The organism is Herbaspirillum sp. 1130 (assembly GCF_017833835.1).
GTDB classification, from domain to species: Bacteria; Pseudomonadota; Gammaproteobacteria; order Burkholderiales; family Burkholderiaceae_D; genus Herbaspirillum; species Herbaspirillum huttiense.
Genome location: NZ_JAFICQ010000001.1, coordinates 1440358 through 1496954 on the forward strand (window position 1 = coordinate 1440358; position 56597 = coordinate 1496954).

Below are 56597 nucleotides of genomic sequence, written 5' to 3' on the forward strand. Positions count from 1 at the left end.
ATCGCCGTTGACGTGCAGCACCGGGGCTTCGATCATCTTGACCACGTCCGAGCAGTACAGGGTCGAACGGGAGTCGCGCGGATCGGAAGTGGTGAAACCGATCTGGTTGTTGATGACGATGTGAACGGTACCGCCGGTGCCGTAGCCACGGGTCTGTGCCAGGTTCAGGGTTTCCATCACCACGCCTTGGCCGGCGAAGGCGGCATCGCCGTGCACCAGGATCGGCAGCACTTGCGAACCATCCTTGTCGCCGCGGCGATCCATACGCGCCTTGACCGAACCCTCGACCACCGGGTTGACGATTTCCAGGTGGGACGGGTTGAAGGCCAGCGACAGGTGGACCGGGCCGCCAGGGGTCGACACGTCCGAGGAGAAGCCCTGGTGGTACTTGACGTCACCGGCCGGCAGGTCGTCAGCGTGACGGCCTTCGAATTCGGAGAACAGTTCCTGCGGGGTCTTGCCCAGGATGTTGACCAGCACGTTCAGGCGGCCACGGTGGGCCATGCCGATCACGATTTCCTGCACACCCTTTTCACCGGCGCGCTGGATGGTTTCATCCAGGGAAGCGATGAAGGACTCGCCGCCTTCCAGCGAGAAGCGCTTCTGGCCGACGTACTTGGTGTGGAGGTAGCGCTCCAGGCCTTCAGCGGCAGTCAGGCGCTCCAAGATGTGCTTCTTCTTGTCGGAGGAGAAGCTGGGCACGGCACGAGTCGGCTCCAGGCGCTCTTCCAGCCAGCGCACTTCCGACATGTCGGAGATGTAGGTGAACTCGGCACCGATGGAGCGCGTGTAGGTGTCGCGCAGCATCTGCAGCAGGTCGCGCAGCGAGGCGGTTTCCGGGCCGAAGTAGGTATTGTTGATGTTGAACACGATGTCCATGTCGGCATCGGTGAAGCCGTAGAAGGAGGGATCGAGTTCGGGGATGTTGGGGCGTTCCTGGCGTTGCAGCGGGTCCAGGTTGGCGAAACGGGAACCGAGGTCACGGTAGCCGGCGATCAGCTGGGTTACAGCGACGCGCTTGCGGCCCATGTCGGAGTCGGCAGAAGCGATGACGGTGCGGATCGGGCCTTGCTTGGCACGTTCGGCGAAGGAAGCGATCACCGGAGCGTGGGCCACATCGGGACGGGTGGAGCCGTCGGTGGCAGGAACGTGTTGCACGGCGTCGAAGTAAGCACGCCAGTTGTCAGGGACGGAGCCGGGATTGTTCAGGTAGGCTTCGTACAGTTCTTCGATGTACGGAGCATTCCCACCGAACAGGTAGGAGTTGATGTTGTATTGCTCGTAGAGCTTTGTCATTTGCTCACCTTTCTTCGCGCTTCGCGAGATTAGCGGGTTTCTACACCTTCCGCGACACGGCCTGACCGGTTAGCGGATTGCATCAAGTTGTGGGGGAAGGACCTTGTCTACCTGAACTTCTGTACGTCATCCAGTCAGCGCATCGGAATTATATCTCCTAATATCAAATAAAAAAGCGAATCCTAAGGGATTCGCTTTTTTATTTGAAACATGAAGCAACGGGCGTTTCCGCCTGCCAACGCCCGCCCGCAAAGCCTTGCTGCGTGGGCCTCGCTGCCCCCCTCCACACACTCCCGGGAGACGGGAAACGCGGCGTTGCGATGCCTTAGTTGTCCGTCCGACAAGGCAGACGGACAACATCCGCCAATCAGCGCTTGTCGATCGGGGTCACGTCGCGACGCGGCGAGCCCACGAACAGCTGACGCGGACGGCCGATCTTCTGTTCCGGATCCGAGATCATTTCGTTCCACTGGGCGATCCAGCCGATGGTACGGGCCATGGCGAAGATGCAGGTGAACATCGAAGTCGGGATACCCAGGGCGCGCTGCACGATGCCGGAGTAGAAGTCGACGTTCGGGTACAGCTTGCGGGAGACGAAGTAGTCGTCTTCCAGGGCGATCTTTTCCAGCTCCATGGCCAGCTTGAACAGCGGGTCGTCGTGCAGGCCCAGTTCGTTCAGGACTTCGTAGCAGGTTTCGCGCATCAGCTTGGCACGCGGGTCGTAGTTCTTGTAGACGCGGTGACCGAAGCCCATCAGCTTCACGCCGGAGTTCTTGTCCTTCACTTGCTTGATGAACTCGGGGATGTTTTCGACGGAGCCGATCTGTTCCAGCATGTTCAGGGCTGCTTCGTTGGCACCACCGTGGGCAGGACCCCACAGGCAGGCGATGCCGGCAGCGATACATGCGAACGGGTTGGCACCGGAGGAGCCGGCCAGGCGCACGGTCGAGGTCGAAGCGTTCTGTTCGTGGTCGGCGTGCAGGATCAGGATGCGGTCCAGTGCGCGCACCAGGACTTCGTTGACCTGATACTCTTCGCACGGGTTGGCGAACATCATGCGCATGAAGTTGGCCGTGTAGGACAGGTCATTGCGCGGGTACACGAAGGGCTGGCCGATGCTGTACTTGTAGGCCATCGCCACCAGGGTCGGCAGCTTGGCGATCATGCGGATGGCCGAGACTTCGCGGTGGTTGGCGTTGGAGATGTCCAGCGAATCGTGGTAGAAGGCCGACAGTGCGCCCACCGAGCCGGTCAGCACCGCCATCGGGTGCGCATCGCGGCGGAAGCCACGGAAGAAGAAGTTCATCTGCTCGTGCACCATGGTGTGCTGGGTCACGGTCTTGACGAATTCTTCCTTCTGGGTGGCGTTGGGCAGTTCACCGTGCAGCAGCAGGTAGCAGGATTCCAGGAAGTCGCAGTTCACCGCCAGCTGTTCGATCGGGTAGCCGCGGTACAGCAGTTCGCCCTTGTCGCCATCGATGTAGGTGATGGACGAGTTGCAGGAAGCGGTGGACATGAAGCCCGGGTCATAGGTGAACTTGCCGGTAGCGCCGTAGAGCTTGCGGATATCGATCACATCAGGGCCGATGCTGCCCTTGTAGATAGGAAAATCTACGGACGGAGAGCCGTCGGAGAACGACAGGGTAGCTTTGATATCGGTATTGGACATAGCTTTTCCTTTTGCTGGGATGGTGAAACCGTTAATCAAACGCCGCGACCGCAAGCCGGGCGTCATCGTGGTTCAGATGCGCCGGGTGGCGAGTGGGAACAGGCCGCGATCGGGCAAAATCGGTCTGGCTTGTGGCCAGGCGCAATATTCGTGCAACAGTCAGGCAGTACGCAGTTTCTTCAGCAACGCATGCACTTGGGGCAGGTCAACTGCCGCTTCCGGCTCCTTGCGGGCCAGCAGCAAGTCCATCAGGTCGTTGTCGGTCAGGTCCATCAGGCGCGAGAAGGCATCCACCTCGTCGTCGCTCATCTGGGCCTCGTTGGCGTCCAGATAGCGGGTGAGGATCAGATCGTTCTCCAGCAGCCCGCGGCGCGCACGCCAGCGCAGTCGCGCCCGCTTGGCCGGATCATCCTGGTGACGCTGTTCAGTCATGAACTCGCTCATTTCTAGTCTTTCCATTCACTTCAACCGGACCAAAACCGAAGGAACCGGTCGGGGAAGCCGCTTCCAACCCTGCTCCCCCTTGCTGCCGCCCGCCATGGACGGCGGGTCTGGCAGGCATCACACCGATCCGGCTTACACCGAACGGCGCACCATCAGTTCCTTGATCTTGCCGATGGCCTTGTTGGGGTTCAGACCCTTCGGGCAGACATCGACGCAGTTCATGATGGAACGGCAACGGAACAGGCGATACGGGTCTTCCAGGTTGTCCAGGCGCGCACCGGTGGCTTCGTCGCGGCTGTCGGCGATGAAGCGGTAGGCTTGCAGCAGGCCGGCCGGGCCGACGAACTTGTCCGGGTTCCACCAGAACGACGGGCAGGAAGTCGAGCAGCAGGCGCACAGGATGCACTCGTAGACGCCATCGAGCTCTTCACGCTGTTCGGGCGACTGCAGGCGCTCCTTCTCGGGCGGGATGCTGTCGTTGATCAGGTAGGGCTTGATCGAGTCGTATTGCTTGAAGAAGTTCGTCATGTCCACGATCAGGTCGCGGATCACCGGCAGGCCGGGCAACGGCTTCAGAACGATGGGTTCGGTCAGTTCGTTCAGGTTGGTGATGCAGGCCAGGCCGTTCTTGCCGTTGATGTTCATGGCGTCGGAACCGCACACGCCTTCGCGGCAGGAGCGGCGCAGCGCCAGGGAATCGTCAACGTCGGACTTGATGCGCTGCAGGGCATCGAGCAGCATCTTGTCGGTGGGCTTCAGCTCCACCGTCAGGTCTTGCATGTACGGCTTGTCGTCCTTGTCCGGATCGTAACGGTAGATCTTGAATTTCAGGGTGCGAGTCATGTTGCGACCTCTTAGAAAGTACGTGCTTTAGGTTTGAAAGTCTCGACGGTCAGCGGCTGCATGTTGACCGGCTTGTAGTCGAGACGATTCCCCTCGGAGAACCACAGCGTATGCTTGAGCCAGTTCACGTCGTCGCGCTGCTCGTGGTCGCTTTGCGCGTGGGCGCCGCGCGATTCCTTGCGGGCTTCGGCAGAGGTGATGGTGGCCTTGGCGGTTTCGATCAGGTTGTCCAGTTCCAGCGCTTCCACGCGGGCGGTGTTGAAGACCTTGGACTTGTCCTTGAAGGCGACGTGCTTGCGACGCTCATCCAGTTCCATGATCTTTTGAACGCCTTCCTTCAACAGGGCATCGGTACGGAACACGCCGCAGTACTTCTGCATCGTGGCACGAATGTCGTTGGCCACATCCTGCACGCGCTCGGAACCGGTGCTGCTTTCCAGGTGCGCAATGCGTTCCAGCGAGCGGTCCAGGGCGCCGGCCGGGATCGGCTTGTGGCTCTGGTCCTGCAGGCGGCTGCCGACGATGTGGTTGCCGGCTGCGCGGCCGAAGACCACCAGGTCCAGCAGCGAGTTGGTACCCAGGCGGTTGGCGCCGTGCACCGAGACGCAGGCGCATTCGCCGATGGCGTACATGCCCTGCACCACTTCCTTCATCGAACCGCCCTTGGGCGCGACCACCTGGCCGTGGATGTTGGTGGGGATGCCACCCATCTGGTAGTGGATGGTCGGCACGACAGGGATAGGCTCCTTGGTCGCATCGACGTTGGCGAACTTGTGGGCGATTTCCAGAATCGAGGGCAGGCGCTTCTTGATGGTGTCGGCACCGATGTGGCGCAGATCCAGCAGCACGTGATCCTTGTGGGGACCAACGCCGCGGCCTTCCTTGATTTCCTGGTCCATCGAACGCGAGACGAAGTCACGCGGTGCCAGGTCCTTCAGGGTTGGCGCGTAGCGCTCCATGAAGCGTTCGCCGTTGCTGTTGATCAGGATGCCGCCTTCACCGCGCACGCCTTCGGTAATCAGCACGCCCGCACCGGCCACGCCGGTCGGGTGGAACTGCCAGAACTCCATGTCCTGCAGCGGCAGGCCGGCACGTGCGGCCATACCCATGCCGTCACCGGTGTTGATGAAGGCATTGGTCGATGCCGCCCAGATACGGCCTGCACCGCCGGTGGCGAACAGGGTGGTCTTGGCGTGCAGCATCATGATTTCGCCGGTTTCCATTTCCAGCGCCACCACGCCGAGGACATCGCCCTCTTCGTTGCGGATCACGTCCAGCGCCATCCACTCCACGAAGAAGTGGGTCTTGGCGCGCACGTTGCGCTGGTACAGGGTGTGGAGCAGCGCGTGACCGGTACGATCAGCGGCCGCACAGGCACGCTGCACCGGCTTTTCGCCCAGGTTGGCGGTGTGGCCGCCGAAGGGACGCTGGTAGATGGTGCCGTCCGGGTTGCGGTCGAAGGGCATGCCGAAGTGTTCCAGCTCGTAGACGGCCTTCGGTGCTTCGCGGCACATGAACTCGATGGCGTCCTGGTCGCCCAGATAGTCCGAACCCTTGACGGTGTCGAACATGTGCCAGTACCAGTTGTCTTCGGACATGTTGCCCAGCGAAGCGCCGATGCCGCCTTGGGCAGCCACGGTGTGCGAGCGGGTCGGGAAGACCTTGGACAGGACAGCGACGTTCAGGCCGGCTTCGGCCAGTTGCAGCGAGGCGCGCATGCCGGAGCCACCGGCGCCGACGATGACCGCGTCAAAGCGGCGGGTAGTGATGGCGGATTTGATAGCAGCCACGATTAGTTTCTCCAGAGAATCTGCGCAGCGTAGCCAGCGCAACCGATCAGCCACACGATAGTGGCAACTTGCAGGACCAGACGGGTGCCAACGGGCTTGACGTAGTCCATCAGCGCGTCACGCACGCCAATCCAGGCGTGGAAGAACAGCGCCATGAACACGGCAAAGGTGGCCACCTTGAACCATTGATGCGAGAACAGCGCCGCCCAGCCCTGGTAGCTGAAGTTGGTCGAGGTGAAGAAGCACACCAGCAGGATGACGGTGTAGACGGCCATCACGACGGCGGTCGCGCGTTGCGCCAGCCAGTCACGCAGGCCATAGTGGGCGCCAACGACCAGGCGCTTGGGTCCGATGTTGTTATCAGCCATTTTCAGAACACTCCGAACAGTTTCAATGCGACCAGGATCATCAGCGCGATGCTGACCACCAGGACAGTTGCCGAGGACTTGCGTGCGCTGTCCTTGTCCAGGCCAACGTGGTTGTCCATGATCAGGTGGCGAATGCCGGCGCAGAAGTGATGCAGGTAGGCCCAGGAAAGTGCCAGGATGACGAGCTTGACGAACCAGCCCGAGACGAAGCCCTTGAGATAGGCGAAAGTACCTTCCGAGAGCAGGCTGCTGTCCAGCAGGAACAGGATGAAAGGCAGCATCAGGAACAGGAACAGACCGCTGATGCGGTGCATGATCGAGACGATGGCTGCCAGAGGCATGCGATAGCCGGCAATTTGGGTTAGGTGTATGTTACGAAATTGCGGCCGTTGTGGTTTAGCGGCTTCAGACATACAAGGTTCTCCTCAGTTTAAAACAATCATGCAATTTTCGCCGATTTTCGAAATCACCATCAACTTTTATTGCGCTTCGCAGCATGCCGAAAAGGCTTGACACCAGCCCTTCTGCGCTGGGCAGGCAGGACCCGCCAGCACCCGATCATGACCGGTTTCGGTTTACTCAGCTCAACTCGCTTTGGTAATGATGATTCGTCGTCAGGTACAGACCGCGCCGCATTTCCACCGGCTTGTCGCCATAGGTAAATGAAGCCCGCTCCACACTCAGCAACGGCGTTTGGGGCGTTACGCCCAGAAACTCTGCGGCATCCGGATCCGCCCCGACGGCACGGATGCGTTCTTCGGCACGGATCATGCGCGTGCCGAACTCGGACTCGAACAGGCCATACAAGGGCCCGCGGTATTCCATGAGGCGCTCGGCCGTCAACCCCTTGAAGATGGCACCAGGCAGCCAGATGTCTTCGAGGATGATGGGAGTGCCGTTGAAGGACTTGACACGGCGAATGAAAATGACGGAGTCACCCGACTTCATGTCGAGCTGACGGGCCACTTCGGCCGAGGCGCGAACGCGCTTGACTTCGATGATCTTGTTTTCGGGACGCTGTGGCTCGTCGCTGTCGGCCATCAGCCGCAGGAAGCGGAACTGCGCCTGGGTCTCGTGATGGGTGGCGACGAAGGTCCCCTTGCCCTGGCGGCGCACCACCAGGTTTTCGGCCGCCAGTTCGTCGATGGCCTTGCGCACCGTGCCCTGGCTGACCTTGAAACGGCTGCCCAACTCGACTTCACTGGGAATGAGCTCACCGGGCTTCCACTCACCGGCTTCGAGGCGCTGCATGATGAGCGCCTTGATCTGCTGGTACAACGGACTGAAGGTGGGCGCCGGACTGGCAACACCCGCCCCCGCGGCGTGCGCGTCGACGTTGTTTGAATTGGGCAGGATCGAGCTCATAACCTCGAATTTCACCACAAAACTCCTTCCGGCGTCCAGCAAAAACTAGGCAATAATATGTCTTATATAAGACATAAGATATTGATTGACAGCAGTCTTTCGCAAGCCTACACTCGCGAGCAACCTGAAGAGCCGCAAGGCAGGCAGGAAGCGATGTACCGGCCAGTAGACGATAACGAGAATCGCTCTCATCAAGATCATTCCGATGCGGTGGTTTTCTGCAGGCAGAACACAAGTTTGACAGGTTTTTGATTTGTCGGCAGAGCCCGGTCCGAAACCAACTGACTCGCTGCGTTTTCGACGGTATCATGGCGGCCTAACAAGAATTCGAGGAAGTCGCGCATTTTCATGCGCAAACCAGAAGCCACCGCTACACGGCCCTGCCGCGCCTTGCGCGACGTGACCGCAAGCTGCGCTTCGCTGCAGTCTGAATGCTTTTTTTCATCACCTCTTTTGGAGATTCAACATGGCTAAAGCCCCCATGCGTGTTGCCGTCACCGGCGCCGCCGGTCAGATCGGTTACTCCCTGCTGTTCCGCATCGCCAACGGCGACCTGCTGGGCAAAGACCAGCCGGTCATCCTGCAACTGCTGGAAATCCCTGATGAGAAGGCTCAGAAGGCGCTCAAGGGCGTCATCATGGAAATCGACGACTGCGCCTTCCCCCTGCTGGCTGGCGTGACCGCCCACAGCGATCCGCTGACCGCCTTCAAGGATGCCGACATCGCCCTGCTGGTGGGCGCCCGTCCCCGTGGCCCCGGCATGGAGCGCAAGGACCTGCTGGAAGCCAATGCCCAGATCTTCACCGTGCAAGGCAAGGCACTGGACGCCGTGGCTTCGCGCAACGTCAAGGTGCTGGTGGTCGGCAACCCGGCCAACACCAACGCCTACATCGCCATGAAGTCGGCCCCGAACCTGCCGGCCAAGAACTTCACCGCCATGCTGCGCCTGGACCACAACCGCGCTCTGTCGCAAGTGGCTGCCAAGATCGGCAAGCCGGTCTCGGCCATCGAAAAGCTGTGCGTGTGGGGCAACCACTCGCCGACCATGTACGCCGACTACCGCTTCGCGACCGCCGATGGCGCTTCCGTCAAGGACACCATCAACGACCAGGAATGGAACAAGAACGTGTTCCTGCCCACCGTCGGCAAGCGCGGTGCCGCCATCATCGAAGCCCGTGGCCTGTCCTCGGCCGCTTCGGCCGCCAACGCCGCCATCGACCACGTGCGTGACTGGGTGCTGGGCACCAACGGCAAGTGGACCACCATGGGTATCCCCTCCGACGGTTCCTACGGCATCCCCGAAGGCACCATGTTCGGCTTCCCGGTGACCACCGAAAACGGCGAGTACAAGATCGTCCAGGGCCTGGAGATCGATGAGTTCTCGCAAGAGCGCATCAACATCACGCTCAAGGAACTGCTGGAAGAACGCGAAGGCGTCAAGCATCTGGTCGGCTAATTGACCACGGCGCGGCGGCCCTTGCCGGCTGCCGCGCCGATCGTTTTGCAGCATCGCCGTATTGCAGTACGTAACATCACCCGTTCCGACAACCTTACCCCGCTCTCAATCGCAGCAATGCATCCTTCCCAGGTCTTGTTCCCAGGTGCCCAGCAACCGGTTTCGCTTCCGGTGTGCGATCACTACGCCGGCTCTGAAAAGCTGATGCGCAAGTCGATGGCCCTGCAGCAGGAGCTCGGTCCCTTGTTCGACATCACCTTCGACTGTGAAGATGGCGCTGCCGCCGGCAATGAAGCCGCGCATGCCGAACTGGTCGCCTCGCTCATCGCCGGCCCCGGCAATGTCCACCGCCGCGTCGGCGCGCGCCTGCATGACGTGGGCCATGCGCATTTCGAGCAGGACGTGGCCATCATCTGCGGCGCCGCTGCGCGCGAGCTGGCTTACGTGATGTTGCCCAAGCCCGAAGGGATCGACGACGTGCGCCGCGCCCTGGAGAGCATCAACCGTACCGCCAATGCGGCCGGCCGTGCGCAGTTGCCGGTGCAGGTCTTGATCGAGACCCATGGCGCGCTGGCTGACGCCGGCAAGATCGCCGCCCTGCCCCAGGTGCAGTCGCTGTCGTTCGGGGTGATGGATTTCGTCTCGGCCCATTACGGGGCCATTCCTGGCAGCGCGATGCGCTCGCCCGGACAGTTCGACCATCCGCTGGTGCGCCGCGCCAAGCTGGAGATTGCTGCCGCCTGCCATGCGCATGGCAAGGTGCCGTCGCACAACGTGACCACCGACATCAAGAATCCCGCCGCCGTGGCTGACGATGCGCGCCGCGCGGCACAGGAGTTTGGCTATACCCGGATGTGGAGCATCCATCCTGACCAGATTCGCCCGATCGTGCAGGCCATGTCCCCGGCCACGGAAGAAGCCGACCTGGCGGCACAGATCTTGCTCAAGGCGCAGGCGGTGCAGTGGGGCCCGATCCAGCATCAGGGCAACCTGCACGACCGCGCCAGTTATCGCTATTACTGGAGTATCCTGCAACGCGCGCACGCCACCGGCACCGCGCTGCCGCCGGAGACTGCACCCTGGTTCGCCCGCGGCGACTCCCCCTCAACCACGCAGTAAACTTGTTTCGACCGACGTCCATGAAAAAGCACCTGACTCTCATCGCCCTGCTGGGCGCCCTCTTCGCCACCGCCGGCATCACTGCGGCGCACGCTGAAACCGATACCAAACCGGCGGCCAAGAAAAAGGTCGTCAAGAAGGCGCCGGCCAAGAAGGCCGCGGCTGCGGCTGCAGCAGCCCCCGCCGCCAAGATGCCGTTCTCTTCCGACGCCGAAGATGACGACAGCGAACCCGAACTGGGCGGCACCCTGTCGGCCGACTTCCAGTGCGAAATGGGGCACAAGCTGACCATCTGGAAGAACGAAGCCGACGACAAGCACATCGCCATCCGCTGGGACAAGCGCATCCACCGCCTGACCCGCGTGGAAACCACCACCGGCGCCAACCGCTTCGAAAACCGCAAGATGGGCCTGGTCTGGATCGGTATCCCGGCCAAGGGCCTGCTGCTGGACTCCAAGAAGGGCCAGCAACTGGCCAATGAATGCAAGAACGCCGAGCAGATCAAGGCCGCCGAAGCAGCACCGGCAGCCACCGTCGCCGCGGCACCCCAGAAGAACTGAGCCGGCAGGCAACCGCCAGCTCATCGCGTATCAAGCAACACAGAATCACAGAATCAGGCAGCACCCCGCAGTTCACCATTGCAGCGCAAACCGGATTCGACTAGCTAGCATCACTAAATTGCCAAATTAAGGAGAAGAGGCCATGTCTCGCAACACATTGAACACCCTGAAGGAATTCCCGATTTCCGGTTCCAAGAAGGGCAAGTTCTACTCCCTGCCCGCCCTGCAAAAGTCGCTGGGCGTGAATATCTCGCGTCTGCCGGTGTCGATCCGCATCGTGCTGGAATCGGTGCTGCGCAACTGCGATGGCCAGAAGGTCACCGAAGAACACGTCAAGCAACTGGCCAACTGGGGTGCCAAGGCCGCCCGCGTGGATGAGATCCCCTTCGTGGTGGCCCGCGTGGTGCTGCAGGACTTCACCGGCGTGCCGCTGCTGGCCGACCTGGCCGCCATGCGCAACGTCGCCAGCAAGCTGGGCAAGAACCCCAAGAACATCGAACCGCTGGTCCCGGTGGATCTGGTGGTGGACCACTCGGTGCAGATCGACCACTTCCGCGAGAAGAAGGCACTGGACCTGAACATGAAGCTGGAATTCTCGCGCAACAACGAGCGCTACCAGTTCATGAAGTGGGGCATGCAAGCCTTCGACACCTTCGGCGTGGTGCCCCCGGGCTTCGGCATCGTGCACCAGGTCAACCTGGAATACCTGGCACGCGGCGTGCACAACAAGACCGGTGTCTACTACCCTGACACCCTGGTCGGCACCGACTCCCACACCACCATGATCAACGGCATCGGCGTGGTCGGCTGGGGCGTGGGCGGTATCGAAGCCGAAGCCGGCATGCTGGGCCAGCCGGTCTACTTCCTGACCCCGGACGTGGTCGGCGTGAACCTGACCGGCGCGCTGCGCGAAGGCGTCACCGCCACCGACCTGGTGCTGACCATCACCGAGCTGCTGCGCCAGACCAAGGTCGTGGGCAAGTTCGTCGAATTCTTCGGTGAAGGTACCGAATCGCTGTCGCTGACCGACCGCGCCACCATCGCCAACATGGCCCCGGAATACGGCGCCACCATGGGCTTCTTCCCGGTTGACGACGCCACCATCGACTACTTCAAGGGCACCGGCCGCACCAAGGCCGAGATCGACGCCTTCGAAGCCTACTTCAAGGCGCAAGGCCTGTACGGCGTGCCCAAGGCCGGCCAGATCGACTACACCCAGGAAGTCTCGCTGGACCTGGGCACCGTTGCCCCGTCGCTGGCAGGTCCGAAGCGTCCGCAAGACCGCATCGAGATCGGCAACGTCAAGTCCACCTTCTCCGACCTCTTCACCAAGCCGACCGCTGAAAACGGCTTCAACAAGAAGGCCGAAGACCTGACCGCGTCCTACAAGAACGCCGACGGCGTGGATGTGCACAACGGTGACGTGCTGATCGCCGCCATCACCTCCTGCACCAACACCTCCAACCCGAGCGTGCTGCTGGCAGCCGGCCTGCTGGCCAAGAAGGCCGTGGAAGCCGGTCTGAAGGTGGCCCCGCACATCAAGACCTCGCTGGCGCCTGGCTCGCGCGTGGTGACCAAGTACCTGGAAGCGGCTGGTCTGCTGCCGTACCTGGAAAAGCTGGGCTTTGGCGTGACCGCCTACGGTTGCACCACTTGCATCGGCAACGCCGGCGACCTGACCCCGGCCATGAACGAAGCCATCGTCAAGAACGACGTGGTGGCGGCCGCCGTGCTGTCGGGCAACCGCAACTTCGAAGCCCGTATCCACCCGAACATCCGCGCCAACTTCCTGGCCTCGCCTCCGCTGGTCGTGGCTTACGCCATCGCCGGCAATGTCACCCGTGACCTGATGACCGAACCGGTCGGCAAGGGCAAGGGCGGCAAGAACGTCTACCTGGGCGACATCTGGCCGACCTCGCAAGAGATCGAAAAGCTGCTGAAGTTCGCCATGAACGCCAAGACCTTCAAGGAAAACTACGCCGATGTGAAGGGCGCTCCCGGCAAGCTGTGGGAAGCCATCAAGGGCGTCGCCAAGGGCGAAGTCTACAACTGGCCGAGCTCGACCTACATCGCCGAGCCGCCGTTCTTCGAGAACTTCAGCGAAGAGCCCAAGGCTGCTGCCACCGGCATCAGCGGTGCCCGCGCCCTGGGCGTGTTCGGCGACTCGATCACCACCGACCACATCTCCCCGGCCGGTTCCATCAAGGAATCCAGCCCGGCCGGCAAGTGGCTGCAAGCCAATGGCGTGCTGAAGGCGGACTTCAACTCCTACGGCTCGCGCCGCGGCAACCACGAGATCATGATGCGCGGCACCTTCGCCAACGTGCGTATCAAGAACCTCATGATTCCGGCCAAGGAAGACGGCTCGCGCGTTGAAGGCGGCATCACCATTCACCAGCCTTCCGGTGAAGAAATGTCGATCTACGACGCCGCCATGAAGTACGTGGCTGAAGGTACCCCGACCATGGTCTTCGGTGGCGAAGAGTACGGTACCGGCTCCTCCCGTGACTGGGCTGCCAAGGGCACCCAGCTGCTGGGAGTGAAGGCCGTGATCGCACGTTCCTTCGAGCGTATCCACCGTTCCAACCTGGTCGGCATGGGCGTGCTGCCGCTGCAGTTCCTGGGCAACGACAGCGTGCAGTCGCTGGGCATCACCGGTGAAGAAAGCTTCGACCTGAAGGGCCTGGAAGGCGAGATCAAGCCGCAACAGGAAGCCACCCTGGTGATCCATCGCAAGAACGGCGAGACTCAGGAAGTCAAGCTGCTGCTGCGCATCGACACCCCGATCGAAGTGGACTACTACAAGCATGGCGGCATCCTGCCGTTCGTGCTGCGTCAGCTGCTGGCAGCCTAAGCAGCGTCCGTAGTCCCCTGCAGTACAGAAACGCCGGATTCGTCCGGCGTTTTTTATTGCCCCTTGGCGCTGTGCAATGGCCGCGGCGGCTGACAGGACTGACAAATCATCTACAATAGGCGGTTTCGTTTCCACAGATACAGATAGCCTACATGCGTCGTCCCGCCAAACGTTCCTCCTCCAAGCTTTCTGCCGACAGCCAGCATCTGGTGACTTTTGCGCAAGCCATCGCGCAGGCCTCCAGCCGGCTCGAAGAGCGCGCCTGGCTGAAACCCCTGGACGCCCTGCTCAACAAGCTGCTGCGGGCCGGCCAGCAGGGGCTCATCGATGCCGCCCTGGATCATCTCTTCAAGGCCGACCTGGATGCCTACGACATCCTGATCGAAGCCGTCGAGGCCGGCAGCGAAGCCACCTCGCTGGAACACGAAGGCCAGGACTATGACGTGCAACTGCTGGTGCTGCCGGTGCTGGCCTGGACCCGCTTTGCAATAGCCTCCGGCCCCATCGGCAGCGAGCTGCTGACCGCCATCGGCGCGCACCTGCATGCCCACGTACTGGCCAAGCAGGCCCGCCTGGCACTGGCACCGAGCCTGTTCTCGATCGAGCAGCTGCCGCGCGTACACGCCGACGTCTTCGCCCTGACCCGCCAGATGGGCCAGACCGCCCTCAAGACCGGCCCGGTGCAGCTGCGCGGTGAACAGCCGCCCACTGCCGCCTTCCTGGCCGATACCCGCTACGTCATCGCCGCTGTGGTGGTGCCGGCCGGCGAAGCCCTGTTCCACTGGCAGGAAAGCGAACAGCAGAGCCACTTCTCGGCCCGGAAAGAGGCCGCCTTCGAAGCCTGGACCCAGCAGGCCACCCCGCTCTTCACGCGCCTGCTGCCGGGCTGCAGCGTCGAACTGTTGCTGCCGCAGGCCTATTTCTTCGGCTGCCGCGAAGCCGACAAGCGCATTCGCCCGGCCTCCATCCGCGCCGCCGATTACTTCCTGACGCAGACCCTGGACATTTCCTCCTCCGAACTGCACGCCAGCATCGGCGGCTTCTCCGAGGACATCAACGGCCAGATCGATGAATACCGCATCGGCTTTTCCATCGGCGGCGATCCGACCGTGGTCTATGGCACGGTCTGGCCGCTGTATGAACAGGAAAGTGGCGAAGACCTGCCCATGATGATCCCGGCCGGTGCCGGCCTGCTGGAAGGCATTCCCGCCAGCCCGCTGCAGCAGATCCTGACGGTGCTGCGCGAATGCGGCATCGTGCACATCAAGCATCATGCAGAACGCTTCACCATGGAGTTTTGCGACGACTGTGGCGCACCGCTCTTCCCTGACCGCGAAGGTGAACTGGTGCACGCGGAAATGCCGGAAGATACGCCTCCTCCGGTTGAGCATTTCCACTGAGAGATGAAGAAACGTCCTGCCGGGAGGCAGGACGCGCGGTCCCGGGCATGGCTGGCGCGCACAAAGCTTCACAGGCGCTGAAACGCGCCCATAAAAAAGGCATCCACCACACGGCGGATGCCTTTTTTTCTTCTGTATCGGGCTATGATGCCCGCTTTTCCTGCGGTACCGAATGACGACGGGCGCCAGATCCGGACTGCGTCTCCTCCGGATCCCGTACTGCCAAGCTGCAGAGCCTTAAAGACTCAGGCAGCCAGCTTTTCGATCAGGCCCATTTCGGCGCTGGACATCAGCTTGTCGATGTCCACCAGGATCAGCATGCGCTGTTCCAGGGTACCCAGGCCGATCAGGTAGTCGGAGTCGAAGGTGGTGCCCATCTCCGGTGCCGGCTTGATCTGTTCCTGGGTCAGGGTGATGACGTCGGACACGCTGTCGACCACCATGCCCACGACGCGGCCGCCGATGTTCAGGATGATGACGACGGTGAACTGGTCATAGGTCGGCTCGCCCAGCTGGAACTTGATGCGCATGTCCACGATGGGGACGATGATGCCGCGCAGGTTCACGACGCCCTTGATGAAGTCGGGTGAATTGGCGATGCGGGTCACGGCTTCGTAGCCGCGGATTTCCTGAACCTTCAGAATATCGATGCCGTATTCTTCCTTGCCCAGGGTGAAGGCGAGAAATTCGTTTCCGTTGCTGTCGGTCTTTTCGCCGAAGCCGGAAAGATTCTTGGTTGCAGTGTCAGACATGTTGAGGCCCTTTAAAAATCAGGAAAATACAGATTCGTCATTCAATTGGCGGCTGGATCGCAGCAAGGCTGCCACATCGACAATCAGGGCAACGCCGCCGTCGCCCAGAATGGTAGCTCCGGAAATGCCGGCGACCTTTCGGTAGTTGGATTCCAGGTTCTTCACAACGATTTGCTGTTGTCCGATCAGGTCATCCACGAAAAGTGCCGCCTTTTTACCATCTGACTCCAAAATGACCACCAATCCTTGCGAAGGATCGGTAAATGAAGGCTCGATGTTGAAAATCTGATAAAGCGGGATCAGTGGCAGATATTCACCGCGCACACGCAGCACCTGGCCCTGACCGGAAATCTCTTTGATATCTTGCGGCAAAGGCTGCAAAGATTCAACCACATATCCTAGCGGCAATATGTAAACTTCTTCACCGATGCGAATCGACATGCCGTCCAGGATCGCCAGCGTCAGCGGCAGCGAGATCGAAATGGTGGTGCCGAAGCCCTTGCTGGAGCGGATATCCACCGCACCGCCCATGGCCAGAATGTTGCGCTTGACCACGTCCATGCCCACGCCACGCCCGGAGACATCGGTCACCTGCTCGGCGGTAGAGAAGCCGGGTTCGAAGATCAGTTGCCACACTTCGGCATCGGTCAGGCTGTCGGTGACCGGCATGCCCTGCTGCTTGGCCTTGGCCAGGATCTTGTCGCGGTTCAGGCCGCCACCGTCGTCGGTGACTTCGATGATGATGTTGCCGCCCTGATGCTCGGCCGACAAGGCCAGCACACCTGCCTCACCCTTGCCCGCTGCACGGCGCGCGTCGGGCAGTTCGATGCCGTGGTCGATGCTGTTGCGCACCAGGTGGGTGAGCGGATCGACGATACGCTCGATCAGGCCCTTGTCCAGCTCGGTAGCTGCGCCGTGGGTGACGAACTCGACCTGCTTGCCCAGCTTGTGCGCCAGATCGCGCACCATGCGCGGGAAGCGCGAGAAGACGTAATCCATCGGCATCATGCGGATCGACATCACCGATTCCTGCAGATCGCGGGTATTGCGGCTCAACTGGCTGACGCTGTTGAGCAGATGTTCGTGATGCATGGGATCGAGCTTGCCAACGCGCTGCTCGATCATGGCCTGGGTAATCACCAGTTCGCCGACCAGGTTGATGAGCTGATCGACCTTTTCGATGCTGACCCGGATCGACGACGATTCCTGCCCGCCGCCGCCCTTGGCCGCTTTCTTTTCACCGCCGTGGTCACCCTGCAGATGGCCGTCGTCGTGATGGCCGTTGCCGTTGCCGTTACCGTTGCCGTGACCGCCAGTGCCGGCGGTGCCATTAGCATGGGCGTCGCCCTCGCTTTTCTTGGCGCTGATGTCCAGCGGCACGAAGGGAGCGAAGAAGCCGTAACCCTGCTCGCGTTCCTTGTCTTCGATAGCGGTGTGGTTGTCGAAGAAACCATAACCCTGGGCGCGTTCGCGCTCTTCCTGGGTCACGAAATTGTCGAAGAAACCATAACCGCGCTCTTCGTCACTGCCCTGGGCAGGATCGACGGCCTGCGACACCTTCAGATCGGCCACGTTGACGATGAAGGCGCAGATGGCGACCACGTCATCGATCGGTTCGGCCGTATCAAGGATGAAGATCCACTTCCCCTCGGGCGACCTGGACTTCTCCAGCTTGCCCAACATGGCCAGCTCGTCGGCCAGGGCCTCGGCATCCTTGTCGCTGATTTCCGGCATGTCCAGCCGGTAGCGGCGAACGCCGCCGGGTCCGACCACGGCGCCGGCGGGCGCCGCCGCGTCCGTCTTCGGCGCAGCCGAGGCACGCCGGCCCTGGGACAATTCCTCCAGCAGCATGCGGACATTGCCGACCGCGTCCTGATCCACCTCGGCACCATGCTTGTGCCCGTCCAGCATGGACTTGAGCACATCCTTGGCGGCCAGGAAGGCATCCACGTGTTCCGAGGTCAGCTTCATCTGGCCCTGGCGGATGCGATCCAGCAGCGACTCCAGAACGTGTGTGACTTCTGCAATATCGGTCAGGCCGAAGGTGGACGAACCACCCTTGATCGAATGGGCGGCACGAAACACCGCGTTGAGGTCCTCCGGATCGGGAGACGCCACATTGACGGCCAACAACAGCTTTTCCATTTCCGCGAGGCCTTCCTCGGCCTCGTCGAAAAAGACCTGGAAAAACTGGCTCATATCAATGCTCATGCCTGGGCTCCATGCTGGATGCAGTACGTATCTTCTTCTTGTCCCGGCAAACGATCAGCCGATCACCTTGCGCACCACCTCGGTCAGGCGCTGCGGATCGAAGGGCTTGACCAGCCAGCCATTGGCACCGGCCGCCTTGCCCTTGGCCTTCATCTCGTCGCTGAACTCGGTGGTCAGCATCAGGATGGGCACACGTGCGTAACTGGTCAGCTCGCGCAGGGAGCGGATCAGCGTCAGGCCGTCCATGCGCGGCATGTTCTGGTCGGTCAGGACCAGGTCGAAGGTATGCGTCTTGGCCTTTTCCAGCGCGTCCACACCGTCGACCGCCTCGGTCACGTTGTAACCCGCAGCTTTCAGACTGAATACCACCATCTGACGCAGTGACCCGGAATCATCTACTGCGAGAATCGTTTTGGACATCGTTACTCCCTGTTTCTTCAATAAGGCTCATGCGCGTATGCATTATGCCGCACCCTTGGCCACCGACCTACCGCCCAGCCAAGGCCGGAATGACCTAGTTCAATCTTGTACCACTCAGCCAGCCACCGATCAGAACAGCTCGATGTCGCCACTTTCCATGCGGGTCTGGCGCACTGCTTTCCAGAGCCCGGTATCGAGCATGTTGAGGCGCTCTTCAATCGCCTGCACCGTGCTGGCCAGCAATTCCTTGACCTCTTCGTCGGTCTGGCCCTGCTCGGGGACGATCTCGAAGCTGTTCGCACTCAGGACCCCCAGCGCTTCACGCAGGCCGATCACGCGGCGCACGATGCGTTCCAGCAGCTGGCTGGTCATGTCCTGGAACTGCAAGCCGGTCACGGCCGCGTTGACGTAGTGGCTGACTTCGCCCTGGGTGGCCTTGAGCTGATCAATGCTCGCACTGTCGAACTGGCCGCTGCCGTTCATCAGGCCTTCCAGGATGGATTGCTGTATCTGTACCGCGCGATGCAGCTCCATGAAACTGTTGCCCAGCTTGCCGATGGCTTCGCCCAGCAGGATGTTGGTCTGGACCAGGTCCGACTCCACTTCCGTCAATTGGCGGCTGCCGCCGCTGGCAGTATCGAGCAACAAGCGCTTGAGCTCCTGCAGCATGGTCTTGGTCGGCATATCCGGCTCTCTTCCCCTGTTCAATTGGAACACTTCTGCTTCATTGGCACACCGCGCGCACCCGCGCAGGCGTGGCACCTGTTATCAGTTCTTGGCCGGCGCACTCAGCCCTTGCTGCACGTCTTCATCGCTGGCATCGGTGGGCACGTTCAACGAGCCGCTATCCTTTTCCACCAGTTCTTCCGCCTTCTTGTTCATGACGATGATGCTGATGCGGCGGTTGATCGGGTTGAACGGATCTTCCTTGTCCAGGAGCACTGCCGAGGACAGGCCCACCACCCGCAGCACCTTCGATTCGTCCATGCCGCCGGTAATGAGTTCGCGGCGCGAGGCATTGGCGCGGTCAGCCGACAGTTCCCAGTTGCTGTAGCCCTTCTCGCCGCGCGAATAAGGCGTGGCATCGGTGTGGCCGGACAGGCTGATCTTGTTGGGCACGTCGTTCAATGTGCGGCCGATCTCGTGCAGGATTTCCTTGGTGTAGGGCTGCAGCTGTGCACTGGCCAGGGCAAACATGGGACGGTTCTTTTCGTCCACGATCTGGATGCGCAGGCCTTCCGAGGTAATGTCGATCAACAGCTGGTTCTTGAACTGCTTCAAGGTCGGATTGGAATCGATGGCCTTTTCCAGGCGCGACTTCAGTTCTTCCAGCCGGGTGCGCTCGGCGCGCTCCAGCTCCTGCTGTGCCTGTTTCAGGTTCTGCTTGCGCGAGACCACATCGTTCTCGCCCTTGCGCAGCTGGCCGTCCTGGCGGGTCAGATCCTTGCCGCCGCCGGGCAGCACCGTGTTGGCATCACCACTGCCGGAACCACCGGCCATGGCCACCTTCAGCGGCGTCTTGAAGTATTCGGCAATACCGTTCAGGTCGCCTTTGGCGGTCGATCCCAGCAGCCACATCAGCAGGAAGAAGGCCATCATCGCAGTCACGAAGTCGGCGTACGCAATCTTCCAGGCGCCACCATGGTGACCCCCGCCGCCTTTCTTGATCCGCTTGACGATAATGGGACGTAGACCTTCGTCGGCCATGCCTGTGCTCCTGCTTCAATACTGATGTCTGTGTGAATCGACCTGCCTGCCGGCCTCCCCTGGCCGGCCTGCTGACCGCTTACTTGCCCTTGGCCTGCTTGACGTGTTCTTCCAGCTCGAGGAAGGTCGGACGTTCGGTCGAGAACAGGACCTTGCGGCCGAATTCGATCGACAGTGCCGGCGCGTAGCCATTCAGGCTCGCCAGCAACGTCACCTTCACGCACTGGTAGATCTTGGTCGATTCGTGCAGCTTCTGTTCCAGCAAACTGGAGAGCGGGCCCACGAAACCGTAGGCCAGCAGAATACCGAGGAAGGTACCAACCAGCGCGTGTGCGATCAGCATGCCCAGCTCGGAGGGAGGGATACCCACCGACTCCATGGTGTGCACCACGCCCATCACCGCCGCCACGATACCGAAGGCCGGCATGCCGTCGCCCAGCTTGGCGATGCAGTGCACCGGAATCTCGCCCTCGTGATGGTGGGTCTCGATTTCGTTGTCCATCAGGTTTTCAATCTGGAACGCATCCATGTTGCCCGACACCATCAGGCGCAGGTAATCGGTCATGAACTCGATCAGGTGATGATCGGCCAGCACGCCAGGGTACTTGCTGAAGATGGGGCTGCTTTCCGGCTCTTCGATGTCGCCTTCGATCGACATCAAACCCTCTTTACGGGATTTGGTGAGGATCTCGAACAGCAGCGCCATCAGCTCCATGTACAGCGCCTTGGTGTAGGTGCTGCCCTTGAAGACTGTCGGCAAAGCCTTCATGGTGGCCTTGATGGCCTTGGTGTTGTTACCGACCAGGAAAGCGCCGGCGGCGGCGCCGCCGATCATGAGCAGTTCGAGTGGCTGGAACAGTGCCCCCAGGTGGCCGCCCGACAGGGCAAAGCCGCCGAAGACGGACCCCATGACCACGATATATCCAATGATGACTAGCAAGTGCCTACTCCCGTCCCTGTGGCGTTGAGTGTATTTTCACGTTCGTCAGATTACAGGTATTCCAGTCAAGCAAATGGGGGAATACATATCCGAAAAACGCCCTTCCTTTTCGATTTACGGCTGAATTGGCGCAAACTTGATACGTCGCGTCTCGCAGCCCCTGTAAAGGGTCTCTTTACCTGTGTCGCCTCACATGCGCCATCCGTGCAGCACCCTGCCCCCGTGCTCCGGTTCGACCACCACATCCGGGGTGGTACCGGGGATATGAAATTCGTAGCTCAGAAGCAGTGTCCCCGGCTTCATCTCGGCGCGCGCCTTGTGCCACAGCGCCTCCATCGCCGCCGGTGACAGATAGGCAAACACCACGTCATAGTCACCAAAATCCAGCAGCAGGTAGTCGCCGCGCACGAAGCGGCAGCGATTGCCCGCCAGTGCCGCCCGCAGCCGGCTCACCAGCCACGGCAATGGCGCGATCTCGATGCCGGTGAATTCACTCTCGGGCCGGCGGCGCGACAGGTCCAGCACGGCACCGCCCAGGCCACTGCCGATATCCATGAAACGGATCGGCCGCCCCTCGGGCAAGAGACCCGCCACCGCATCCCAGGCAGTCTGCCCGGAAGGGTAGAACGGCACCTGGCTGCGAAAGGTCGACCAGAACAGCACCAGCATGAAGAGGAACACCGCCAGGAACACCCACGACGGCAGGTGCAACTGACCCACGCCCAACGCCGCCAGCGGGAACACCAGCAGGATCAGCCACCACCACGCGGCCATGCGGCGCAGTCGTGCCAGCAGCGCAGCGATCACGCCATGCAGCAGGGAAGTCTGGAGGGGGGAAAGAGGAGCGAGACCGGCGCGCTGGAACAGCACGTCCAGCACGTTGGCACCGATCAGGCCCAGCACGAACAGCAGCAAGGCCTGGATGGCCGGCGCCTGCCACAGGGGCCTGCGCCCGGCACCGGGGTGATTCTCAGGTTCGGACATCGAGGCAATCGGCCTTATTCTTTTTTGGTTGAACACCCTGGCCCATTACCGCCCTGCTGCTCGCCAGCAGCAAGGCATCGGTACATCCCTGTTCCGGCTCAGGCCACGGCGGCCAGCACCGGCTCGGTGCCCAGCGGCGCGGAAGCAGCAACCGGCATGGCGCCTTCGACCAGACCCATGATGACCGCATCCTTGGCCTTCTTGGTCTTGCCGGCGCGCGAGGGCATGTGGCACAGGCCGCACAGGTAGTCCTGATGCAGGTCCAGGCGATGCACCACGAAGTGGCCGTGGCACTTGCAGCAAGGCGTGGTCATGAGCATCTTGCTTTCGAAGAAGCGCACCAGCGTCCAGGCACGGGTCAGCGACAGCACCGGCTCGCCGGCATCGTTGTAGCCGACCTGCTCCAGGTAGAGCTTGTAGGCCTTCATGACGGCCTCGATGCCACTGATGCGGGCATGCTCGATCAGGTAGCGGTGAATGTTGATGAACAGCGAAGAATGGATATTGGGCTGCCAGGTGATGAACCAGTCCGTCGAGAACGGCAGCATGCCCTTGGGTGGCGAGACCCCCTTCAATTCCTTGTACAGCTTCAGCAGTCGCTCGCGCGACAGCGAGGTTTCCGATTCCAGCAACTGGAGGCGTGCCCCCAGATTGATCAGTTCAATGGCCAACTGAATTTCCTGCGCCTCTGTCACAACGCTCTTTTTAGCCATGGTGCAACCCCCCGGTGATTTCGTAATAAAACTGCCTGACCCCAATTCGCCGGCCCCGGGCGGGCGAACTTTCAGGCATGAATGCAAGACTGAAACTGAATAACTCTGTAGAACGTCTTCCCCTCCGGCGCGTTGACTGTCCCTGGCCGCGCCGGCCATGCTTTTTGTCTTGTTGTTTTACGAAATTTGCTCGCCGGGCTGGCAGGCCATCAGGATGGCTGCGTGTGACTGCGCCAGGCTCTTGTCCTTGTTGTAGTTGGTCAGCATGCCGAGGATGGCGCCGTCGTCGAAACGGAAACGGGTCAACATCATGTTGGTCGCCGCCAGCTTCATGATCTGCACGTTGGACAAGCCTTCGATCAGATCGGCAATCTCGGCGCTGATACCCAAACGGAAGATTGCGGTCGGTTTGTCCGAACGGATCATTTGCTGCGCCAGCATGAGATAGCTCAGGTTGGCATCGCGGATCTCCGCCATCATGTCGTTGGTATTCATTTGCACCCCACCTCGGTAAGTACTTCCTACGGCTCACGCGGCTGAACGCTGCATCGAGCTGCTTACAATCGCTTACATTTACTTGACTGCAAGCCAATTCTGAGGGGGGCAGGACAGGCGGGAAATTAGACTTGGTCGGTATTTTTAGACGGAGAGAAGCCCGAGCATCTTGTAGGTATCCGTCTTACACGACTGCGGGATATTGGTGAAGATTTCCATTCAGGCAGCCAAAGAGCGAGGAGGCTCGTGACTTTGCGCGCCAATCAGGAATTTCCTGACCAAAAGGTTTCCTGGTTGAAATGACAAAAGAAAATTGTCTTCCGAGCAACAAAAAAAGTTGTAAATATTCGATGACAAACGCCGTCTTGTTGCTTGGGGACGACTAGCTCATCCAGTTTTTTGGGCAGTTCACTGTAGATGGCTTCAGCAAGAACACCCAGAAAACTTGCATATATTTACCCGCTTTGATGATTTTTGCGCAACGTCAAAGACCGTCGGGAAGCCACCGTATCGAGAATTGCTACCATTTTATGACGCTGCCAAGTGCGGCAAAACGATAAACAGATGCAGCATTTACCTTTATTCAATTTCTTTTGTGCAAACTGAACCGTGGCGGCCATCAGACGCGCCCTGCCCCGCTGCCGACACCGGCAGCCGAGCAGGGCTGGCCAGTCAGAGCTTGCTCAAGGCCTGCTCGATATCGGCAATGAGGTCGGCGGGGGCTTCCAGCCCGATGTTGAAACGCACCAGCACACCTTCTCGCTGCCACTGGTGGCGCATGCCACGCATGCGGTAGGGCACGCAGAGGCTGTGGGCACCGCCCCAGCTGTAGCCGATCTTGAAGAGCTGGAGGCTGTCGACGAAGCGGTCGGTCTGCTCCTCTCTGTAGCGCGGATCGAAGATCACCGAGAACAGCCCCCCTGCCCCGGTGAAATCGCGCTTCCAGTGGGCGTGTCCGGGGCAATCCTCGAAGGCGGGGTGCAGCACCGCCACGATTTCCGGGCGCTGCTTGAGCCAGGCCGCGACCTTGCGCGCGGCCGCATCGTGGGCCTCGAAACGCAGGCGCATCGAGGACAGGCTGCGCAGGACCATGTAGACGTCGTCCATGCCCACGCCGAAACCCAGGCGCATGTGGGCCAGTTCCAGTTTCTCGTTGAGCGCCTGGTCGCGCACGATGACCGCGCCCATGAGGACATCCGAGCCGCCGGACTGGTACTTGGTGACCGCTTGCATGACGATGTCCACGCCGTGCTCGAAGGCCTTGAAGGCGATGCCGGCCGCCCAGGTATTGTCGATGGCCACCAGCACGCCCTTTTCATGCGCGGCACGGCACAGGGCCGGGATGTCAGGCACTTCCATCGAGACCGAACCGGGTGCTTCGGTCCACACCAGGCGTGTATTGTGCTGGATCAGCTCGGCCAGGCCGGCGCCGACCATGGGGTCGTAGAAGCGTGCGGTGATCCCGAAATCACGCTCCAGCCACTGCCCCAGGTCCTTGCTGGGGCCGTAGACGTTATCCGGCAGCAGCACGTCGTCGCCCGTTTTCAGGAAGGCGAAGTTGACCATGGCGATGGCCGCCAGGCCGCTGGGGGTGACACGGCAATAGGTACCGCCCTCGATCTCGGCCAGCCGCGCTTCCAGCACGAAGCTGGTCGGGGTGCCGTGCAGGCCGTAGGTATAGCCCAGCTTTTCGCGCCAGTCGCGCGAACGCATGGCGGCCACGTTGGGGAACAGCACGGTGGAAGCGTGATGGATGCCGACCGGGAAGGCCTCAAAGCCGTCCGGAGCGCGGTAGCTGCTGTGGACGAGGGCGGTCTGGGGATCAAGCGGGAGAGAAGATGCGGGGGACGTAGCGTTGGAATCGGACACGGGTCTGCCTCTGGAAACGATCGCGCCCCAGGAACGGGGCGCAAAGGTCTCACTATACGCGCAGCTTGTTCACATCGAAAGCAACAGAAGCGGCCGGAAAGCCCGAGAAATGGCGCAGATGGCAGACCAGCGTGAACGCAGTTTCATATCGCCTGTACAGCGCCGTAGTTTGGCCTTCGTCGCCGCCCGGTGCTCAGGGCAACTGCAAGGCGAAGGGCTTGCTGATGCTGCCATCGGCGCTGGACCAGGTCCCGGTAATGGACTGGCCCTGGCGGTGCCCTTCCCATTGACCGGACACATCCTTGCCGTTGACCGATTCCTCCATCAGCAGGTCATCGCCATCGACCTCTCCGGCCACCAGGATCTCGGGTGAACCGCCGAAGAAGAAATAGCGTCCTTCCAGGCCATCTTCGTTCTTCTTGGGCTGCAGCGAGAGCTGGATGTCGCGCCCGTCGATCTGGCCGCGCAGCACCAGGGCATGCGTCATCAGGGTCTGCTGCAGCGAGCCTTCAGGCGCATTGGCGGCGGGGCCGGACGCAGCGGCCCGGGCCGGCATGAGCACGCTGGCACCGCACAGCGCCAGCGCCATCAAGAGCGCGCGCATCACTCAGCCGCGCCCCACAGGTCATGGGCGTCGGCGGCGGTGATGCGCACATCGACGAACTGGCCCACTTCCAGCTTGCGGTGCGGTTCGAAAGGCGGTTTCACATAGACCACGCCGTCGATCTCGGGCGCATCCGAATAGGTACGGCCGGTACCGCCATTGCGGTCCACTTCATCGATGAGCACGCGCAGGGTCTTGCCCACCTTGGCTTGCAGGCGCTTCTTGGAAATCTCTTCCTGCAGCTGCATGACACGGCCACGGCGTTCTTCGCGCACTTCCTCCGGTACCGGATTGGCGATGTCGTTGGCGGTCGCGCCTTCCACCGGGGAATAGGCGAAACAGCCCAGGCGATCGATCTCGGCTTCCTTCAAGAAGTCCAGCAGGTACTCGAATTCGGCCTCGGTCTCGCCGGGGAAGCCGGCGATGAAGGTGGAGCGGATCGTGATGTCCGGGCACAGCGCGCGCCAGGCCTGGATGCGCTCGATGTTCTTCTCGCCATTGGCGGGGCGCTTCATGCGCTTGAGCACATCCGGGTGGGCATGCTGCAGCGGCACGTCCAGGTAGGGCAGGATCTTGCCTTCGGCCATCAGCGGGATGATCTGGTCCACGTGCGGGTACGGATACACATAGTGCAGGCGCACCCAAGCGCCGTACTGCTGGGCCAGTTCGCCCAGGGCACCGACCAGTTGGGTCATGTGGGTCTTGATCGGCTTGCCGTTCCAGAAACCGGTACGGAACTTCACATCCACGCCATAGGCGCTGGTGTCCTGGGAGATCACCAGCAATTCCTTCACACCGGCCTTGAAGAGGTTCTCGGCTTCCAGCATGACATCGGCGATGGGACGCGAGACCAGGTCGCCGCGCATGGAGGGGATGATGCAGAAGCTGCAGCGATGGTTGCAGCCTTCCGAAATCTTCAGATAGGCAAAATGCTTGGGGGTCAGCTTGACGCCCTGCGGCGGCACCAGGTCGATGAAGGGCGCATGCGGCTTGGGCAGGTGCTTGTGCACCGCCTGCATGACCTCGCCCACGGCATGCGGGCCGGTCACTTCGAGGACCTTGGGGTGGATCTTCTGGATGATGTCGTCGCCGTCGGCATCCTTCTTGGCACCCAGGCAGCCAGTGACGATGACCTTGCCGTTTTCGTTCAGGGCTTCGCCGATGGCGTCCAGCGACTCCTGCACGGCGGCATCGATGAAGCCGCAGGTATTGACGATCACCAGGTCGGCACCGTCATAGGACTTGGCGGTATCGTAGCCTTCGGCACGCAGCTGGGTCAGGATCTGTTCGGAATCGACCAGTGCCTTTGGGCAGCCGAGGGAGACGAAGCCGACCTTGGGCAGGGCCGGGGTGGCGGGAGAAGACGGGTTGGACATGGCAGAAGGCTCAGTGAGACGGGCCGCAAACGGCCGAAAATACGGGAAGAAGCGAAAAATGCTTTAAAAATCAGGGCGCTATTGTACATCGTCCGCCCGATTGCGCCCGATTTTGGCTGGTCCGGACGGGCGGCGGCGCCACAAAAGCAAAACGGCCCGCGCGGGGCCGTTTGCTGAAAGGGCCGGGAGGCCGCTTACTTCTTCTGATCCGGCGGCGTGCCGGGCGCGCCAAAGGGGAAGGTGCCGAACATGTTCTTGGTCTGGCTCTGCATCTGCTCCTGCATCTGGATGAACAGATTCTTGCTCTGTTCGATGTAGTTGCTCATCATGCCCTGCATCATCGGACCTTGCACGTTCATGAACTGGGTCCACATCTCGGGACTGAAAGGCTTGCCTTCGTAGAAGCCCTTGGAATTTTCGGCCAGCTTGTTCTGGATGTCGATGAAGGTCTGGATGTTCTTTTCCAGGTAGTTGCCCATCATGCCCTGCATGGCATGGCCGTAGTAGCGAATGATCTGCGACAGCGCGCCACTGGAGAACATCGGCACACCGTGCGACTCTTCTTCCAGAATGATCTGCAGCAGGATGCTGCGGGTCAGGTCGTCGCCGCTCTTGGCGTCGACCACGGTGAATTCCTCATTGTCCAGCACCAGTTGCTTGACGTCGGTCAGCGTGATGTAGGAACTGGTCTGGGTATCGTAAAGACGGCGGTTGGGGTATTTCTTGATCAAGCGATCTGCCGAATTTTTTGCAGTAGTCATCTGAAGTCCAGTCTCTCTCTCATTGCAGCCGTCTTGCCGGCCTTGGTTTGCAGCGGTGCGGGAGGCTTCGATGCAGTCCTCACCCGCGGGCGTCCGGGACATTGCGCTGTCCTCTCCTTGCTTCTTCACTCTTCTGCCGTCTGCCGCCTGCGTTTTGCAGGGCAGCAACGCAAGCCATTATAGGGGTGAAGAGCGGCAAAAGGGGAGCTCTGACGTGCCAGACTGACAAAATCCCAGCCTGCGGCACACGTAAAAACGGCCACGCTTGCGGCACTGCCGCGTGCGTGGCCGTCGAGGACGGCATCAGCCCATGTACAGGCCGCCGTTGAGCGAGAAGTCCGAACCGGTGGCGTAACCGCCTTCAGCCGAAGCGATCCAGGCGACGATGGAGGCGATTTCCTCCGGCTCGCCCAGGCGCTTGACGGGGATGCCGGAGACGATCTTCTCCAGCACTTCCGGACGGATGGCGCGCACCATGTCGGTACCGATGTAGCCCGGCGAGACGGTGTTCACAGTCACGCCCTTGGTCGCCACTTCCTGCGCCAGCGCCATGGTGAAGCCGTGGATGCCGGCCTTGGCGGTGGAGTAGTTGGTCTGGCCGAACTGCCCCTTCTGGCCGTTGACCGAGGAGATGTTGATGATGCGGCCGAAACCACGCTCGCACATGCCCTCGATGACCTGCTTGGTCACGTTGAACAGCGAGTTCAGGTTGGTGTCGATGACGGCGTCCCAGTCACCCTTGCTCATCTTGCGGAACTGGCCGTCGCGGGTGATGCCGGCGTTGTTGACGAGCACGTCCACTTCGCCGATCTCGGCGCGCACCTTCTCGAAGGCGGCCTTGGTGGACTCCCAGTCCGAGACGTTGCCTTCGGATGCGTGGATGTCATAGCCGTGGGCGCGCATGGTCGCCAGCCAGGTGTCCTTGCGGGTGGAATTGGGGCCGCAGCCGGCCACCACGGTGTAGCCGTCCTTGCACAGACGGGTGCAGATGGCGGTTCCGATGCCGCCCATGCCGCCGGTCACATATGCGATACGCTTGCTCATTATGTTGCCTCCTATAGGGATGGTGATTTATTGGGGTAAGCCCTGCCCCCCTCTTTCGCGTCTGCTGTGCGCCGCATTGGTGGAAGTCCTTCCTGCGAAGAACGCTCCTTTGTCTTGTCAGGCCCGGCAACGCCGCGGATGCGCTGCTGGCCGTCTCTCTCTGTCGGCGGGCCCGTCAGGGTCCCCGCCCTCTTTTCATCAATGCCGCCGGCTTCTGTGGTCTTTCCTGGCCGGCTGGCAGATTCACGTCAGCCCACCAGTTGGTCAGCCTTGGCCTTCACATAGCGGCCCGGCGCCGGTTCGATGGCCTTGTAGCGCGTCGACCCCGGCGCCTTGGGTGCGGCCACCTTGCGCCCGCCCTGCTTGGCCAGGAACGTCGCCCACTCGCCCCACCAGCTGCCGGGATGCTCGGTCGCGCCAGCCATCCAGGCATCGGCATCGCTGCCGGCCTTGGCCTTGTCGTTGACCCAGTAATTGCGCTTGTTCTTGGACGCCGGATTGATGACCCCGGCAATGTGGCCCGAGGCACCCAACACGAAGCGGTTGTTGCTGCGCTTGCCGGCATTGATCAGGTCCAGCGAGGCGTAGGCCGATTTCCAGGGCACGATGTGGTCATCGCGCGAGGCGTAGATGAAGGCCGGCGCGCTGATCTTGCGCAGGTCGATCTTCTCGCCGCCCACCGTCAGGCGGCCCGGCTCCTTGAGCGCATTTTCCAGGTACATGTGCCGCAGGTAGTAGCAGAACATCGGACCCGGCAGGTTGGTGCTGTCGGCATTCCAGTACAGCAGGTCGAAGGCGCTGGGCTTCTCACCCTTCAGGTAATTCGATTCGACGTAGTTCCACAGCAGGTCGTTGGGACGCAGGCTGGAGAAGGCGCTGGCGAAATCGCGCCCGGCCATCAGGCCGCGCTTGCCAATCATCTGCTCACGCAGGGCCAGCTGCATGTCGTCGATGTAGACATCGATGGCACCGGTATCGGAAAAATCGAGGAAGGTCGTCAGCAAGGTGAGGCTGGCGACCGGGTCTTCACCACGCGCAGCCAGCAGCGCCAGCGCGCAGGACAGGATGGTGCCGCCCACGCAGAAGCCGAGGGCATTGATCTGCGGTTGCTTGCTGATCTCCTGGACGATGTGGATGGCGCGCACCACGGCGTCGTCCACGTAGTTTTCCCAGGTGGCGGTCTCGACGGCGGCATCGGCATTGCGCCAGGAAATCAGGAACACCGTGTGACCCTGCTCTACCGTATAGCGCACCAGCGAATTCTGCGGCTGCAGGTCGAGGATGTAGAACTTGTTGATGCAGGGCGGGACGATCAGCAGCGGTACCGCGTGCACGGTCTTGGTCAGCGGCGCGTACTGGATCAGCTGGAACAGTTCGTTCTCGAAGATCACCGAACCGGCGCTGGCCCCGACGTCGCGACCCACTTCGAACGCGGTCTCATCGGTCTGCGAGATATGGCCCTTCTGCAGGTCGGCCAGCAACTGAGCGATGCCTTGCGTCAGGCTCTCGCCGCGCGTTTCCAGGATCTTCTGCTGAGCCACCGGGTTGGTGGCGAGGAAGTTCGCAGGCGACATCGCATCGATCATCTGCTGCACCGCAAAACGCAGTTTGTGGCGCACCTTCTCGGTGCCCTTGACCGCATCGGCGAGCGCCAGCAGGAAGCGTGAATTCAATTGATAGGCAGCCGCCTGGAACGCGAAGTAAGGATGTTCCTGCCAGGCCGGCGCGGAAAGACGGCGATCAGTGATGGCGGGCGTCTTCGCAGCCAGCACGGATTGCCAAAGCTCGCCGAATTCGCGGGTGTAGTCCTGCTGCAGGCGGACCAGATCGGCAGGATCGAGCGTCGCGCCGTGCTCGCCGAGCTGCTTGAGCAGAACCGTTGGATCGATCTGTCCCGCACCGGGCGGCATGGCGCCGCCGGGGAAGCCCGGCATCTGCGGCATCCCCGCCATCGCGGGCATGGGCGGCAAATGCGACTTGAACTGCTCGAACTGGGATTGGAATTGGGACTGCAGCGAGGTCCAGAACTTCGGATCGGACATCTGTGCCAGCCACGCGGATACATCGGGAGAAGGTTGCTGCGGATTCTGCTTGTTCATGCTCGGATCTGCAATTTTCGCGTATCGTTACGGTTTGTCTCGACGCGCATTTCACCATGGTCATCGTCGCTATCGCATGGCTCTACGTCGTCTTCATGATGTCGATCACCGAACAGTCGGCGGTCGCTGGCGTCGCCACTTTCCTGCTGTACGGGATAATTCCCCTGACCATCGTTTTATACCTGATGGGTACGCCGCAACGCAAGCGGAATCGTCAAAAGATGAAGAAATTGACAGCCGAGCGCAAGGAAGAAATCAAAGATGACAGTTCCGTTAAACGCGAGTCTGTCATCAAGGACGAGGCGCCGCGCGATCCCGCTGCATGAGCCGGCGCACATCCAGGGGCTCTTCCAAAAACTTAGAAAACGGGATCATCGCGCACCATCATCGTGAGTCCGCAGCCCGCACAGCGCGCCGGTTTGCGCACTGCATCATGGCGGGGGAGCGTTCAGCAAAACTCAGCAAAACGTCCACCATCCCCTCAGTGCCGCACCACTCGTCGCAGGGCGATCTGGCGATAGCGGGGTTTCAGTACGGCAAGCATGTCGCGCAAGACGGCCGATCCGCGCCAGGGGGGCGAGACATAGGCCATCCGTAACTTCAGCCCGCCACTGTCACGTAACTCACAATCAAGCATGGCGATCATGCTGCCATCGAGCCAGGCATAGACATGGACCTCGTTGGCCTGGCGTTGCTTGGGGCCTTCGATCTGCCAGCCGCAGGGATGGAGGGGGCCGAGGCTCATCGCGCTGCTCCCGTCAGATCGACCAGATGCCAGGCCAGGTGCACTCCCAGCAGCAGCAAGCCGATGAAGAAGCAGCGACGGAAGGTAGCGGGACGTACCCAGGTCCGCACGCGGGTACCGATGGCCATGCCCAACAAGGCTGGCACCAGCACGATCAGCGAGGCCCAGCCTACGCCTGCACTGAAGGCTCCGCCCTGCCCGAGGTTGACGGCCAGGGCCAGCGTGGAGACCGTAAAGGACAAGCCCAGCGCCTGAATCAACTGGTCACGCGGCAAACCCAGCGCCTGCAAATAGGGCACCACCGGAATCACGAACACGCCGGTGGCTGCCGTAACCAAGCCGGTGGCCAGACCGATCACGGGCGACCACCAGCGTTCCCGCTGCGGCAGCACCGTGGGCGTCCACGCCGCCAGACCGGCCAGCGCGTAAAGCATCAGTGCTACGCCCAGCACCACGATGGCGTGCCGCCCACCATCGCCGCGCATGAAGCCGGCACCGGCCAGCGTGCCGGTCACTACGCCGGCGAGCAGCGTCCGCAGGCGTTTTGCCAGCATCAGGAACGCGCCCCCGGTGGCCAGCTGCCAGCCATTGGTGACCATCGACGGCAGGATCAGCAAGGCCGCCGCTTGTACCGGCGGCATCACCAGGCTCAGCAATCCGACCGCCACCGTCGGCAAGCCCAGACCGATCACGCCCTTGACGAAACCGGCCAGCAGGAATACCGCCAGGCTTACGGCAAGCATGGTGGCATTCATGTCGACGAGGGAAAGCAGGCTGGGCATGACAGGAAAATGGCCGGGAATGGCAGGCAGCGGAAGATCAGGGATTCCCAGTCTGCCAGTCCTCGCCCGCGCTGGAAATGTGGAATACACTTAGCCAGCCTTCGGCCTGGCCGAAGGCACAATATCTCGCGACCACTCCTTTCCGGACCCCGTACGCCGATGAGCCATCGCTTCGAACTCTCCGACCTGCGTCTTTTCCTGCACATCGTGGAAAGCGGCAGCATCACTGGCGGGGCCGAACGCGCCCACATGGCGCTGGCCTCGGCCAGCGCGCGCATCCGCAACATGGAAGATGCTCTGGGCACCGCCTTGCTGGAGCGCGGCCGGCGCGGCGTCCAGACCACCGATGCCGGCCGCGCGCTGGCCCACCACGCGCGCATGATGGCGCAGCAGATGGAACAGCTGCGCGATGAACTGGGCCAGTATGCCCAAGGCCTGAAGGGCCATATCCGCCTGCTGTGCAATACCTCGGCCATGACCGAGTTCCTGCCGGAGGTGTTGGCGCGCTTCCTGGCACGACATCCGCACACGGATATCGAACTGGAAGAAAAACTGAGCTATGAAGTGGTGCAGGCCGTGGTGGATGGGGTAGCCGATGTCGGCATCATCGCCGACTCCACCGATAGCGGGCCGCTGCAGACCTATCCCTTCCGCCAGGATCATCTGGTGGCGGTGCTATCGAAGAAGCATGCGCTGGCGCGCCGCAAGTCACTGGCCTTCAGCGAATTGCTGGGAGAGGATTTCGTCGGGCTGTCGGGCGACAGCGCCCTGCAGCAGCATCTTTCCGGCCATGCCACGCGTGCCGGGCGGCGTCTGCAATACCGCGTGCGGCTGCGCAGCTTCGACGGCATCTGCCGCATGGTAGAGCATCAGGTCGGTGTGGCCGTGATTCCGGCGACGGCGGCCCAGGACTGCGCGGCGCACATGGACATTCGCGCCATCCCGCTCACCGATGGCTGGAGCCGCCGCCAGTTGCTCATCTGCGTGCGCGGATTGGAGGGCTTGCCGGGACCTACGCGCGAACTGATTCATGCCTTGCAGCGCCACCCGTGAGGCATCAAGAAAAATGGCGGCTCCGTAGAGCCGCCATCGTCACTTGATCCAGACCAGCGAGCCCATGCGCCCGGTGGTCTTCTCACGCCGATAGGAATAGAAACGCGGATCGCTCACGGTACACAGACCGCCACCGCTGACATCATGCACATCCATGCTGGCCAGCCGCTGGCGGGCCAGTTCATAGATGTCGGCCAGGTACTTGCCGGGACGGCCCGGATAAGCGCGGAAGGCATGTTGCGCTGCTGCCTGCTGCGTAATGAAGGCCTCGCGCACTTCGGCACCGACCTCGAACTGTTCCGGCCCGATGGCCGGCCCCAGCCAGGCGATGATGTCCTGCGCGCCGCGCGCGCGCATGGCGGCCACGGTGGCTTCGAGCACGCCGCCAGCCAGTCCGCGCCAACCCGCATGGGCCGCGCCGACCACCGTGCCGGCGCGGTCGCAGAACAGCACCGGCAGGCAATCGGCCGTCATCATCACGCACACCGCGCCGGGCGTGCTGCTGACGCAGGCATCTGCCGTGGGCTGATCGGGCAATGCTGCGGCGTCCAGTACGGCGACGCCATGCACCTGCGTCAGCCAGGCCGGTTCGGACGGCAACAAACGGCGCAGCAGCGCACGATTGCGCGCTACCAGCGCCGGGTCATCGTCGACATGCGTGCCCAGGTTCAGGCCGCCCCCGCCCTGTCCGTCGCCATACGGCGCGGGACTGAAGCCCCCTGCCCGCAGCGTGGTCAGGGCACCGATGTTGGCAGGCGCAGCCCAGTCGGGGATCAGCAATTCCATGGACGGGCTCGCTCAATAGTCGTCATCGTCGTCGTCATAGTCGCCCAGGACCGGATCGGCTTCCTCGCTCATCTCGGGGATCACCGCCAGGGCCGGATCGATGTTGGCGCTCTTGAGCAGGGCTTCGATATCCGCCGGCAAGGGCGCGGCCCACTGGCGGAACTTGCCCGAGGTCGGATGCACCAGGCCCAGGCGTCCGGCCAGCAGGGCCTGGCGCGGGAAGACCGAGGCCAGGTGCTGCTTGCCATAGAGCGTATCGCCTACCAGCGCGAAGCCCAGCGACTGCAGGTGGACGCGGATCTGGTGGGTACGGCCGGTTTCCAGGCGGCAATGCACCAGGCTGACCGGCTTGCGGTCGATCTCGCCGGTGGCCAGGCGCCGGTAATGGGTTACCGCCGGCTTGGCGCGCATGCTTTGCGACACCGCCATCTTGATGCGGTCGCGCGGATGGCGTGCCATCGGCGCGTTGATGGTGCCGGACAGCTGCGGCAGCCCCCACACCAGGGCCAGATACTGGCGCTTCATGCTGCGTGCCTGCAACTGGCGCACCAGGTCGGTCTGCGCGGCCAGGGTCTTGGCCACCACCATCAGGCCGCTGGTTTCCTTGTCCAGCCGGTGCACGATGCCGGCGCGCGGCACGTTGGCCAGGCCCGGGCAATGATGCAGCAGGCCGTTCAACAGCGTGCCGCTCCAATTGCCGGCCGCCGGATGCACCACCAGGCCAGCAGGCTTGTTGAGGATGATGATGGACTTGTCCTCGTGCAGGATGTCCAGCGCCATGGCTTCAGGGGCATAGGGCTGGTCGGCCGGCACCGATTGCGGCGCCACCTCCACCAGCTCGTCGCCCAGCATGGTCATCTTGCCCTTGGCGGGCGCGCCGTCGACGGTGACGTGGCCGTCTTCGATCCATTGCTGGATGCGGCTGCGCGAGAATTCGGGCATGAGGCCGGACAGAACCTTGTCCAGCCGCTGGCCGATGACCTCGTCATCCAGGCGGAAACTCAGGGGCTCCAGGCCGGAGACGCTTTCGCCGCCGGCTTGCTCGCCGTCATCGAAATCGTCCTCCAGCGGGAGGTCGGTCTTTACAGGCTCATCGCCATTTGTAATCGGAAGGGGTTTCTTACGTGACATCAGCTATAATCGCCGGATCGGGTTGATTGTATTTCGGGTATCGATGCAGCCGGCTCGGGTAGGCGCTCAGCGCCATGCACAACTGATAGTCCCAGACAAGCACACAAGAGTCATGCACAAAATCTTATTGAAGTTCTTCATCATCGGTTTTGCCCTCTCGCTCACCGCCTGCGGCCTCTTGCCGGAACAAAAAGACGAGACGGTCGGCTGGTCTGCCTCGAAATTATACTCGGAAGCCAAGGATGAACTGAATGCCGGCGGCTACGACAAGGCCATCAAGTATTTCGAGAAGCTGGAATCGCGCTACCCGTTCGGCACCTACGCCCAGCAGGCGCAGATGGACATCGCCTACGCCTACTACCGCCAGAACGAGCAGGCGCAGGGCCTGGCGGCGGTGGACCGCTTCATCAAGCTGCACCCGAACCACCCCAATGTCGACTACATGTATTACCTGCGTGGCCTGATCAACTTCAATGATCGCACCAGCATCTTCGACACCTTCACCGACCAGGACAACACCGAGCGCGATCCCAAGGCCATGCGTGACGCCTTCGATTCGTTCAAGCTGCTGGCCGAACGTTTCCCGGACAGCAAGTACACCCCGGACGCCATTGCCCGCATGAAATACCTGGTCAATGCCATGTCCCAGTACGACGTCCACGTAGCCAACTACTACTTCCGCCGTGGTGCCTACGTGTCGGCCGCCAACCGTGCGCAGGCAGCCATCAAGCAATATCCGGACTCCCCGGCCAATGAAGAGGCACTGTTCATCCTGATGCGCTCCTACGAAGCCCTGGGCCAGACCAAGCTGAAGGAAGATACCGAACGCATCATCCAGGCCACCTACCCCAACAGCCCCTGGTACAACGGCGGCCCCAAGCAGAAGGCCAAGCCGTGGTGGAAGGTCTGGTAATGGAAGCCATTGCCACGCAGGTCTGACGATCGTGTGCTGATGAAAAAATGCCGCCCGGTGATGAACCGGGCGGCATTTTCGTTTGGAGCGAAGTGAACGCGGCTTCGGGCGGGCGGTCTATCTTGGCGATCGCCTGCCCCGGCGAATTGCGCGCGGGTCGCTCGCAAGACAGGGCAGCGTGAGACCGTGTCCCGGCCCCTTCAACAGAAGATCAGAAAAAACAACACCATGAGCAACGGACTCCTCACTGCCGTCGCGGCCGGCCTGGCGCTGCCGCCCCTGGCCGTCATCGGCTTCTTCGTCAATCGCATGAAGCACATCCATCAACGCACCCAAGACCGTATCTTCACGCTCAAGCGTGGGGCGGGGCTGTTGACGGCAAGCATCCTGGGCAGCATCTCCACCACCTTCGTCGGCCTGTACCTGATCGGCATGATTTCCCCGCCCGCTCGCTGCGCGGGCGCCTGCTACGGCACGGCAGCGGCCTCCCAGGTCGATGCAATCTTCTGGAGCTTCTTGCTGATGTACCTCAGTTTCATGCTCTTCCTGGGCTTCGGCGCTCAGCGCAGCTGGCAACTGGTGGCACGGGAGACGGCCCGGGCGCAGACTGTGACCACTCCGCCCGAGGCCTGAGCTGCCCAGCCGCTGCGCTCAAGCGCGCAGCTCCGCTTCGGCACCGCCGCGTGCCGCTCAGCCTTCCAGCTTGCGGCGGAACACCCAGCTGCTCTCGCTGGAGGCTTCCGGCGCAAAGGCATAGCCTTCGACGTCAAAGGCCTTCAGCTTTTCCGGCTGGCTGATGTTCTTCTCGGCGGCATAGCGCGCCATCAGGCCGCGCGCCCGCTTGGCGTAGAAGGAAATGATCTTGTACTTGCCGCCCTTCCAGTCCTCGAACACGGGCGAGATCACCTGCGCCTTGAGCAGCTTGGGCTTGACCACCTTGAAATATTCCTCCGAAGCCAGGTTCACCAGCACCGGTGTCTTCTGTGCCGCCAGTTCATCATTGAGCGCTTCAGTGATTTCGTTGCCCCAGAAGGCATAGAGGTCCTTGCCGCCCGGATTGGCCAGCTTGGTACCCATTTCCAGGCGATACGGCTGCATCAGGTCCAGCGGACGCAGCATGCCGTACAGGCCCGACAGGATGCGCACGTGGTTCTGCAGGTAGTCGAGCTGCTTGGCCTTGAGCGAGCCCGCATCCAGCCCCTCGTAGACATCGCCGTTGAAGGCCAGCACCGCCTGTTTGGCGTTCTTGGTGGTGAACTTGCGGGACCAGCTGGCATAGCGGTTCACGTTGAGCACCGACAGCTGGTCGGAGATCCCCATGAGGCTGCCGATCTCGGCCGGCGACTTGGTCTTGAGGACCTCGATCAGTTCCGCCGAACGCGGCACGAAGGCCGGTGTGGTGTGGAGGTCGGTGGTGGGCGGCGTGTCGTAGTCCAGCGATTTGGCGGGAGACAAAACAATCAGCATGAGGCGTTCATCCAATGATCAGGTTGGGACAAGGTGGCCGCCATCATACCCAAAGCGCGGCACTTGCGTGCGGTAGCGTGGTTTGGAGCCGATATGAAAATTTGGACAACAAAACCCCGGCTATTGGGGCTTTGATCCCTGGCACCCGGCTCCTACACTGAAGCATTGGACGTAAATGGCAATCCGCCTCTGCCTGCCATCCAGCGCCCGAGCCCCCGCCTGCATTGCCGCGCCGCATCCCATCTGATCCCACGCCAAGGAAACGCCATGAACTGGTTCTACGATCTGCGCATCGCCCGCAAGCTGCTCCTGACCTTCGCCACCATCCTGCTGCTGACCGGCGTGCTGGGGGTGTTTTCCATCGTGCAACTCTCGCGCGTCAACGATGCGTCCACCGAGATTGCGACCAATTCCATGCCCAGCGTGCGCTATCCGCTGGAAGCCAAGGTGGCACTGGCCCGCATTCGCACCGTGCAACTGCAGCACCTGCTGCCCGGCAACGAGGCCAACGTGGAAGCCGATGAAAAGATCATCGGCGACATGCTGGCCGGGCTCAACAAGGCGCTCGACAAGTACGAGCCACTGGTCAACATGCCCGACGAACGTACCTATTTCACGGGCATCAAGAGCGACCTGACGGTCTTCACCAAACAGCATCAGGAGCTGGCCAAACTGGTCCGCGGGCAACAGACCGATGCCGCACGCGAGCTGCTGATGAAACAGATCACGCCGGTCTACCTGCGCCTGTTCGAGAACATGGACAAGGCCGTGGCCATCAATATCGACGCCAGCGAGAAGACGGACCACGATGCCCAGGTGCGCTATGAAAATTCCCGCCTGCTGATCGGCGTGCTGCTGGCCGCCTGCATCGGCCTTGGCCTGCTGTTGGCAACCTGGGTGGCCCGGATCGTCTCGCGCCCCTTGCAGGAAGCCATGCACGTGGCCGAGCGGGTGGCCGAAGGCGACCTGACGGTACATATCCAGCCTGCCGGACGTGACGAAACCGGCCGCCTGATGGGCTCGCTGAAGGCCATGAACGACAGCCTGCTGCGTATCGTGACGCAGGTTCGTGAAGGAACAGACACCATCAATACCGCCTCCCGCGAAATCGCCAGCGGCAACCTCGACCTCTCCAGCCGTACCGAGCAGCAAGCCAGCTCTCTGGAGGAAACCGCCTCGGCCATGGAAGAGATCACCTCCACCGTCAAGCAGAATGCCGATAATGCCCGCCAGGCCAACCAGCTGGCGCATTCGGCTTCCGATGTGGCGACCCAGGGCGGCAGCGTGGTGTCGCAGGTAGTCGATACCATGGGGGCGATCAATGCCTCGTCGCGCAAGATCGTGGACATCATCAGCGTCATCGACGGCATTGCCTTCCAGACCAACATTCTCGCGCTGAACGCCGCCGTGGAAGCGGCCCGCGCAGGCGAACAGGGCCGCGGATTCGCGGTCGTGGCCTCCGAGGTGCGCTCGCTGGCGCAGCGCTCGGCGGCCGCCGCCAAGGAGATCAAGACCCTCATCGATGATTCCGTGGCCAAGGTCGATACCGGCAGCCGCCTGGTGGAGCAAGCCGGCAGCACCATGACCGAAGTGGTCGCCAGCGTGCGCCGCGTCACCGACATCGTCAGCGAGATCACCGCCGCCAGTTCCGAACAAAGCAATGGCATCGAGCAGGTCAACCTGGCCATCACCCAGATGGATGAGGTGACCCAGCAGAACGCCGCGCTGGTGGAACAGGCCGCCGCAGCGGCCGGCTCGCTGCAGGAGCAGGCGGGCAGGCTGTCGGAACTGGTGAGCGTGTTCAAGCTGGAGCGCGCCCATGCCGCCGCGCAGGCGGCCCCGGTGGCTGCGCGGTCTGCTGCACTGTCGCCCAAACCGCAGCCGCGGCCGCAACCCAAGCCAGCCGTCCGCAAAGCCGCAGCGGCACCGGCACTGCCGGCCGCCCCTGCCCCCAAGGCAGGCAAGTCGGCCAAGACACCGTCTGCGGAGGAGGGAGACTGGGAACAATTCTGAGCCGGCCCGGGGATGGAGGCCTGTTCAAGTTGGGCAGCGGACTTGCCGTTAATCAACAAGACTGGCAGCATGCAAGCTGTCAGGAGCGCACTGTTGCAGTCAACCGGTGCTCTTGCAGGGGCAGTCTGTCGGCACTTTGCCGGCATTTCGCTGTCCATGGTGAACAAGCAAGACGAATTGCACAGGCTGCCCGCCTGATCCCGCCGGCCATCGGCAAGGAGGACATCATGAAACGCGACAAAGCCCTCATGGGCGAAATCCTGAAGCAACTGGCATCCTTCGGTACCCTCTACGGCGACGTGGAAAAGATCCAGAGTGCCCTGCCCGGCCAGGTGGCCCCGGAGGTGATCCTGCATCATCTGCGCCTGCTCTATGATCGCGGCCTGGCGGCGGTCGACATGCACAATTTCTGGCGCGTCACCGATCAGGGGTATGATGCGCTCGAAACCGGTGGCGAGCTCTTCGGCAAGCAGGAAGCGCCGCTACCCGGACAACGTGGCATCGACAACTAGTTTTCAATTCAATGAGCATCCAGGCAACACCCTCTCTCTCCCCTGCACCGTCCTTTCCCTCCGGCACACCCGCTGACGTCCCCGCCGGACGTCAGCGGGTGGTGTTGGACACCAATGTCTGCCTCGACCTGTTCGTCTTCCGCGATCCGCGCTGGGCGGCGCTGCAGTCCGCGCTGGAACAAGGCATCGTAGAGGCCTACACCCGCGAGGATTGCCGCAGCGAGTGGCTGGCCGTGCTGGATTATCCGCATCTGCCGGTCACTGCCGAGACCAAACCCGCGATCTGCGCTGAATTCGACCGCCTGCTGCGGTGTCTGCCGCTGGCCCAGGTCAACACCTTCGGCCTGCCCATCTGCACCGATCGCGACGACCAGAAATTCCTGGAACTGGCGCTGCAATGCCAGGCGCACGTACTGGTGAGCAAGGACAAGGCGGTCCTCAAGCTCGGCAAGCGCACCGTCAAGCGCGGACTGTTTGCCATCGTACCGCCCCAGCTCTGGCGTGCCGACGCCTTCCTTGATGCGGCCACCTGAAGGTCGCCGCGAATGCGGCTAGAATAGCGGGCTTGCGATCATCACAAGAACGAGCCCGCTGCAATGAGCACCCCCAACATCGTCACCAAGCTGCCCAAGGTGGGCACTACCATCTTCACCGTCATGTCTGCATTGGCCAGCGAAAAAGGCGCGGTCAACCTGGGACAGGGCTTCCCCGATTTCCATTGCGACCCGGCCCTGGTGGATGCGGTCACCCGCGCCATGCAGGACGGCCTGAACCAGTACCCGCCCATGGCCGGCGTGCTGCCGCTGCGCGAAGCCATTGCCGACAAGGTGGAACGGCTCTACGGCCATCGCTATGATCCGGTCTCCGAGATCACCGTCACGGCCGGTGCCACCCAGGGCATCCTGACCTCGGTGCTGTGCGCGGTGCATCCGGGTGACGAAGTGATCGTGATCGAGCCGGTCTATGACTGCTACGTGCCGGCCATCGAGCTGGCCGGTGGCGTACCGGTGTTCGTGCAGATGGAAGTGGGCGCGGCGGGTTACAGCATCCCCTGGAACAAGGTCCGCGCAGCGGTCACGCCCAAGACCCGCATGATCATGGTCAACACCCCGCACAACCCGACCGGCAGCGTCATGCGCGCATCCGACGTGGCCGCGCTGGCCGACATCGTGCGCGGCACCGATATTCTGATTCTCTCCGACGAAGTCTATGAGCACATGGTCTTCGATGGCCAGCCGCATGAATCGCTGGCGCGCCATCCGGAGCTGGCCGAGCGCAGCTTCATCAATTCCAGCTTCGGCAAGACCTATCACGTCACCGGCTGGAAAGTCGGCTATGTGGCGGCCCCTGCAGCGCTGACCGCCGAATTCCGCAAGGTGCACCAGTTCAACGTCTTTACCGTCAACACGCCGGTGCAGTATGGCTTGGCCGAGTATATGAAGAACCCTGCACCGTACCTGGATTTGCCGGCGTTTTACCAGAAGAAGCGTGACCTTTTCCGCGCAGGACTGGCCAACACCCGTTTCGAACTGCTGCCCTCGCAAGGTACCTATTTCCAGTGCGTGAAGTACGACGCCATCTCGGACCAGTCCGAAGCCGACTTCTGCAAGTGGCTCACCAGCGAGATCGGCGTGGCCGCCATTCCGGTCTCGGCCTTCTACAACACGCCCAGGGAATCGGGCATCGTGCGCTTCTGCTTCGCCAAGAAGGATGAGACGCTGCAACTGGCGCTGGACCGGCTGGCCAAGCTGTAACACGGCTGGTGCGCAAATCGTTTATATATTTTCCGTAACGTGACTTCCCCCCTCAACACGACACGCAAAAAAGGAACGCCATGATCGACGTCTACAGCTGGGCCACGCCCAACGGCCACAAGGTACACATCATGCTGGAAGAATGCGGACTGCCCTACACCGCGCATGCCATCGATATCGGTGCCGGTGACCAGTTCACGCCCGAATTCCTGAAGATCTCGCCCAACAACAAGATCCCCGCCATCGTCGATCCCGATGGTCCGGACGGTGCGCCGATCTCGCTGTTCGAGTCCGGTGCCATCCTGATCTACCTGGCTGGCAAAACCGGACGCTTCCTCGGCGAGACCGTGCGTGAGAAGTATGAAGTGCTGCAATGGGTGATGTTCCAGATGGGTGGCCTGGGGCCGATGCTGGGCCAGGCGCACCACTTCCGCCTGTATGCCCCGGAGCAGATCGAATACGCCGTGAACCGCTACAGCAACGAAGCGCGCCGCCTGTACCAGGTGATGGACAAGCAGCTAGGCCAGCACGCCTACCTGGCTGGCGAGAACTACACCATCGCCGATATCGCCTGCTTCCCGTGGACCCGTTCGCACAAGAACCAGGGCATCGATCTGGCGGACTTCCCCAACGTCCAGCGCTGGTTCGATGCCATCAGCGCACGTCCGGCGGTGCAGCGCGGCGTGACCGTGCTGGCCGACAAGCGCAAGCCGCTGCACGATGACAAGGCCAAGGAATTGCTGTTCGGAAAAAGCCAGTACCAGAAACGCTGATCGGACATTGCCGCGGGCGGCTATCTGGCCCGCCTGCGGCAACCGCATCAGGGACAGGCAAAGGGCGCAAACTCGAAACGGTTGCGCCCTTTTTCCTTGGCGCGATAAAGGGCATCGTCGCTCGCGCGCAGGACCTGCTCCTGGCCGGCGCAATCGCCCTGCATGAGGGCGATGCCGATCGACAGCGTCACCTCCACTTCCCTGCCCTCATGCAGCATGGGCTGGCTGGCAAAGCTGGCCTGCAGGCGCATGGCGAATTCGGCCGCGGCGTGCAGATTGGCACCGGCCAGGATCACCGCGAACTCCTCTCCCCCCAGCCGTCCGGCGGTGTCGGTCTTGCGCAGCTGGCTCCTGAGCACTTGCGCAAAATGCTTCAGGACCTGGTCGCCGACGGCGTGACCGAGGCTGTCGTTGATGCGCTTGAAATGATCCAGGTCACACATCAGTACCGCGGCCGTGTCGAGCACGCCGCGCTGGAGGCGGTTGTACTCTTCCTGCAGGCGTTGCATGAAGAAACGGCGGTTGGGCAGCTGGGTGAGGTAATCGGTCAGGGCGAATTCCTGCAGTTCCAGTTCGAAGGCCTTGCTTTCGCTGATGTCGCTGATGAAGCCATGCCACAGCGTCGTGCCATCCTCCAGCCGGCGCGGCCGTGCCTGGCCGCGCAGCCAGCGCACACCGTTGCCGGGGGTGATCACGCGGAACTCCAGCATCCAGTGCGAAGCACCGGCCAGCACCGCCTGACGCGCCGCTTCATAGAGCGGCATGTCTTCAGGATGAATGGCGGTATCGATGATGACGGGTGTTTCCAGCAACTGCTGGGGGGTGAGCCCGTAGGTTTCGCGCGCGCCTTCGCTGACGTAGGTAAAGTAACCCCGCTCGCCCGGGGGCACGCGGAACTGGAACACCATGCCGGGAATTTCACTGGTCAGGTAATCGAGCATGCGGCTGCTCTTGGCCAGCTTCTCGGTCAGTCGCCGCACCTCGGTGATGTCGGTGGTGGTGCCGATCATGCGCAGCGCATTGCCCTCGGCATCGCGTGCCACCACCTTGCCGCGGCTGCTGATCCATTTGTAACTGCCATCGCGGCAGCGGAGGCGGTGCTCGACCTGGTAAGTATCGGAGCGTGAGGCGAAATGCTGGCGAATGGTCTCCTGCACATAAGGCAGGTCATCCGGGTGAATGCGCTGGTAGGCATCCTGCAGATGGCTGGAAAGCTCCCAGTCCTCGTAGCCCAGGATGGCTTTCCAGCCGCGCGAATAATACATCTCGCCGGTGACGGCATTGCGGTCCCAGATGCCGGTACCGCTACCCTCGATGGCCAGCGCCATACGCTCGTCGGCCTCGCCGGGCGGATCGCTCTTGACCCGCGCATGGACCGGCACCAGGGAACGCTCGATCGCCAGCATGGCCATCGACACGGCCGCGCCCACGGTGTCGCGGTACGCCTGCTCCAGATGGGAGGCGTCGCCCGGCGCATCGTTGGCGGCGCAGATGGTCAGGATGCCGGCGACCTCGCCGGCGAAGGAACGCAGCGGCAGCATTTCCAGCAGGGAGCGTTCGTGGCGTGCCGCCAGAGCCGTCAGGGCATGCCAGAACTGCGGGGTGTCGGGATCGTCCACCGCCAGCGCCGTCAGCTCGGCCAGGAAAGCCGGCGCCACGCGCGGCGCGGCACCTACGCGCAGGCGGCGGGCCGGGGGATCGAACAGGAAGATGGCCAGCGCACGTTGCGGATAGCTGCCCGAAAAACCGCTGGCGATGCGGTCCAGCAATTGCTCCAGCGGCGCACCCCGGGCAATGTAGGACAGCGTCAGGTTGTTGAAGGCGAGCGCCTTCCGGTAAAACTCGGCATCGGCGTCAACCTGTACGGGCGGGCGTTCTGACATCATGAGAAACAGGATCGGCAAGGACGCAGCGGCGACACCGGATGCGCCGCCGTATGGATGGACATTAGCACCTTATGACAATGCGTGGCAGTTTCTCCTCCAGCCCCGCATGAATAACCGTGCTGGCAGGCAAGGACGATGCCATCAGGCCACACTCTGCATGAGCTTCTGCGAGGAAGCGCGCAGGACTGCGCGCAGTCAGGTGGAGTGATTCGCCTAGTAACGGCGCACCAGGAATTCCGCCACGCAAACGGGCTTGTCGGTCCCTTCACATTCCACGGTAATGCGCCAGGCCAGCTGCACGCCGCCGGGGATGTCCTCGGTGGACTCGAGGCGGATGACGCCGCGCACTTTTCGACCTACTGGAAGGGGTGCCGGGAAGCGCACGCGATTCAGGCCGTAGTTGAGCAGCATGCGGACATCGGGCCCCAGGCTGATGGATTCCGACAGCAGGCGCGGCAGCAGCGCCAGTGTCAGGAATCCGTGCGCCACCGTGCCGCCGTAGGGCAGCTCGCGGGCCGCACGTTCGGGGTCAACGTGGATCCATTGATGGTCGCCGGTGGCCTCCGCAAAGCGGTCCACCTGCTCTTGGGTGACGGCGATCCATTCGCTGGTGGCCACTTCCTGGCCTGCCAGCGATTTCAGTTCTTCCAGGCTGGCGATGGTGCGCATGCTGGTTTCCTTCCCTTGTCGTTATAGGGTGGCCGGCGCGCAGGCGATGCGCGCTGCCTTTTTTGTCTTGTCCGTTCAGCCATCCTGCCAGACCACCCGGTTGCGGCCCTGCTGCTTGGCCAGGTAGAGACGGCGGTCAGCCATCTCGATCAGTTCGCGGATGTCCTGCTCCGGTGCCGGTACCATGGTAGCCGCACCGATGCTTACGGTCAGCCAGGCGCTGACCTTGGAGCGCTCATGCGGGACCTGGTTCGCCTCGATCAGCTGGCACAGCTTCTGGCCCAGGGCCTGCGCTCCTTCCAGCGGGGTGCGCGGCAGGATCATGGCGAATTCCTCGCCGCCGAAACGGGCTGACAGGTCGGCCGGACGCTGGATGCTTTCATCGAGCGTTTGCGCGACCCGGCGCAGCACCGCATCGCCGGCGACGTGACCATAGTTGTCGTTGTACAGCTTGAAGAAATCGACGTCGATCAGCAGCAGGGACAGGTGCAGTCCGTCACGCCGGGCGCGGCGCCATTCAGCGCCCAGGTAGTCGTCGAAATAGCGGCGGTTGGCGATGCCGGTCAGGCCATCGGTATTGGTCAGGCGCTGCAGCTCGAAATTGCTCTTCTGCAGCTGCTGCTGGCTCTCGCGCAGCGCGCGGTAGGCCGCATCGCGCTGCAGCAGGTTGATGTAGGAGCGCGAGTGATAGCGCAGCCGCGCCACCAGTTCGATCACATCGGGCAACTTGACCATGTAATCGTTGGCACCGCCGGCGAAGGCATCGCGCTTGATTTCGGCATCGTCGCGCGAGGACAGCACGATGATCGGCACGTTGGCCAGCACCGCGCTGGCACGGTACTGGCGCACCAGGGTCATGCCATCCACGCCCGGCATCACCAGGTCCTGCAGGATCACCGTGGGACGGGTCTTCTCGGCCACGGCCAGGGCTTCATCGGCGCGGGTGCAGAAGTGAAAGTCGATGTTCTCTTCCCTGGCCAGGGCGCGGCGGATCGCCTCCCCGACCATGGCCTGGTCATCCACCAGCAACACCATGATCTTGTAGTCGTCGGCGGGCAATACGGGGCCGCCACCCGGGGTGTCGGTTGCTTGCACCGAACTCATCATGCTTTCCTTCATTTCAGTTGCGTCACGCCCCGGCCAGCAGCGCCTGCAGCCGTGCCGCCATGGCACTGACCGGCAGCACATCGACGGCGGCGTTGAGCGCTACGGCGGCCTTGGGCATGCCGTAGACGGCGCAGCTCTTCTGATCCTGCGCCAGGGTGTGATAGCCGTTGTCGCGCAGGGCCTTCAGGCCCGCTGCGCCATCGCGGCCCATGCCGGTCAGCAGCACGCCGGTGGCCTTGCCATCCCAGTGGCGCACGATGCTATGGAAGAACGCGTCCACCGATGGCCGGTAGACATCCGTAGGCGCGCCCTCGACATACGCGAGACGGCTGCCCTCCTTGAAGACGAGATGATGATTGCTGCCCGCCAGCAGGACTTCACCACGGCGCGGCAGATCGCCTTCGACCGCCAGGCGCACGCGCAGCACCGACTGCTGCTGCAGCCACTGCGCCATGCCGGGCGCGAAGGCGGCATCGATGTGCTGCACGATCACGATGCTGCCGGGGAATTCACGCGGTACCTGCTTGAGCAGGGTCGACAGCGCGGCCGGTCCGCCGGCCGACGCCCCGATGGCCACCAGCGGAGCCAGATCGCCCTGGACATTCGGGGCCAGCGGACGCAGCGGCAGGCGCACCGGGGCAGCCATGTCGTCCGGGCTGAGCAAGCCGAGCTGGTCGATCTTCTCGATCAACGCCGCCGCATCGCGCTTGCCGGCCGCGCCGATGAGTGCCGGGGTCTGGGTGGCATCGAGCGCGCCATAGCCCATGGCTTCGTAGATCTTGGCAGCACCGGTATCCATGTCGGAGGTCACCACCAGGATCGGGCACGGGGTGTCCTGCATGATGCGTCGGGTGGCTTCCACGCCATCCATCTTGGGCATGAGCAGGTCCATCAGCACCACATCGGGCAACTGCCAGGCGCACATCTGCACCGCCTGTTCGCCATCGCGGGCGATCCAGATCAATTCGTGGCGGCCACTCTCGGCAATCACCCGGCGCAGCACTTCCACCATCATGGGGGTGTCGTTGACAATGCCGATCTTCACGTTGTCGCCTCTCCAATCAAATCCATGACGGCCTGCAACAGACTTTCATCATGGAAACTGCTCTTGGTGAAATAATGATCGGCCCCGGCTGCCAGGCCACGCTGCCGATCCTCTTCACGGTCCTTGTACGACACGATCATCACCGGCAGCGCCTGCAATTGCGGCGCGCCGCGTATCAGGGTGACCAGCTCGATGCCATCCATGCGCGGCATGTCGATATCGGTGATGACCAGGTCGAAATGCTCGGCACGCACGGCATTCCAGCCATCCATGCCATCCACGGCCACCGTGACCTGATAGCCCCGGTTGGTCAGCAGCTTGCGTTCCAGTTCGCGCACGGTGAGTGAATCATCCACCACCAGCACTTTCTTGCGCACCGCCACGGCCGCCGCACCGGCAGGATCCGCGTCGACCGTCTGCAGCCGTCCCGAGGCGGTGAGCTTTTCCACCGTGCGCAGCAAGTCGGCCACGTCCAGGATCAGCAAGGGCGCGCCATCTTCCATCAGCGCACCGGCCAGGATGTCGGGAATCTTGCCCAGGCGTGCATCCAGCGGTTGCACCACCAGCATGCGCTCGCCCAGGAAGGCATCGACCGCGATGCCGTAGCTGTGTTCCTCCTCGCCGATCACCACCACGCAGACACTGCCGTCCCGGACGCGCCACTGGCCACGTTGCAGCACCTGGTGCGCACTGACCAGGCCGACCTGACGGCCACCGTGGCTGAAGTGCTGGTAGCCTTCGAGGGTCTGCAGGGCCTCGGCCGGCAAACGCAAGGTCCGATTTACGTAGGCCAGCGGAAACGCATAAGGTTCACCGGCGATCTCCACCAGCAGGCTGCGAATCACCGACAGCGTCAGCGGCAACTGCAGCAGGAAGCGGCTGCCCTGCCCCGGCCGCGTGGTGATGCGGATCGTGCCGCGGACCTGCTTGAGCATGTCCGCCACCACATCAAGACCGACCCCGCGTCCGGAAATCTCGGTGACAGTCTCGCGCAGGCTGAAGCTGGGCAAGAGCAGAAAGTCCAGCAATTCGGCGTCCGACAGGCGCTCGGCAATGTCCTGGGTCGCCAGGCCGCGCGCCACCACCGTGCGGCGCAATGCGTCCAGGTCGATGCCGGCACCATCATCGGCCACCTCGATCAACAGCATGCCCGCACTGTGCCTTGCCTCCAGCCGCACCACACCCTGCTCCGGCTTGCCGGCCGCACGGCGCGTGCTGCCGTCCTCAATGCCGTGGTCCACCGCGTTGCGCAGCAGATGGCCGAGCGGTGCTTCCAGCTTTTCAAGAATATCGCGGTCGATCTGGGTGGCGGTGCCGCTGATGTCCAGCCGCACCGATTTGCCCAGCGCATTGCCGACGTCGCGCACCATGCGCGCAAAGCCGGCGGTGCCATCGGCAAAGGGCCGCATGCGGCAGGCCAGCGCCTCGTCATACAGTTGTTGCGAGAGATTGACCGAACGCCGGTCGAAGGCATCCAGCGCAATCAATTGTTCACCCAGCAGTTGCTGGTTGGTTTGCATCAGCGCGCGCAATTCGGCCAGCGTAGTCTGGGCGAATTCGTCGAGCTGGCTGGCGGCCAGCTTCTGTTGCAGCAGGTCCAGTGCCTGCACGGCCTCGCGCTGCACGCGCTTCATGCGCAGCATGCTGGCCGAGAAGGGTTTCAGGCGGCGCGATTCCACCAGCGATTCGCCGGTCAGGCTCAGGAGCCGGTCCAGGCTGTCCGCACTGACGCGCACGGCGCGCGCGGCAGCAGTCTGGTTGACGATGGGCGCGCTTGCTCCGGATTGTGGCGGCTCCGTCACTACGGCCGACGGTGCCGGCGCTGGTGGCTGCGCAGCCGCCTCGGCCGCGAAGGCCTCCTGCAGTGCGGCGGAGGGCGCAGGCCAGGGATCGGCATCCGCACCACTCATCACGGCCGGCAAGGCTTGCAGGAAAGCCTGCACCTCGGGACTGCCGGCGTGGTCGACCCAGGTTTCGTCGCCGTCCGGCGGCGAGGCGATCCGTCCCAGCAGATCGGCCCCGCGCAGCAGCACATCAATATGTTTTTTCTCCAGCCGCAGCTTGCCCTGCTGCGCCAGGACGAAGCAGTCCTCCAGCACGTGGGCTACCTTGACGGCGGCTTCCAGGCCGACGATGCGTGCTGCGCCCTTGAGCGAATGGCCGGCACGCATGCAGGCTTCCAGATGCTCGGCCGCCGTCGGTTGCTGCTCCAGCGCCAGCAGGCTGGTATTGAGCTGGGCAATCTGGCTTTCCGCCTCGAAGCGGAACAGGTCCAGCATGGACATCTGGCTCAGATCGGGCGTACTCATGTCATGCTCCGGTTGAGTACGTAGAACAGCAATTCGTGGTCGAGCAGGCCGATGGGACGGCCGCGCCACTCCACCATGCCGCGCGTGTACTGGATGGCCGCCTGGGCCAGCGTGGTCGGCACCGGGGCCAGGCTGTCGGCTGCATAGCGATGGACTCCGGCCACCTCTTCCACCGGAAACACCAGGATCTGCCCTTCGTGCGCCGCCACCAGCAGATGGGGGGCCGGCGTGTCATCGGGCAGCTGGAACACACGGGCCAGCGAGACGCAGATGCGCAGGCTGCCGCGAATGTTGAGAACGCCGGCAATGGCGGTGTTGCGCTGGTGAGGCAGGCTGTGCAGGGGCCGGGTCTCGGCCACTTCCTGCACCACGGACGTCGTAATCGCGAGCCACTCGCCGGCAATGCGCACCACCAGGGCCGAGGCCAGCACGGCGCGATCTTCCTGCACTTCCTCCGCAGCCATACCCGCGCGTGCCCACTCCTGCGCTAGCTCGCCGGACGCCTGCACACGATCGAGCTGCTGCATGGCGGCACGCGCGAACGTCGGGCAATTCAGGCAGCGGATGTGATGCGACAGTTCGGGACAGCTGCCATCGCCCTTGGTCCCGATGCGGTTCCAGCAATCCTCCAGCGTGGCGCGCGGCGGGGTCAGCGTCGGCTCAGCCATGATGCGGCTCCTCGGTGGTCGTCACACGGCTGGCGCGCTGGCGCAGGCGCTCGGCTCCGGCGGTATCACCTTGCGCCTGCAGCAGGGCGGCCAGTTGCAGTAAAGCCGCCTGGTGCTGCGGTGCCAGGTACAGCACCTTGCGGTAGCAACGCTGGGCCTGCCCGGCGTCACCGCCGGCATCGTGAATCAGACCCTGCAGATAGAAAGCGTCGGCGCTCGGCCCCTGCTCTTCGATGGCTTGTTCGCACAAGGCAGCCGCTTGCGCGAACTGTCCTGCATCGGCCAGCAAACGAGCACGCTGCAGCAAGGGCTGGCTGCTTGCTGACAGCGGTGCTGGCACGGGCGCAGCGAAGGCGTTGATTCCTGAGTCAGCGGCCAACGCCGACGCGGCCGGACGCGCCCGGCGTGCCGGAACAGGCGCAGCCAACAGCGGCTGCGCTGCTGCCAATACTGTCTCGCGCCAGGCCGGTTTCTCCACCGCCACGCGCTTGCGGAAACCGAAGGCCAGTGCAATGCCGGCCGACTCGAGACGCGGACTGAGCAGCAGGCCGCCTTCGGCCGGACCGACGAAGATCACGGCATCCGGTTTCATGAGGCTTTCCAGAAGGCTCACCACCTGGCGCTGCACCTCGCGCTCGAAGTAGATCAGCACGTTGCGGCAGAAGATGAAATCGTAAGGCGCAGCCTGCCGCAGCAAATCCGGTGCCAGCAGATTGCCGGGCGCAAAACGCACCTGGCGCCGGATCGCTTCCTCCAGTTGCCAGCCCTGCTCCACCGTCATGAAATGGCGATCCCGAAAACCCAGGGCCTGTCCCCGGAAGGAATTGCGGCCATAGACACCGGCCGCCGCGATCTCCAGCGAGCGGGTACGAATATCGTAAGCGTCGATGACGAACTGCGACGGCATGACGCCCGCCTCCAGCAGGGCCATGGCGACCGAATACGGTTCTTCGCCAGTGGAGCATGGCAGGCTCAGAATACGCACCGGCACATCGGGCTGCGCAAGCAGCCGCTCCCGCGCAAGCCGCGCCACGGCGAAAATGGCTTCACGGTCGCGGAAGAACCAGGTCTCCGGTACCACGGCCAGTTCGATCAGGGCCTGCAACTCGGCGGCCGACCCCTGCAGCCGTGCCAGATAGTGGCCATCGTCTGCGATGCCCAGCGCCGCCATGCGCTCGCGCACCACCCGTTCGATGAGGCTGCTGCCGACGGTGGCCATGTCCAGGCCCATGACGGCCTTGAGCTTGTCGGCGATCAGCGGCAGGCTCTTCATGCCGGCACCTCCGGGTAGAGCAAGGCGCGCGTAGCCGGGTCGAGCAGGTCGCCCACTTCCACCCGCTGCAGCAGTCCGCCCTGATACGGCATGACAGGCCCGAGGTAGGGGGCTCCCTCATTGCGAACGGCGGCCGGCGTGAAGTGGGCCGGATCAAGGCGCAGCGTATCGGTAGCTTGCGGCAGGATCAGGCCCAGCAGCACCGGCAGCGCCTGCGCGTGGCGGTAATGCACCAGCACCAGGCGCGTACTCACGCGCGCCGGAGCGGGATGACCGAGCGCCAGCATGGACAGGTCGATCACCGGCACGTGGCCGCTGCCATGCGGCAGCAGCCCGGCTACCCATGCGGGTGCGCCGGGCAGCGATTTGCAGGGGGAAAGCGGCAATACCATCGCCACCTCGGCGGTGGGCAAGGCATAGCGTTCTTCCCCCAAGGAAAACAGCAGATGCAGGGATTGGCTCATGAGCACGCTGGGCGGGACCGGTGCGGCGCTCAGTCCGTCACCTTGAAGCGCGAGACGCCATTGCGCAATTCGTTGGAGACCACGTTCAGTTCGTCGATGGCCTGGCTCGATTGCTGCAGCGACTCCACGGTCTGCTGGGCCGCTTCGGAGAGCTGCACCAGCGCCTGGTTGATCTGTTCGGCACTGCTGGCCTGGGCCTGCATGCCTTCGTTGACGATCTGGAAGCGCGGCGCGAGCGCCTGCACCTGGGCAATGATCTGCGACAACTGGCTGCCGGCGGTCTGCACATCCTGCATGCCGCGCCGTACCTGGTCGGAGAACTTGTCCATGCCCATGACGCCGGCTGCCACGGCCGACTGGATTTCCTTGACCATGACTTCGATGTCGTAGGTCGCCACGGCAGTCTGGTCGGCCAGGCGGCGGATTTCAGTGGCTACCACCGAGAAGCCGCGGCCATGCTCGCCGGCCTTCTCGGCCTCGATGGCGGCGTTCAGCGACAGCAGGTTGGTCTGGTCGGCCACCTTGGTGATGGTGGTCACGACCTGGTTGATGTTGCCCGCCTTCTCGTTGAGGATGGCCAGCTTGGCGCTGACCGACCCGGCCGCATCCATCACATTCTGCATCGTGTCGCCCATGCGGGTCAGGCCCGCCTGGCCGCTGCCGGCCAGCGCCGAAGTCTGTTCAGAAACCACCGACACTTCATTCATGGTGCGCACCAGGTCACGCGAGGTTGCATGGATCTCGCGCGAGGTCGCGCCGATCTCGGTGGTGGTGGCAGCCGTTTCGGCGGCGGTGGCCTGCTGCTGGCGGGCCGTGGCGGCGATCTCGGTGACCGACGTCGCCACGCGTGCCGAGGACTTCTGCGCCTGCGAAACCAGCGCGGTCAGCTCATCGGTCATGCGGTCGAAGCCGTTGCCCAGCACGCCAAACTCATCCTTGCGGTCCAGCGCCACGCGACGCGAGAAATCGCCCGAGCGCATGATGTCGAGCAGGCCCATGAGCTTCTGCAGCGGCTCGTTGATGGCGCGCATCAGGAAGAAGCCGCACACCAGCGCCACCAGCAGCGCTGCCATCAGCGCGCTCATCAGGGTGAACTGGGCCGAGTTGACGGCATCGCCGATGCGCTGGGCGGCGTCGTCGGCGATGCCCTTGTTGGTCTCGACCATGCGCTGCGTCAGTTGATAGCCGGTACGCCATTGCGGACGAATCTGCTCGTTGACGATCTTGTCGATCGGGGCGCGCTGGCTGAAGTCCATCTTCAGCACCTCGCTGACGACGGCACGGTACTTCTGCCGCGTCTCCTTGAATTGCTCGAAGAGCTTGCGGTCAGCATCGCTGAAGATGGTCTTGTCGTAATCTTCCTGCAAGCGGTCGAGGCGTTCGGCGTTGCGGCGCAGCAGTGCCAGGTCAGCCTGGCGCTCGGCATCATTGGCATCGATCTGAATGATCTGCTGGGTCATCAGCAGGTTTTCGTACCACGCAGCGTTGATCTGGGTGCTGTAGTAGAGACCGGGGGTGGAGTCGTTGCGCAGCGCCGTCGCCCCCTTCTCGATGTGGCCGAGGTTGACCGCCGAAATCCCGGCCATCAGTGCCATCAGCAGCAGGATGAGCCCGAAGCTCCCGAGGATGCGTTGCTTGATCGTCCAGTTCTTCATGCGCAGTTTTCCCCCTTTGGAATGAGCACCCCGCCCTGGCGCGCCTTCGTGAGGTGCGCATGAACGAAAGTTCGCCTGTGGCTAACCCGGGCCATCTAGTGCGATCGGTTGCGGATTAGTGCGGCCTAGTAATACTTCGAGATTATCATTGAAATCTTTCAATATCACTATTATCCCTTGCGCAATGATTCTTTGCCTGAAGGAAATAAAAACGGCACCCGCAGGTGCCGTTTGAGTGCGTCAGCCGATCGGCGGGATCACACCGGCATGGGCTTGTTGTCCTGCAGGTCGAGGAAGCCCTTGATGAGGCGGTAGGCTTTCCAGATCCAGGCCAGTGAGAACACCAGAATCGCCACCGGGATTCCGATCACCGTCGCCCACAGCACGCCGCCGGCGAACAGCCAGAACAGGTACCACCAGAAGGAACGGATCTGCCAGCGATGGTGGGTGTAAAGGAAGGTATCGCGCACGTCGCCGCGCTTGAGGTAATTGACGATCAGGGGCAGCCACGACAGCATGCCCAGCGAAAACACCAGGCAGGCGGCATGCGCCAGGTAGAGCCACCAGACCAGGTCACGGCCGGTCTGGGTCTGTGGGTCGAATACCAGTTCCTGGTTCATCGCGTCTCCTGAAATGAGGGGGAAGCCGGCCCCGACGTCAGGCCAGCAGGTTCAAGATGCCGTCCAAGCCCACAAAATTCAAGCCCACGCTGGCCTGGGCACGCACCACCGGCTTGGCGCGGAAGGCCACCGACAGGCCCGAGATGCCCATCATGCGCAGGTCATTGGCGCCATCGCCCATGACGATGGCCTGGCTTGGTTCGGCACCGATCTCGCGGCAGATGCGTTCCACTGTCGCCCGTTTCTCGTCGGCATTGACGATGCCGCCGACCACGTTGCCGGTGAGCTTGCCGTCGGCCACTTCCAGCGTGTTGGCGTGGGTGTAGTCCAGTTTCAGGCGTGCTTTCATGCGGTCGGTGAAGAAGGTGAATCCGCCTGAGACCAGCAGCGTCTTGAGGCCGGCGGCCTGCACTGCCTTGAGCATGTTTTCCGCGCCCAACGACAATTGCAGGCGCTCATCGTAGACACGCTGCAACGCGCCTGCGTCCAGCCCCTTGAGCAATGCCACACGGCGGGTCAGGCTTTCGTTGAACTCGATCTCGCCGCGCATGGCGGCTTCGGTGATCTCGGCCACCTGCGGTTTCAACCCCTGCATGTCGGCGATCTCGTCGATGCATTCGATGGTGATGAGGGTGGAATCCATGTCCATGGCCACCAGGCGGAAATCGGACAGCTTGCGGCCCTCGTCGATGAAGGCATAGTCCAGGCGCGCCTGCAGGCAAGCCGCATCGATGCTGGCCTTGAGCGCATCGCTCTGGCTCACGCCAGCCACACGCCAGGCATCGGCATCCGGTACGCGGTCGTCTGCAATGCGCTCGGCGCGGCCACCGGCCAGGGCAGCGATGGACTCGATGGCGGAAGACGGCACGGCGTGTTGCTTGGGGGCTTGCAGGATCAGGTTCATGTTGTTCTGTTGATTCATGGGTGCGATGGGATTCGTTGTAGCGCGGCCAGAAAAGCACTCAACCGGTGAGTGCTTTCATGGTCGCCTTGACCTGCTGCACGCGGGCATTCAGGTCCGGCATGTTGGCCGTGATGCGCAGCTTGTCGGGGCCATTCAGTTTGACCTGGCGATTCTTCTGCACCAGCTCGATGATGCGCATGGCGTCGATCGGCGGGTTGGGAACGAACTGCAGCAGCGCCGCTTCCGAATGGGCATCGATCTTGATGATGCCCAGCGGCTTGGCCGCAATGCGCAGGCGGTGCGTTTCGATCAGGGCCTTGGCGGCATCGGGCAGCTTGCCGAAGCGATCGATCAGTTCTTCCTGCAAGGCGTCGATGGCGTCGGCCTTCTCGCAGTTGGCGAAGCGCTTGTAGAGCGACAGGCGCTCATGCACATCGCCGCAAAAGTCGTTGGGCAGCAATGCGGGCGCATGCAGGTTGATCTCGGTGGTGGTCGACAGCGGTGCGGCAAGGTCGGGTTCGCGTCCATCCTTCAGGGCGCGCACGGCTTCGTTCAACATGTCCGAATACATCTGGAAACCGATCTCGTGGATCTCGCCCGACTGATGGTCGCCCAGCACTTCGCCGGCACCGCGAATTTCCAGGTCATGCATGGCGAGATAGAAGCCGCTGCCCAGTTCCTCCATCTGCTGGATCGCCTCCAGCCGGCGCTGCGCCTGCTTGGACAAGCCCTGCACATCCTGCACCAGCAGGTAGGCATAAGCCTGGTGGTGCGAACGGCCGACGCGGCCGCGCAATTGGTGCAGCTGCGCCAGGCCGAACTTGTCGGCGCGATGCATGATGATGGTGTTGGCAGTCGGCACGTCAATGCCGGTCTCGATAATGGTGGTACAGAGCAGGATGTTGAAGCGCTGCGCCACGAAGTCGCGC

The 56597-nt window shown here is 62.6% G+C and carries 56 protein-coding genes (2 of these 56 only partly in view); 15 read left to right on the plus strand and 41 right to left on the minus strand.

Annotated features, from left to right (window positions below):
- The 9 genes from JOD78_RS06245 to JOD78_RS06285 all read right to left on the minus strand — a co-directional run.
- Positions 1-1296: the 5' end (the start) of a 2-oxoglutarate dehydrogenase E1 component gene (locus JOD78_RS06245; protein ID WP_121041915.1), read on the minus strand. Its footprint begins 1569 nt before the window's first position; 1296 of the gene's 2865 nt are visible here — the first part of the coding sequence; it begins with the start codon at positions 1294-1296; the stop codon falls past the left edge of the window.
- A 367-nt stretch (positions 1297-1663) separates the two neighbouring features.
- The gene (gltA, locus tag JOD78_RS06250; RefSeq protein ID WP_034333988.1) at positions 1664-2965 is read right to left on the minus strand and encodes a citrate synthase; all 1302 of its coding nucleotides are present in this window, start codon (positions 2963-2965) and stop codon (positions 1664-1666) included.
- 159 nt (positions 2966-3124) lie between these two features.
- Positions 3125-3409 carry a succinate dehydrogenase assembly factor 2 gene (locus JOD78_RS06255; protein WP_008329929.1) on the minus strand — a complete coding sequence of 95 codons (285 nt, stop codon included), beginning with the start codon at positions 3407-3409 and terminating at the stop codon, positions 3125-3127.
- Positions 3410-3541: 132 nt separating this feature from the next.
- Positions 3542-4252, minus strand: coding sequence for a succinate dehydrogenase iron-sulfur subunit (locus tag JOD78_RS06260; RefSeq protein WP_006463281.1), 711 nt, complete (start codon positions 4250-4252; stop codon positions 3542-3544).
- Positions 4253-4263: 11 nt separating this feature from the next.
- The gene (gene sdhA / locus JOD78_RS06265; RefSeq protein ID WP_209566879.1) at positions 4264-6042 is read right to left on the minus strand and encodes a succinate dehydrogenase flavoprotein subunit; all 1779 of its coding nucleotides are present in this window, start codon (positions 6040-6042) and stop codon (positions 4264-4266) included.
- A 2-nt stretch (positions 6043-6044) separates the two neighbouring features.
- The gene (sdhD, locus tag JOD78_RS06270; RefSeq protein ID WP_088753354.1) at positions 6045-6410 is read right to left on the minus strand and encodes a succinate dehydrogenase, hydrophobic membrane anchor protein; all 366 of its coding nucleotides are present in this window, start codon (positions 6408-6410) and stop codon (positions 6045-6047) included.
- Between the two features lie 2 nt (positions 6411-6412).
- Positions 6413-6823, minus strand: coding sequence for a succinate dehydrogenase, cytochrome b556 subunit (sdhC, locus tag JOD78_RS06275; protein WP_039785325.1), 411 nt, complete (start codon positions 6821-6823; stop codon positions 6413-6415).
- Positions 6824-6989: 166 nt separating this feature from the next.
- Positions 6990-7775 (minus strand): GntR family transcriptional regulator, encoded by a 786-nt coding sequence (locus tag JOD78_RS06280; RefSeq protein WP_034333992.1) that lies wholly within the window; start codon positions 7773-7775, stop codon positions 6990-6992.
- Between the two features lie 197 nt (positions 7776-7972).
- Positions 7973-8125 (minus strand): hypothetical protein, encoded by a 153-nt coding sequence (locus JOD78_RS06285; protein WP_209566882.1) that lies wholly within the window; start codon positions 8123-8125, stop codon positions 7973-7975.
- Positions 8126-8241: 116 nt separating this feature from the next.
- On the opposite strand from JOD78_RS06285, the gene JOD78_RS06290 reads away from it, so the two are divergent.
- From JOD78_RS06290 to JOD78_RS28210, 6 genes are all read left to right on the plus strand, one after another.
- Entirely contained in the window at positions 8242-9231 is a 990-nt protein-coding gene (locus tag JOD78_RS06290) for a malate dehydrogenase (protein WP_121041917.1), read from the plus strand.
- A 117-nt stretch (positions 9232-9348) separates the two neighbouring features.
- Positions 9349-10350, plus strand: a complete 1002-nt coding sequence (locus tag JOD78_RS06295) for an aldolase/citrate lyase family protein (RefSeq protein WP_209566884.1) — start codon at positions 9349-9351, stop codon at positions 10348-10350.
- 20 nt (positions 10351-10370) lie between these two features.
- Positions 10371-10910 carry a hypothetical protein gene (locus tag JOD78_RS06300; protein WP_034333994.1) on the plus strand — a complete coding sequence of 180 codons (540 nt, stop codon included), beginning with the start codon at positions 10371-10373 and terminating at the stop codon, positions 10908-10910.
- 142 nt (positions 10911-11052) lie between these two features.
- Entirely contained in the window at positions 11053-13764 is a 2712-nt protein-coding gene (gene acnA / locus JOD78_RS06305) for an aconitate hydratase AcnA (RefSeq protein WP_134136004.1), read from the plus strand.
- Positions 13765-13916: 152 nt separating this feature from the next.
- The gene (locus tag JOD78_RS06310) at positions 13917-15164 is read left to right on the plus strand and encodes a DUF2863 family protein (RefSeq protein WP_209566886.1); all 1248 of its coding nucleotides are present in this window, start codon (positions 13917-13919) and stop codon (positions 15162-15164) included.
- Between the two features lie 47 nt (positions 15165-15211).
- On the plus strand, positions 15212-15340 hold the full coding sequence (locus JOD78_RS28210; protein ID WP_280920945.1) for a hypothetical protein: 129 nt from the start codon (positions 15212-15214) through the stop codon (positions 15338-15340).
- Between the two features lie 69 nt (positions 15341-15409).
- Here JOD78_RS28210 and JOD78_RS06315 read toward each other — a convergent pair whose 3' ends face one another.
- The 15 genes from JOD78_RS06315 to phaC form a co-directional block, all read right to left on the minus strand.
- Entirely contained in the window at positions 15410-15916 is a 507-nt protein-coding gene (locus tag JOD78_RS06315; RefSeq protein ID WP_006463271.1) for a chemotaxis protein CheW, read from the minus strand.
- 18 nt (positions 15917-15934) lie between these two features.
- On the minus strand, positions 15935-18127 hold the full coding sequence (gene cheA, locus JOD78_RS06320) for a chemotaxis protein CheA (RefSeq protein ID WP_209566888.1): 2193 nt from the start codon (positions 18125-18127) through the stop codon (positions 15935-15937).
- Between the two features lie 54 nt (positions 18128-18181).
- Positions 18182-18547, minus strand: coding sequence for a response regulator (locus JOD78_RS06325; protein WP_006463269.1), 366 nt, complete (start codon positions 18545-18547; stop codon positions 18182-18184).
- A gap of 129 nt (positions 18548-18676) precedes the next feature.
- A complete protein-coding gene (locus JOD78_RS06330) occupies positions 18677-19231 on the minus strand; it encodes a hypothetical protein (RefSeq protein ID WP_039785309.1) in 555 nt (184 codons plus the stop codon).
- 84 nt (positions 19232-19315) lie between these two features.
- Complete coding sequence (gene motB, locus JOD78_RS06335) at positions 19316-20254, minus strand: flagellar motor protein MotB (RefSeq protein WP_039785307.1); 939 nt, start codon at positions 20252-20254, stop codon at positions 19316-19318.
- A gap of 79 nt (positions 20255-20333) precedes the next feature.
- Positions 20334-21194 carry a flagellar motor stator protein MotA gene (gene motA, locus JOD78_RS06340; RefSeq protein ID WP_121041927.1) on the minus strand — a complete coding sequence of 287 codons (861 nt, stop codon included), beginning with the start codon at positions 21192-21194 and terminating at the stop codon, positions 20334-20336.
- A gap of 189 nt (positions 21195-21383) precedes the next feature.
- On the minus strand, positions 21384-22178 hold the full coding sequence (locus JOD78_RS06345; protein ID WP_209566890.1) for a class I SAM-dependent methyltransferase: 795 nt from the start codon (positions 22176-22178) through the stop codon (positions 21384-21386).
- A 98-nt stretch (positions 22179-22276) separates the two neighbouring features.
- Positions 22277-22891, minus strand: coding sequence for a flagellar transcriptional regulator FlhC (gene flhC / locus JOD78_RS06350; protein ID WP_034334002.1), 615 nt, complete (start codon positions 22889-22891; stop codon positions 22277-22279).
- Between the two features lie 177 nt (positions 22892-23068).
- Positions 23069-23386: a flagellar transcriptional regulator FlhD gene (flhD, locus tag JOD78_RS06355; protein WP_034334003.1), complete on the minus strand. Its 318-nt coding sequence runs from the start codon at positions 23384-23386 to the stop codon at positions 23069-23071.
- Positions 23387-24058: 672 nt separating this feature from the next.
- Positions 24059-25255 carry a cystathionine beta-lyase gene (locus JOD78_RS06360; protein ID WP_209566892.1) on the minus strand — a complete coding sequence of 399 codons (1197 nt, stop codon included), beginning with the start codon at positions 25253-25255 and terminating at the stop codon, positions 24059-24061.
- Positions 25256-25448: 193 nt separating this feature from the next.
- Positions 25449-25859 carry a hypothetical protein gene (locus JOD78_RS06365; protein WP_245201986.1) on the minus strand — a complete coding sequence of 137 codons (411 nt, stop codon included), beginning with the start codon at positions 25857-25859 and terminating at the stop codon, positions 25449-25451.
- Positions 25859-27235 carry a 30S ribosomal protein S12 methylthiotransferase RimO gene (gene rimO / locus JOD78_RS06370; RefSeq protein ID WP_121041935.1) on the minus strand — a complete coding sequence of 459 codons (1377 nt, stop codon included), beginning with the start codon at positions 27233-27235 and terminating at the stop codon, positions 25859-25861. Before rimO ends, JOD78_RS06365 begins: the two co-directional genes overlap by 1 nt.
- A 194-nt stretch (positions 27236-27429) precedes the next feature.
- Positions 27430-27996 (minus strand): polyhydroxyalkanoate synthesis repressor PhaR, encoded by a 567-nt coding sequence (gene phaR, locus JOD78_RS06375; RefSeq protein ID WP_008329998.1) that lies wholly within the window; start codon positions 27994-27996, stop codon positions 27430-27432.
- Positions 27997-28299: 303 nt separating this feature from the next.
- Positions 28300-29040 carry a 3-ketoacyl-ACP reductase gene (locus tag JOD78_RS06380; protein ID WP_121041937.1) on the minus strand — a complete coding sequence of 247 codons (741 nt, stop codon included), beginning with the start codon at positions 29038-29040 and terminating at the stop codon, positions 28300-28302.
- Between the two features lie 248 nt (positions 29041-29288).
- Complete coding sequence (phaC, locus tag JOD78_RS06385) at positions 29289-31139, minus strand: class I poly(R)-hydroxyalkanoic acid synthase (protein WP_134136014.1); 1851 nt, start codon at positions 31137-31139, stop codon at positions 29289-29291.
- Positions 31140-31195: 56 nt separating this feature from the next.
- Between phaC and JOD78_RS06390 the strand changes: the two genes are divergently transcribed.
- Positions 31196-31465: a hypothetical protein gene (locus JOD78_RS06390; protein WP_034329356.1), complete on the plus strand. Its 270-nt coding sequence runs from the start codon at positions 31196-31198 to the stop codon at positions 31463-31465.
- A gap of 155 nt (positions 31466-31620) precedes the next feature.
- On the opposite strand, the gene JOD78_RS06395 is transcribed toward JOD78_RS06390, so the two are convergent.
- Both JOD78_RS06395 and JOD78_RS06400 read right to left on the minus strand, forming a co-directional pair.
- Positions 31621-31884 (minus strand): hypothetical protein, encoded by a 264-nt coding sequence (locus JOD78_RS06395; protein WP_204726653.1) that lies wholly within the window; start codon positions 31882-31884, stop codon positions 31621-31623.
- Positions 31881-32666: a sulfite exporter TauE/SafE family protein gene (locus JOD78_RS06400; protein WP_134136016.1), complete on the minus strand. Its 786-nt coding sequence runs from the start codon at positions 32664-32666 to the stop codon at positions 31881-31883. Before JOD78_RS06400 ends, JOD78_RS06395 begins: the two co-directional genes overlap by 4 nt.
- Positions 32667-32825: 159 nt before the next feature.
- Between JOD78_RS06400 and JOD78_RS06405 the strand changes: the two genes are divergently transcribed.
- Positions 32826-33719, plus strand: a complete 894-nt coding sequence (locus JOD78_RS06405; RefSeq protein ID WP_121041943.1) for a LysR substrate-binding domain-containing protein — start codon at positions 32826-32828, stop codon at positions 33717-33719.
- Between the two features lie 39 nt (positions 33720-33758).
- Here the strand turns inward: JOD78_RS06405 and pgeF are convergent, their stop codons facing one another.
- Together pgeF and JOD78_RS06415 are read right to left on the minus strand one after the other, a co-directional pair.
- Positions 33759-34505, minus strand: coding sequence for a peptidoglycan editing factor PgeF (pgeF, locus tag JOD78_RS06410; protein ID WP_134136018.1), 747 nt, complete (start codon positions 34503-34505; stop codon positions 33759-33761).
- 12 nt (positions 34506-34517) lie between these two features.
- A complete protein-coding gene (locus JOD78_RS06415; RefSeq protein WP_121041947.1) occupies positions 34518-35636 on the minus strand; it encodes an RluA family pseudouridine synthase in 1119 nt (372 codons plus the stop codon).
- A 112-nt stretch (positions 35637-35748) separates the two neighbouring features.
- Between JOD78_RS06415 and JOD78_RS06420 the strand changes: the two genes are divergently transcribed.
- Positions 35749-36549 (plus strand): outer membrane protein assembly factor BamD, encoded by an 801-nt coding sequence (locus JOD78_RS06420; protein ID WP_039785278.1) that lies wholly within the window; start codon positions 35749-35751, stop codon positions 36547-36549.
- A 228-nt stretch (positions 36550-36777) separates the two neighbouring features.
- The gene (locus JOD78_RS06425; RefSeq protein ID WP_121041949.1) at positions 36778-37182 is read left to right on the plus strand and encodes a hypothetical protein; all 405 of its coding nucleotides are present in this window, start codon (positions 36778-36780) and stop codon (positions 37180-37182) included.
- Positions 37183-37239: 57 nt separating this feature from the next.
- Here JOD78_RS06425 and yaaA read toward each other — a convergent pair whose 3' ends face one another.
- On the minus strand, positions 37240-38016 hold the full coding sequence (yaaA, locus tag JOD78_RS06430; protein WP_121041951.1) for a peroxide stress protein YaaA: 777 nt from the start codon (positions 38014-38016) through the stop codon (positions 37240-37242).
- Between the two features lie 267 nt (positions 38017-38283).
- Here yaaA and JOD78_RS06435 point away from each other — a divergent pair, with 267 nt between their 5' ends.
- From JOD78_RS06435 to JOD78_RS06455, 5 genes are all read left to right on the plus strand, one after another.
- The gene (locus JOD78_RS06435; RefSeq protein ID WP_209566893.1) at positions 38284-40029 is read left to right on the plus strand and encodes a methyl-accepting chemotaxis protein; all 1746 of its coding nucleotides are present in this window, start codon (positions 38284-38286) and stop codon (positions 40027-40029) included.
- Positions 40030-40256: 227 nt separating this feature from the next.
- Positions 40257-40541, plus strand: a complete 285-nt coding sequence (locus JOD78_RS06440) for a hypothetical protein (protein ID WP_121041957.1) — start codon at positions 40257-40259, stop codon at positions 40539-40541.
- Positions 40542-40552: 11 nt separating this feature from the next.
- Positions 40553-41074 (plus strand): putative toxin-antitoxin system toxin component, PIN family, encoded by a 522-nt coding sequence (locus tag JOD78_RS06445; RefSeq protein WP_121041959.1) that lies wholly within the window; start codon positions 40553-40555, stop codon positions 41072-41074.
- 63 nt (positions 41075-41137) lie between these two features.
- Positions 41138-42295, plus strand: a complete 1158-nt coding sequence (locus JOD78_RS06450; protein WP_121041960.1) for a pyridoxal phosphate-dependent aminotransferase — start codon at positions 41138-41140, stop codon at positions 42293-42295.
- Positions 42296-42375: 80 nt separating this feature from the next.
- Positions 42376-43068, plus strand: coding sequence for a glutathione binding-like protein (locus JOD78_RS06455; protein WP_121041962.1), 693 nt, complete (start codon positions 42376-42378; stop codon positions 43066-43068).
- A gap of 47 nt (positions 43069-43115) precedes the next feature.
- Here the strand turns inward: JOD78_RS06455 and JOD78_RS06460 are convergent, their stop codons facing one another.
- From JOD78_RS06460 to mfd, 12 genes are all read right to left on the minus strand, one after another.
- A complete protein-coding gene (locus tag JOD78_RS06460; protein WP_209566894.1) occupies positions 43116-44954 on the minus strand; it encodes a sensor domain-containing diguanylate cyclase in 1839 nt (612 codons plus the stop codon).
- A 213-nt stretch (positions 44955-45167) separates the two neighbouring features.
- Positions 45168-45623, minus strand: a complete 456-nt coding sequence (locus tag JOD78_RS06465; protein ID WP_209566895.1) for a MaoC family dehydratase — start codon at positions 45621-45623, stop codon at positions 45168-45170.
- A gap of 75 nt (positions 45624-45698) precedes the next feature.
- A complete protein-coding gene (locus JOD78_RS06470) occupies positions 45699-46727 on the minus strand; it encodes a diguanylate cyclase (RefSeq protein ID WP_121041968.1) in 1029 nt (342 codons plus the stop codon).
- A 25-nt stretch (positions 46728-46752) separates the two neighbouring features.
- Positions 46753-47775: a chemotaxis response regulator protein-glutamate methylesterase gene (locus JOD78_RS06475; RefSeq protein ID WP_209566896.1), complete on the minus strand. Its 1023-nt coding sequence runs from the start codon at positions 47773-47775 to the stop codon at positions 46753-46755.
- Positions 47772-50084 carry a hybrid sensor histidine kinase/response regulator gene (locus JOD78_RS06480; RefSeq protein ID WP_121041971.1) on the minus strand — a complete coding sequence of 771 codons (2313 nt, stop codon included), beginning with the start codon at positions 50082-50084 and terminating at the stop codon, positions 47772-47774. Before JOD78_RS06480 ends, JOD78_RS06475 begins: the two co-directional genes overlap by 4 nt.
- Complete coding sequence (locus tag JOD78_RS06485) at positions 50081-50752, minus strand: chemotaxis protein CheW (RefSeq protein WP_134136026.1); 672 nt, start codon at positions 50750-50752, stop codon at positions 50081-50083. The genes JOD78_RS06480 and JOD78_RS06485 overlap by 4 nt, the downstream gene beginning before the upstream one ends.
- On the minus strand, positions 50745-52025 hold the full coding sequence (locus tag JOD78_RS06490; protein WP_134136028.1) for a protein-glutamate O-methyltransferase CheR: 1281 nt from the start codon (positions 52023-52025) through the stop codon (positions 50745-50747). The genes JOD78_RS06485 and JOD78_RS06490 overlap by 8 nt, the downstream gene beginning before the upstream one ends.
- On the minus strand, positions 52022-52489 hold the full coding sequence (locus JOD78_RS06495) for a chemotaxis protein CheW (RefSeq protein ID WP_039785106.1): 468 nt from the start codon (positions 52487-52489) through the stop codon (positions 52022-52024). Before JOD78_RS06495 ends, JOD78_RS06490 begins: the two co-directional genes overlap by 4 nt.
- A 29-nt stretch (positions 52490-52518) precedes the next feature.
- Positions 52519-54144 (minus strand): methyl-accepting chemotaxis protein, encoded by a 1626-nt coding sequence (locus JOD78_RS06500; RefSeq protein WP_121041977.1) that lies wholly within the window; start codon positions 54142-54144, stop codon positions 52519-52521.
- A gap of 257 nt (positions 54145-54401) precedes the next feature.
- The gene (locus tag JOD78_RS06505) at positions 54402-54764 is read right to left on the minus strand and encodes a membrane protein (protein ID WP_034337781.1); all 363 of its coding nucleotides are present in this window, start codon (positions 54762-54764) and stop codon (positions 54402-54404) included.
- A gap of 37 nt (positions 54765-54801) precedes the next feature.
- Positions 54802-55686, minus strand: a complete 885-nt coding sequence (gene serB, locus JOD78_RS06510; protein ID WP_245201987.1) for a phosphoserine phosphatase SerB — start codon at positions 55684-55686, stop codon at positions 54802-54804.
- 40 nt (positions 55687-55726) lie between these two features.
- On the minus strand, positions 55727-56597 hold the 3' portion of the coding sequence (gene mfd / locus JOD78_RS06515; RefSeq protein WP_121042326.1) for a transcription-repair coupling factor. The gene runs 2567 nt beyond the window's last position; the window shows 871 of its 3438 coding nt (coding positions 2568-3438); the start codon falls outside the window, past its right edge; its stop codon occupies positions 55727-55729.

Excerpts from the sequence above, each read along its gene's own strand:
- sdhC (WP_039785325.1), bottom strand. The coding sequence starts at position 6,823 with ATGTCTGAAGCCGCTAAACCACAACGGCCGCAATTTCGTAACATACAC.
- JOD78_RS06465 (WP_209566895.1), bottom strand. The coding sequence starts at position 45,623 with ATGCGCACCATCGCCAGCCTGGAAGAACTGAAATCGCTGGCAGGCCAG.
- JOD78_RS06395 (WP_204726653.1), bottom strand. The coding sequence starts at position 31,884 with ATGAGCCTCGGCCCCCTCCATCCCTGCGGCTGGCAGATCGAAGGCCCC.
- JOD78_RS06435 (WP_209566893.1), top strand. The coding sequence starts at position 38,284 with ATGAACTGGTTCTACGATCTGCGCATCGCCCGCAAGCTGCTCCTGACC.
- JOD78_RS06400 (WP_134136016.1), bottom strand. The coding sequence starts at position 32,666 with ATGCCCAGCCTGCTTTCCCTCGTCGACATGAATGCCACCATGCTTGCC.
- flhD (WP_034334003.1), bottom strand. The coding sequence starts at position 23,386 with ATGAATACCAACGACATGATGGCGGAGATCCGCGATGCCAACCTGAGC.
- JOD78_RS06365 (WP_245201986.1), bottom strand. The coding sequence starts at position 25,859 with ATGCGCGCGCTCTTGATGGCGCTGGCGCTGTGCGGTGCCAGCGTGCTC.
- JOD78_RS06425 (WP_121041949.1), top strand. The coding sequence starts at position 36,778 with ATGAGCAACGGACTCCTCACTGCCGTCGCGGCCGGCCTGGCGCTGCCG.
- gltA (WP_034333988.1), bottom strand. The coding sequence starts at position 2,965 with ATGTCCAATACCGATATCAAAGCTACCCTGTCGTTCTCCGACGGCTCT.
- JOD78_RS06420 (WP_039785278.1), top strand. The coding sequence starts at position 35,749 with ATGCACAAAATCTTATTGAAGTTCTTCATCATCGGTTTTGCCCTCTCG.
- JOD78_RS06455 (WP_121041962.1), top strand. The coding sequence starts at position 42,376 with ATGATCGACGTCTACAGCTGGGCCACGCCCAACGGCCACAAGGTACAC.
- JOD78_RS06345 (WP_209566890.1), bottom strand. The coding sequence starts at position 22,178 with ATGTCCGAACCTGAGAATCACCCCGGTGCCGGGCGCAGGCCCCTGTGG.
- JOD78_RS06405 (WP_121041943.1), top strand. The coding sequence starts at position 32,826 with ATGAGCCATCGCTTCGAACTCTCCGACCTGCGTCTTTTCCTGCACATC.
- JOD78_RS06295 (WP_209566884.1), top strand. The coding sequence starts at position 9,349 with ATGCATCCTTCCCAGGTCTTGTTCCCAGGTGCCCAGCAACCGGTTTCG.
- pgeF (WP_134136018.1), bottom strand. The coding sequence starts at position 34,505 with ATGGAATTGCTGATCCCCGACTGGGCTGCGCCTGCCAACATCGGTGCC.
- JOD78_RS06390 (WP_034329356.1), top strand. The coding sequence starts at position 31,196 with ATGGTCATCGTCGCTATCGCATGGCTCTACGTCGTCTTCATGATGTCG.
- sdhD (WP_088753354.1), bottom strand. The coding sequence starts at position 6,410 with ATGGCTGATAACAACATCGGACCCAAGCGCCTGGTCGTTGGCGCCCAC.
- JOD78_RS06310 (WP_209566886.1), top strand. The coding sequence starts at position 13,917 with ATGCGTCGTCCCGCCAAACGTTCCTCCTCCAAGCTTTCTGCCGACAGC.
- serB (WP_245201987.1), bottom strand. The coding sequence starts at position 55,686 with ATGAATCAACAGAACAACATGAACCTGATCCTGCAAGCCCCCAAGCAA.
- JOD78_RS06440 (WP_121041957.1), top strand. The coding sequence starts at position 40,257 with ATGAAACGCGACAAAGCCCTCATGGGCGAAATCCTGAAGCAACTGGCA.
- acnA (WP_134136004.1), top strand. The coding sequence starts at position 11,053 with ATGTCTCGCAACACATTGAACACCCTGAAGGAATTCCCGATTTCCGGT.
- JOD78_RS06450 (WP_121041960.1), top strand. The coding sequence starts at position 41,138 with ATGAGCACCCCCAACATCGTCACCAAGCTGCCCAAGGTGGGCACTACC.
- phaC (WP_134136014.1), bottom strand. The coding sequence starts at position 31,139 with ATGAACAAGCAGAATCCGCAGCAACCTTCTCCCGATGTATCCGCGTGG.
- phaR (WP_008329998.1), bottom strand. The coding sequence starts at position 27,996 with ATGACTACTGCAAAAAATTCGGCAGATCGCTTGATCAAGAAATACCCC.
- JOD78_RS06505 (WP_034337781.1), bottom strand. The coding sequence starts at position 54,764 with ATGAACCAGGAACTGGTATTCGACCCACAGACCCAGACCGGCCGTGAC.
- JOD78_RS06445 (WP_121041959.1), top strand. The coding sequence starts at position 40,553 with ATGAGCATCCAGGCAACACCCTCTCTCTCCCCTGCACCGTCCTTTCCC.
- JOD78_RS28210 (WP_280920945.1), top strand. The coding sequence starts at position 15,212 with ATGGCTGGCGCGCACAAAGCTTCACAGGCGCTGAAACGCGCCCATAAA.
- JOD78_RS06415 (WP_121041947.1), bottom strand. The coding sequence starts at position 35,636 with ATGTCACGTAAGAAACCCCTTCCGATTACAAATGGCGATGAGCCTGTA.
- rimO (WP_121041935.1), bottom strand. The coding sequence starts at position 27,235 with ATGTCCAACCCGTCTTCTCCCGCCACCCCGGCCCTGCCCAAGGTCGGC.
- JOD78_RS06260 (WP_006463281.1), bottom strand. The coding sequence starts at position 4,252 with ATGACTCGCACCCTGAAATTCAAGATCTACCGTTACGATCCGGACAAG.
- JOD78_RS06485 (WP_134136026.1), bottom strand. The coding sequence starts at position 50,752 with ATGGCTGAGCCGACGCTGACCCCGCCGCGCGCCACGCTGGAGGATTGC.
- JOD78_RS06315 (WP_006463271.1), bottom strand. The coding sequence starts at position 15,916 with ATGTCTGACACTGCAACCAAGAATCTTTCCGGCTTCGGCGAAAAGACC.
- JOD78_RS06460 (WP_209566894.1), bottom strand. The coding sequence starts at position 44,954 with ATGATGTCAGAACGCCCGCCCGTACAGGTTGACGCCGATGCCGAGTTT.
- JOD78_RS06325 (WP_006463269.1), bottom strand. The coding sequence starts at position 18,547 with ATGTCCAAAACGATTCTCGCAGTAGATGATTCCGGGTCACTGCGTCAG.
- cheA (WP_209566888.1), bottom strand. The coding sequence starts at position 18,127 with ATGAGCATTGATATGAGCCAGTTTTTCCAGGTCTTTTTCGACGAGGCC.
- JOD78_RS06285 (WP_209566882.1), bottom strand. The coding sequence starts at position 8,125 with ATGAAAATGCGCGACTTCCTCGAATTCTTGTTAGGCCGCCATGATACC.
- yaaA (WP_121041951.1), bottom strand. The coding sequence starts at position 38,016 with ATGCTGATTGTTTTGTCTCCCGCCAAATCGCTGGACTACGACACGCCG.
- JOD78_RS06480 (WP_121041971.1), bottom strand. The coding sequence starts at position 50,084 with ATGAGTACGCCCGATCTGAGCCAGATGTCCATGCTGGACCTGTTCCGC.
- JOD78_RS06255 (WP_008329929.1), bottom strand. The coding sequence starts at position 3,409 with ATGAGCGAGTTCATGACTGAACAGCGTCACCAGGATGATCCGGCCAAG.
- flhC (WP_034334002.1), bottom strand. The coding sequence starts at position 22,891 with ATGGCTAAAAAGAGCGTTGTGACAGAGGCGCAGGAAATTCAGTTGGCC.
- motB (WP_039785307.1), bottom strand. The coding sequence starts at position 20,254 with ATGGCCGACGAAGGTCTACGTCCCATTATCGTCAAGCGGATCAAGAAA.
- JOD78_RS06500 (WP_121041977.1), bottom strand. The coding sequence starts at position 54,144 with ATGAAGAACTGGACGATCAAGCAACGCATCCTCGGGAGCTTCGGGCTC.
- JOD78_RS06330 (WP_039785309.1), bottom strand. The coding sequence starts at position 19,231 with ATGCCGACCAAGACCATGCTGCAGGAGCTCAAGCGCTTGTTGCTCGAT.
- JOD78_RS06280 (WP_034333992.1), bottom strand. The coding sequence starts at position 7,775 with ATGAGCTCGATCCTGCCCAATTCAAACAACGTCGACGCGCACGCCGCG.
- JOD78_RS06380 (WP_121041937.1), bottom strand. The coding sequence starts at position 29,040 with ATGAGCAAGCGTATCGCATATGTGACCGGCGGCATGGGCGGCATCGGA.
- JOD78_RS06290 (WP_121041917.1), top strand. The coding sequence starts at position 8,242 with ATGGCTAAAGCCCCCATGCGTGTTGCCGTCACCGGCGCCGCCGGTCAG.
- JOD78_RS06300 (WP_034333994.1), top strand. The coding sequence starts at position 10,371 with ATGAAAAAGCACCTGACTCTCATCGCCCTGCTGGGCGCCCTCTTCGCC.
- JOD78_RS06490 (WP_134136028.1), bottom strand. The coding sequence starts at position 52,025 with ATGAAGAGCCTGCCGCTGATCGCCGACAAGCTCAAGGCCGTCATGGGC.
- JOD78_RS06495 (WP_039785106.1), bottom strand. The coding sequence starts at position 52,489 with ATGAGCCAATCCCTGCATCTGCTGTTTTCCTTGGGGGAAGAACGCTAT.
- JOD78_RS06470 (WP_121041968.1), bottom strand. The coding sequence starts at position 46,727 with ATGAGTTCGGTGCAAGCAACCGACACCCCGGGTGGCGGCCCCGTATTG.